Source organism: Cobetia crustatorum, assembly GCF_000591415.1.
Taxonomy (GTDB): domain Bacteria; phylum Pseudomonadota; class Gammaproteobacteria; order Pseudomonadales; family Halomonadaceae; genus Cobetia; species Cobetia crustatorum.
In genome coordinates this window covers 57,672-114,957 of record NZ_JEMF01000025.1, presented here as the reverse complement: position 1 = coordinate 114,957, position 57,286 = coordinate 57,672, and the positions used below count along the sequence as shown (strand labels likewise).

The window sequence follows — 57,286 nt, the reverse complement described above, 5'->3', positions numbered from 1 at the left end:
ATGGTCGATAATCAAGCCAGCGATATCCTTGCCGGTAGAGGTCTCGATGCCCTGCAGGCCAGGCGAGGAATTCACCTCCATGATCACCGGGCCGTGGTTGGCGCGTAGCAAATCGACGCCTGCGACTGACAACCCCATCGCCTTGGCAGCACGGATAGCCGTAGAGCGCTCTTCCGGTGTAATGCGAATCTCACTGGCGGTACCGCCACGGTGCAGGTTGGAGCGAAACTCGCCTTCGGCCGCCTGACGCTTCATGGAAGCGATGACCTTGTCACCCACTACCAGGCAACGGATATCGGCGCCACGCGCTTCCTTGATGTACTCCTGCACCATGATGTTGGCTTTCATGCCCATGAATGCCTGAATTACGCTCTCTGCGGCCTGATTGGTCTCGGCGAGTACTACGCCGATGCCTTGGGTGCCTTCCAGTAGCTTGATGACCAGTGGCGCGCCTTTGACCATGGTGATCAGGTCAGGGATATCGTCAGGAGAATGAGCGAAGCCGGTGACCGGCAGACCAAGGCCCTTGCGTGACAGCAGCTGTAGCGAACGCAGCTTGTCACGTGAGCGCGCGATGGCAACCGAGTCATTGACGACATAGGTGCCCATCATCTCAAATTGACGCAGTACTGCGCAGCCGTAGAAAGTGACTGATGAACCGATCCGCGGAATCACGGCATCGAAATGCTCGATTTCAGCGCCCTTGTAATGAATGGATGGGCGATGTGACGCAATGTTCATGTAGCAGCGTAGAGTGTCGACCACGCGTGCGGTATGACCACGGGCTTCTGCTGCCTCGATCAGGCGACGGGTGGAGTAAAGGCGTGAATTACGCGACAGGATACCGATATGCATGAAATCCTCCAGAGCCGAAATGGGCAGGCAGGGGTAAGAGCGAATACAAGAGATGGGCTGACGTGATGCCCGTCAGGAGGCTTTGCTACTGAGTGTCGCGCCAGCCAGAGTTGCTGGATTGGCGTGTCTATATCTTTGGGCGATCACCTCTTCAGAGGTGGCGCCGTATTAACCGTGTCTGTAGATGACAGGTCGTCAGGGCTCGCCATGCAAGTAGGCAGCACCCGGTGCGACCAGTAATCGGCGTAGGGCGCGACGCCCTAGCAGAATTGGGTGGCGCATTTGAGAGCGGTCTACCAGTGTCATGTCTATATCGTAGTCGAGGCCAGCCAGACGCATGCGTGAGCGAATCACATAGCGCCACTGTGCTTGCCCATTGGATGATCTTACCCGGCGGCGGTCATGCACTTGCGTCTCTATCGTATGCGGAGGCGAATCACTACCTCCAGTACGTGTGATGAAGCGCACGCATAGCTCATCATTCTGCTCAAAAACTTCAATGCTCTCGGCATGTAGCGCACTGGAATGAGCGCCGGTATCGATCTTGGCATTGAGGTGCAAGTGCAGTTCAGGCAGCTCGAGCAGTTCGCGTCGTCCGACGACGGCGCGCGGCCGAAACCCCAGCAGATCGTGATTCAGGCTTTTTAGATCAAGCGGCTGAGGTTTGTCGGTGTGATGGCGTGAAGCAGGCTTTTGATGCGACATGTTTCATCCTGAATCAGAGGGCGTGACCGAGTGTAGGCATCGGCTCACGGCATGAAGGGTACCGAGCGGCTAAAGGCACCGGTCAGAAAACCAAGAAGACGATGAGCGCCCGTGCATTCGAGTGTTCTGGCCAGACGGGCGCGCAGCATAGTCACTTACCGAACCGACAGCAATCCTTGCTGACACCTCTTTACTCGAGTGCTTGCGAGCCAGTGCGATGGCACTACACAGGGCATACCATCGCTGAGCTTGTGGATGAAGATTCAGTGCCAGGGTTCATAGCCAAAATAGCAGGTGGTCTTTTGGGTTATCGCCAGCCATTGTCGTTTTGGCTTCTGTACATGAGTCTTTGCATGGCACTGTACTGATAAGCCTGCACTGATGGCCTCATGCCAAGTGTCGTGGGTTATGCGCATGATCTCAAGGACTGTTCCACTTGTTCTCTGACGCGCTACCAGCGTGGCATCGGTAATACTACGTGAGCCGCGTACCAGGGTACTCATGCATCAATGCCGTTTCGTGACGTTCTCAACAGACGCTTGTTGAGTCAAGGCGCTCAGAGCCCTCCCGAGGGCACTGTTGGGGTTGGCATTGCGCAGTGTCATCAGTACCGGTAGTCGTAGGCGAGGGATCAATGCGAGGTCGCGTGCCAGTGCGCCGAAGCTGGCCTGTGGGCAACTTGCCAGGCGCGTGAGGAAGACTGGCAGGCGTTCGGCATCCTCAAGGTGAGCATATCCACGCGCGGCAATTGCCACCAGTACGTCGACACTGGTGGCATCGTCATCGGCCAGCAGTGAGTCTATCCATTGGGCGGCTGCGGGCAATGGGCTGGCGCCAGTCGCGCGCAGACAAGCGCACAGAGTCTCCAGGTCGCCTTGCTCTCGTGCGTTCTGGCCACGTTGAATAAGCACCTCCAGCAACGCCGCTTCCTGTGCTGTCTCCAGCGCATTTGTAAGATGCGTATGGGCTGGCGGTGCCTGCTCCAGACACAATGCGACTGCACGCAGCGGTGTATCCGGCAGTGCTGCGATACGCGCGGGCAGGGCTTCAGCAAGCAGTGGTTCCAGCGTACCGCGTCGTGTCAGTACATCGGCAATGCCCTGCAGACCGAGCGAAGGCCAGTCATCCAGTGGCAACTTGGCCCCCAGATATTGCTCTGCCAACGCATGATGTTGGCTGGTCGGTCGCTCGCAATCCAGGCTGGCGCGCGCATGGAGCATGGCACGCAGCGTATCATCTGGCGTAAACGTCAGTGGATTGTCCTGCATCAGATTGTCGATCTTGGCGGCTTCGGCCACTTGAATATTATTTCGCCCCACACTGAGTGCTGTCTGGCCCAGTGTCGTGATCAGACGCTCAAGGAAGGCATCACGTTGAGCCGGTGACAGACGCCCTTCTTCATCCAGTGGCATGGCTAGAAACCATACCAGCGGGTCTTCGATGCCTGCGGGGCGGAAGACACAGGCCAAGCGTGCTTGGCCTTTGAAGGGTTGCTCCCAAGGCTGCTGTGTTGTCTCGAAAGCCTCAAGTTGTTCAAGACTTAGCGGTATAAGGGTGCGCCCTAGATGATAAAGGTGCAGTTCGGCGCCGGTGCGGGTGAAAAAGCTGCTCAAGGAGGAGAGAGGGGTCATGAAGCTCACCGCTACTGTGGAGCTCGACAGGTGCAAGACGAATCGAGGTTACTGAAAAGAAATTATCGAAGAGAAGGGCGCTGTCCAGCCAAGGAATGCACCACGAGTGGCAGCGACTTTAGCGACTCACTCCTCTGCATGCCACCCGCTCAGCCGACAAGGGCGCATATCTCTCATTAAAGCGCCATATATCTCTTGGATCAGTGACTTTTCGGTAGCTGTCGTATGGCCTGTCGATCGGGTAGCCAAGCCCCGTTACGCCACGGAGATCTGTCTCTCGTCGCGTGTCCAATGCCCCGTATTCAGGCTGCCTTGGGTGAGTCATTGCTTCATGCCTCCTCATCTGCTGTGAATAGTTGTACGGATGATGGATTTTTGATCAATTTTCGCAATGCCAGTAACGGCGTGGCTTTCAGCGTAACCACTGCAGGTTATCCACAGTGTCGTCCACGGCAGACGTGAATAACTGTCATGTGGCTGTCGTTACGGTGACATCTTTATGTTGCGCAGCACGCAGCAGTATGCGGCTGGTCTGTATGAACAGGCGTGCTAGAATCTCGTTCATTGCCAAAGGCGGTGGTGTTATTCCTTTTTGTTCTTTCGATACGGTATGAAATGATTGGGAATATACGACTGGCCCGTTACTCTATAAAACTAAATCACATATAAACGCTTGTGCTTATGCCTCTTTCGGCCGTCGCTGACGAGTTGCGCAGTGATGCATGCCGCCGCTGCCCGAGTCTGCCGAAAGCGACACCTTCCTGCCTAACCTTGCGATTATCGAGGAATCCCGATGAGTCATTCACGTTCGTTTGCAGCCGTCTTTTCTCCCTCTGTTTTCAAGGGCGCCGTATTGGCCGCCACCTTGAGTGCCGCTGCCATGGGTAGCCTGAGTGCGCAGGCGGATACCTTGAAGGTTGGTATGTCGGGCGGCTATTTCCCGTTTACCTTCGTCAAGCAGGATAAATTACAAGGTTTTGAGGTCGACGTGCTCAACGCCGTCGGTGAGATTACGGGTGATGATGTTGAATTCGTCACCATGAGTTTCTCGGGCCTGATCGGTGCGCTGGAAGCCGGCCGTATCGATACCGTGGCCAATCAGATCACCATCACCGATGCGCGCAAGGCCAAGTTCGCCTTCACGCAGCCGTACGTCTATGACGGTGCTCAGGTGGTCAAGCGTCGCGGAAACGATGAGATTACCGGCGTTGAATCACTCAAGGGCCATAGCGTCGCGGTCAATCTGGGCTCCAACTACGAGTCGCTGCTCAATGCGCTGCCGTATGCTGACGAGATCACTATCAAGACCTATGAGTCCAATCTTGAGCAGGACACTGCCTTGGGTCGTGTGGATGCCTTCGTGATGGACCGCGTGAGCGCCAGCCAGGTCATTCAGAAGACCCCGTTGCCGCTCGAACTTGCGGGTCAGCCGTTCTCCAAGATCGAGAATGCACTGCCGTTTCGTAATGACGATGCAGCCAAGGCACAGCGTGACAAGGTCGATGCTGCCCTGACCGAACTGAAAGACAATGGTCGTCTGAGCGAGATTTCCGAGAAGTGGTTCGGTAGTGACATCACCACACCGTAAGAGCAGTCTGAAGCAGTGATGCAAGGCAAGCGGGGTGACGGCAACGCGCCGTCACCCCGTTGTCGTCATGGAGCATGAACGACCTCTCTCAGGTATGCGTGATATGCCAATGAGACGTCGCAAGGGCATTGGCAGCGTCAGGCATTGCCATCATGGGCTGCGGCCCTTCATGCTTGCCTCCTTTGTCACGCTGAGGCCTTGGTGTCTCGCCTTCATATCCCCAGCCCGTCCGGATAACGAATGGATACTCTCAATATTGACTACATGCTCGGTCTGTTGCCGGTCATGCTCAAATATCTGCCCCTGACGCTCAAGATGGCGAGCATCGGCATGATTGCCGCGCTGATTCTTGCATCCTTGCTGGCAGTGGTACGGGTGCTCAAGGTGCCGGTGCTCAATGCGCTGACCATCGTGTTCATTTCCTTCTTCCGCGGTACGCCGTTGCTGGTGCAGCTGTTTCTGTTTTATTACGGCCTGCCGCAGGTCATGTCATTTCTGACTCAGATTGATGGTGTCACCGCGACGATTCTTGGTTTGACGCTGCATTTCTCCGCGTACATGGCCGAGTCGATTCGCGCCGCTATTGTCGGGGTGGATCGTAGTCAGACCGAAGCAGCATTATCGATTGGCATGACCAACCTGCAATTGATGCGCCGTATCGTGCTGCCACAGGCTGCACGCGTCGCAGCGCCGACGCTGATGAACTACTTCGTGGATATGATCAAATCCACCTCGCTTGCGTTTACGCTAGGTGTGACGGAACTGATGGGGGCGACTCAAAAGGAAGCCGCCAGCAGCTTTCTGTATTTTGAATCCTTCATCATGGTCGCTATCGTCTACTGGGTGATGGTGGAAGGGCTGTCATTCGTGCAGCGCTGGATGGAGAAACGTCTCAACAGGGCCTATCAGCGATGATTGCAGTCAGAAAACTGGTCAAGAAATTTGACGGTAACGCGGTACTCGACGGCATCACTCTTGAAGTGGAGCAGGGCGAGATCATCGTCGTCATCGGCCCGTCCGGTACCGGGAAATCCACGCTGCTACGCTGCATCAATTTTCTTGAGCAGCCTGATGGTGGTGAGGTCCAGATTGGCGACGTGAGGGTTGATGCCACACGTGCATCGCGCGCCGAAATTCTCGCATTGCGCCGCAACAGTGCATTCGTGTTCCAGAACTATGCACTGTTTGCCAACAAGACCGCGCTTGAGAACATTGCTGAAGGGCTGATTGTCGTCAATGGCTGGCCGAAGGCCAAGGCGCATCAACGCGCACGTGAGATTCTCGAGCGTATCGGCATGAGCGAGAAGGCGGATGCCTATCCGGCGGCGCTATCTGGCGGACAGCAGCAACGTATCGGCATTGGTCGTGCGATGGCAGCTCAGGCTGAGGTGATTCTGTTTGATGAGCCGACGTCAGCGCTGGACCCGGAATGGGTCGACGAAGTGCTGGAGCTGATGAAGCAGCTCGCTGTCGAGCGTCAGACCATGATCGTGGTCACGCATGAGATGCAGTTTGCGCGTGATGTGGCAGACCGAGTCATCTTCATGGAAGGCGGGCGCATCGTTGAACAGGGGCCACCCAGTCAGCTGTTCAGTGCGCCGAAGGATGACCGCACGCGTGCCTTCCTGCGCAAGGTGCTCAATGAAGTGCCGCCGCAGTGCGCTGCGGGCATATAACGGCTCATTTGAAGTGAGTGTAGAGATGTACTGAAAAAGCAGCCGCCCTGGCTTTCACCGGGGCGGCTGCTTTTTCACAGGCATATATCATTGCGCGGTGTCGAAGTGCCATGCATTGTCGACGGCTAGCTGCGGCGAGGCATGGAGCGCACCTTGGCAAAGGCATCCTCCAGCGCTAGTGTGACGCGTTCTTCCAGCAGCTCCTGTTCGGCAGGTGCCATGTAGAAGGCCATATCGACATCGTGGCGGATATAGCGCGGTGCCAGCTGATTGAGCGCGATGCAGGCCACGTCCTCGCGGCTGTCGCCATCCATGCCGATGGCCTCGGGGTGCAGTCGCAGTCGATCAAGCACGAGTTGCTCCATGTAATTGTGAACGCCTGCTGTGGTCGTGTGCCACGAGGGCTCTTGATGAGTTGCGTGCTGTCCGTGCATGAGAAATCCCCCTGCGTGATAAGCAATGCCATGGCTTGCTGCGAGTGGCCTCCTCTCATGGGTGGCGTCAACCAGACAGCAGCCGCGCTTCCGCCTCTTCAATATGATCAGCCAAACCGGATAATACCAGCGTGTCGCCACACGCCAGCAGTAGTGCACCGGTGGGATCCTCAATACATTCACCGTTGGCACGTACTACGCGCGCGATAAGAATGCCGCAATGCTCCGGCAGAATGATTTCATCGAGCCGGCGCTCACAAGCCCAGGCATTGGCGGTCAGGGTCAACGGGTGACGCCTTAACAGAGGGTTGCCGCGCTTGTCGATCAACTGGGACTGCTGACCGTGAAAGTAGCCATGCAGCATGCTGTAGCGCGCTTCACGAGCACTCTGGATCGAGCGCGCGACGCGACGGAAGGGGACCTCGAGATTGACCAACACATGTGATACCAGCATCAGTGAGCCTTCCAGTACCTCGGGAATGACTTCGGTCGCGCCAGCCGCCTTGTAGGTCTCAAGGTCCGCATCATCCTGTGTACGCACCAGTACCTTCAGCTTTTCCAGTTCCAGCGGCTGAATGGCGTGCAGAATGGCCAGGGCATGCGAGAGTTGGTTGACTGTAATCACGACCTGACGCGCGCGCTCGATACCGAGTGCGCGCAGAATATCCTGGCGCTGGGCATCACCGAACACGACCGGCTCGCCTGCGCTGGCGGCCTCATGCACACGGATGGGGTCGGTATCGATGGCGATCCACTCTATTTTCTCCTGTGTCAGAAAGCGGCCAACCGTCTGACCGACCCGCCCGAAGCCACACACGATGACATGGCCGCTCATGGGCGCCGTGGCCGCACTTAGCTCTGCCGTGGTATGCGGGTTTTCCTGTGTGGGAGTGCGCGAGCGACACAGTCGTTGAGTCAGGTAATGGTTGTGGCGAATCAGTGAGGGAGTGACCACCAGAGAACCAATGATGATGGCCACCACCAGCCCGATGGTATCGGTCTCCATCAATTGTTGCTGGCTGGCCAGTGCCAATAACGCGAAGCCAAATTCGCCGCCCTGTGCCAGTACAAGTCCAGTGCGCAGGGAGGAATCCAGTGGCCGACCGGAAAGTTTTGCCAGGCCCGTGATCAACAGCGCCTTGGCTGCCAGCAGACATGCTACGCCGATGACCACCCAGTCCCACTGGGCCAGCAGCACTTGTGGGTCCAGCAGCATGCCAACCGAGACGAAGAACAGGCCCAGCAAGATGTCGCGGAAGGGCCGAATATCGGCTTCGATTTGATGCCGGAAATGGCTTTCACCGAGCATCATGCCCGCCAGGAAGGCCCCCAGCGCCATTGATAGATGCAGGCTATGGGTCAGCCAGGCGGAGAATAGCGCCACCAACAGGGCGGTAAGCACGAACAGTTCTTCAGAGCGTGAGCGTGATATTTCCTGGAAGACCAGCGGCAGTATCCATTTGCCAATCGCCAACATCACGATGACCAACCCGATACCCTTGGCAAGCATGATGCCGAGCTCGCTGAGCAGATGGCTTCCATCTCCCGCCATGGCCGGAATCAGGATAAGGAATAGTAGCGCGGCGAGATCCTGGAATAGCAGCACGCCGACGGCGGCATGGCCGTGCGGGCTATCCAGCTCATTCCAGCGTGCCAGTTCACGCGTCACGATGGCAGTGGAGGAGAGGCCCAGCGCTCCCGCGGTGACAAGAGCTGCCACTGGTGAAAGCCCGAGCGCGTAGCCCAGTGCCCAGAATAGCCCGCTACACACGATGACCTGACAGGCACCGAGTCCGAAGACCGTTGTCTTGAGCGCGCGCATGCGCGGTACCGAGAACTCGAGCCCGAGTGAGAACAACAGAAACACCAGTCCAAACTCCGATAGAAAGGCGAGTTCTTCCGGACGACCTATCAACCTGCCAAATGTGGCCCGACGAGAAAGCCGACGGCTAGATAGGCCAGTACTGGAGGCAGATTCAGTCGTCGGAATAGCGCCGCCGCCACGACTGAGGCGCCGAGCAGTATCATCACATCATTGAATACGGTATCTGCCATCCGGCCCTCCTGGCCTTCCACAAGCATCAACGAGATAATAACGTGAACGCACCACGCATGAATTGACGGAGATCGCATGAACCCGACAGAGCAACCGAGAGATGGTGAGATGGCCGGCAATCCCTATGACGAACTACGGGATCTGCTGGTACGTCTAGAAGCGACCATGAAGGCGGCGGATCTGTGGCGCATGGAAACACCGCCACCGGAAGCTTTCATGAGTGTGGAGCCGTTTAGTGTCGATCGTATGGACATGGGGCAATGGTTACGTTTCGTGTTCATCTCTCGACTGTCTGCGCTGATCGATGCGCGCGGCACCTTCCCGGCCAAGTGTGAGATAGCTCCGGCTATTGAAGCCTGGTTGAAGGATGCGCGCCCTGAGCGTCGCGTTGCAGTCACCGAAGTGATTCGTGAGATCGATACGCTGATCACTGAGCACTGAGCACTGAGCACTAAGCACTAAGCACTAAGCACTGGAGAAGTCTACATGGCCTACTACTTCGCCTACGGTAGCAACATGAATGCGGAGCGGGTTTCAGCGCGCATTGGAGATACGCGGCGGGCGCTACTGGGGTGGCTGGAAGGTCATCGGCTGGCGTTTGACAAGGCGTCAAAAGTGGCAGGTATTGCGCATGCCAATGTGCAGCCTGCCGGTGACTCACGTGTCGAAGGCGTCCTCTATGAACTTGCGACGCCAGAGCAGATTGAACTGATGGACCCCTTTGAGGGTCGGCCGCACGAATATGAGCGCTATCTACATCCAATCGAGACCCATGAGGGCGTGATTGAGGCGTGGGTCTATGTGGCATTGCCTGAGCGAACGACTGAAGGTCTCAAGCCGGCTCGCGAATACCTTGATCACTTGTTGGGTGGGCAAGGTCTACTGTCACAGGCATATTTTTCACGCTTGGCGGCGGTGGAGGCTGAGCACTCGCTGGATGACGCGACGTTAGCCCAGCTAGGGTTATCGCGCACGACGCCTCGGTAGACTATATTCCAGCGTCATAACGCGATTGGCACCATGAAAAAGCCCACCCCTCATGATGAAGGGTGGGCTTTTTTACGCTCGGATGCAGACTTGGGTCCAAGTGATCAGCTGTTGCGAATCAGCTCCGGGTCCAGGTTTGACTGTTCACGACGACTGGTCAGCAAACCGATGATCAGGCCCATCAGTGCCGGTGCCAGCCAGCCAAGATTCATGGAGGCCAGTGGCAACAGCGGCTCGATCCTATGCGAGATTGCCATCAAGGTATCGATACCGCTGGCTTCAAAGCCATCCAGCAGGCTGACCAGCAGGGTTAGGCCCAGGCTCCAGGTGAACACGCGTGGTGCATCATGTAAATGTGGACGCAGGTAAGACAGTAGCGTCAGCACCAGCACCAGTGGGTAGAGCGTCACCAGTACCGGAATCGAGATGCTGATCAGTGCTGCGAGCCCAAGATTGGCGATCAGCGCTGAGGCGATGGCCATCACCACGACCAGGGCACGATAGGGCACCGCGGGCAGTAGACGATTGAAAAACTCGCCACAAGAGGTCAAGAGGCCAACGGCAGTCGTGAGGCAGGCCAGCGTGATCACGAGCGCAAGAATCAATTTGCCAGCATCACCAAACAATGCCTCGACATACACCGGGATCAGCTCACCCTTGCCTGCTTCCGTCACCAGCGCGTGACTAGTGGCACCCATGTAGGTCAGCGGCAGATAGACTGCTGCCAGACAGATGGCAGCAATGGCGCCCGCCCATAGCGTATAGCGGGTCACGTCAGCGGTAGCGGTCACGCCGCGTGCCTTGATGGCCGAGACGATCAGGATGCCGAACACCATTGAGGCCAACGCATCCATGGTCAGATAGCCCTGCTGGAAACCGGTCATGAAGGGAGACTCGGCCCACTCAGGGCTGACAGGGCCCAATGGCCCCTGCGGATTGATGATCGTGAAGGTGGCAATCAATGCCAGCAGCGCGATCAATAGCGGCGTCAGCCACTTGCCGACGACATCCATCAGCTTGCCTGGGCTCAGCGCAATCAGTGTCGCGATACCGAAGAAAAGTACTGAATGCAGTGCCAGACCGCTCTGCGGCGTCATGTTGATGAACGGGCGCATACCCATTTCAAACGCGACGGTGCCGGTGCGCGGAATGGCAAACATCGGTCCGATGGAAAGATAGATGGCCACGCCAAAAGCTGCAGCTGCCCATTTGGGGAGCGGCGAGGTGATCTTGTCGAGCCCACCACCAATCACGGCAACCGCGACGATACCGGCCAGTGGCATGCCAACACCAGTGGCAAGAAAGCCGAGTGCCGCCGGCCAGAATTCAGCACCAGCACCTTGGCCCACCTGAGGCGGGAAGATGATGTTGCCTGCACCAAGAAAGAGGGCAAAGGTCATGAAGCCCAGCGCCACAATGTCGAGGCTGGAAAGTCGAGTTTTCAAGATGAAGTCCTGCGGATTCAGCGGATGCGTTGCGGCATACAAGATGTCGTGAGGCCAGCAGTGTGCCGGTAAAACGACAGTATGCCGAGAAGCCGTTGGCCAGCGACAAGGGTGGGTCACCAGCAAGCCCGAGAGCAATGGGGTGGTGTTGCACGCGGGTCATATGGCGAGATCATGCGGCGACGGATGTCGAGGCCGTGATCAGACGCGGCGCATTATCGTTGATTTCACGTGGCAAGACAAAGTGCGTACCGCTAGCCGTGGTGTTGCGGTGAAGTACGTAGTACGTGTCAGCAATGGCCATCAGTATTGGCGGTCCACCCTCATCGCTACTGCTAGCGCCCTTTGCTTACAGGGGGCAATGGCACTTGATTTGGCCAGTCGTCGGGGACGACAAATACGCGCCATTGATGGCTGACATGAGTGGTGGCAGAGGGAATGACAGAGTGTGAGGTGGCCGATGAGATTTCCGGCGTCAGCTCGAGCCATAGCTGGCGAGGGTGCGGTGGTCGTGAGGTGTGCTGCTCACTCACACAAAAATATTGATGCAGCCAATCACCCAGTGCGTGCCACGGAACAAGATCCTCTTTCAGTGGCGGCGCTAGCCAGGCAGGCTTTTCTCGCACGATACCTTGCAGACACTGCTGCTCGCGGACAGCCTCATCTGTGCTGGTCTTGCTCAGTGCAGCACAAAAAGCAGGGAAGTCGCTCAAGCGTACCCACCAGCCTGCCTGCATCGCAGTATCAGGATGACAGCCAGCGGGAGGCGGGAGGTGATCTGCCAGTGTCGTCTCTGGCTGCCAGGGGCGAAAGAGACACCCAGGGAGTGCCAGCTGTTGCTGAAGAGGTACTTCAGGCTCGACTTTCTCAAGTCCCGTCTCATCACGTTCGATCTTATCAAGTGCCGCCCTCAAAGTGTGCAGTCCTTTGGGAGTGTGGGCCAGCGGCAGTTGATGATACAGGCTGCGCTGATACTTGATGGCCAGGCTGTCAGCGCCACCGGGTCCTATCCAGCGTGCTGGGCTATTTACCGCTCCGGGGCCTTCTGGCAGTCCGAGATAGAACTTGATTGCGACCTCCAGGTGGGTCGGCGCGCGCTCGCTGCTGGTCTGGTAGATCAGGTCTAGCTCACCCAGCGTAATTTTGGCGTCCTTTATCACCAGGTTACTGATCAGGAGCCGGCTGTCGGGAGCGTGCTTCAGGACAAACTGCCACAGCAGCTCATGATAGCGGCCCAGTCGATAGTGGCGGTGCTCATCAATGGCGCCTTCAAGTATCTGCGGCTGCTGTTCAAGCTCACTCAGCCAGCGATGACGCACGTCGCTATCTGCCAGTCCGAGACTCGACAAGGACGGGCGTGGATAGGCAGAGATATGCAGCAGGTCCGGTGTACTCAGTAGCCAGGCAATATCTCTGACTAGCGGATGGTGATAAAGCGCGCTCGACGCTCGCAAGTCATCGGTCGCAGCACCAGGGGAGGCCAGCCACTCAGCAACAGAGGACGTGGACGAGCCAGGTGGGGAGTGAGAGGCATGGCCCTGATCAGCTGAGACTTGGGTCTCAGAGGCTTGTTGAGCAAGGGGACGGTCAACAGCGCTCTCAAGCGCTTCCCTTGTACTATCTGAGGGGAGAATGGGCATGTTGCTCAGTGTATCTCAGGGGGACTGGTGAGGAATATGGCTCACGGCAGCTGCCTTTAGATGTCATCACTCAACGCTTGAGCACCTCGGATACCCATCGAAGAGGCGGGTTGCAAAGCCCTAAACTTGATCTGCATCAATCAAGCCATTCAAAACATTACCTTTAACGCATTTAATGTTGCTCGCCAAGCAGTTTGATAGCGCGCAATGGCGCATTATTGATTCTTTTTCAGAACCAATTCAGTTGCTGAATAGAGGTGTGTCTACCTGTTTTTCGCAGTTCCATCGACGTCGCCGTGTGTGCTCTGCGTGAATGAGCTTGGCAGCAGAAAATTTCCTGTTCACCTGTGCATCACCTTGGCAATGACATCATCTCCTGTGCTTTTGAGGAAATGTCATGTTCTGGTAAGGCTAGCACGCGTAAAACGTACTCCCGAGAGCCAGAGTGATTTCATGAATCTCGCTCTATGAGCACAATATTTTCCCTGAAGAGTGCATGAATACTGGGCTTTGAGTGAAGGTGAAAGAAAAATACGCATTTTTTCGATTTTCTAGCATCCAGTTGTGACGACGTGGCGTATTACTCATCAGCACATGAAGGCACGCCCTGCTGTACGAATCATGTTCGACCAAGGGTGTATGTAAGTGTGTTGATTTACACCGAAAGTCGATAGTCTGAAAAGAGGGTGCCGCACGATATTTGGCAGCAAGGAGCAGGAATTTTTTCGCTGTAAATATTGTACGAAAATTGTATGTAAGTGTTATTGGAGTTGTGTTTCAGGGTCGGCCGATGCATCAAGAAAACACAAGGTGGCTGGAGTGCGATGTGTCAGCGCGTTTCTGTTTTGGAAACAGTGGGCTTTCTGTAAAAGGGCTAGTTAGAAAGCGTCATAAATATTAGTCTGTTAATCATTAAGGCACAGCAAGGCCGCCATGGCTTGAAGGACTTGACCCGGACAGGGGTCAGCAGTAGTCGACCTTCACTCCAGGCGCTCACTATTAGCGGAAAACATCCGCATCAAGGGACCAGGAGTCTTCTCATGAAAAACATTTCTCTCACAGCATTGTTCGCCACCGTCATTCTCGCTACCGCAAGTACCTCTGCACTGGCCGCCGATGACAGCCCCGTTGCACAGCGTGTCCAGGAGTCATTGAGTAGCCAGCAGATCGTTGGTCAGGCTCATCAGTCTGCCACCACTCAGCAAACAGCCTTTGCTGGCACTGGCATGAGCATCGCTGCGAGTCGTGTTGAGCAGTCCCTGAATGCAGACATGATCAAAGGTGAGCGAATGGGTAGCGTGTCCACTTCTCAGGTCTTGGATAATGACAAGGGCAAGAGCGTTGCCGCCACTCGCTTTGAACACGCTTTAAACGACAACGCCTGATGGCAGAAGCGCGATATGCGCACTGCGCGACCGTTCTCGCCGAATGCTGAGCGTGTAAATGCTTGGCTTATGAAAAGCTGCAAGACCTAATTTTCCCGGAGATATCTCATGAAACTCATCAATACCTTGATTGCTACCGCCGCACTTTCCATCGCCACCACGGGTATTGCTGCCGCTGATAGCGTTGCCGATGCCCAGGTGCGCTCCACGCTGAGCGAGCAAACCATCAATGGACAGGTGCAAGTTGCTGCCACCCAACAGGCCACCTTTGCTGATACCGGCATGAGCGTTGCCGCAGGTCGTGTTGAGCAATTGTTGAGTACTGACATGATCAAGGGCGAGCGCCGCCAGCGAGTATCTGATGTCCAGAGTTTCACTAATGATGCCGGCAAGAGTGTCTCTGCTACTCGCGTACAGCATGCACTTGAAACAAGTGTCTAATTTGTTGATTGACTAATCTAAATAAATATCATGTGACATGATGCTTATTGTTATACCGATTACCATTGTCATGGTGAATGCTGGGTATCTTTTTAGAGCCAATATGACCAGTGGAAATGATTATATGATAGCTGTTGAGTAAATAACGATTTTCGCGTGTAGTGATGATAAATGTTACTCAGTCTCTAGTAAGTGATTGATTTAAATGGCATCATGGCTCACGTATTTTAAACGAAATCATATGCTGAAGTTTTGTATATGACACTCCGAGCTAAACTGATACTGGAATTCCTGTTATGCCAATCTTGAAATCACTGAAGACATTGACATGTTCTTTGCTCCTCGGTGCGAGTCTTGTTTCCGGCTATGCGATGGCCAGCGATGCTGTTGATAAGCCCAAGGTACTTATCTTTGATGTCAATGAAACATTGCTTGACCTGACGTCCATGCGCAGTTCCGTGGGTGATGCGCTGGGTGGTAGAGAAGATCTGCTCCCGTTGTGGTTCTCCACCATGTTGCATTATTCCCTGGTCGATACCGTAACCAAGGATTATCACGATTTTGGTCAGATCGGCGTTGCTTCATTGCTGATTGTCGCCCAAAACAACGATATCGAGCTCACAGGCGAGCAAGCCAAGAAGGCTATCATCACGCCATTGTTGACGCTGCCGCCGCATGCTGACGTCAAGGAAGGTCTGGCGGAGCTGAAGGCACAGGGATACAAGATCGTCAGTCTGACCAACTCTTCGAACAAGGCTGTCAAAGCCCAGTTCGAAAGCGCCGGCTTGCTGTCGTATTTTGATGAGCGTTACAGCATTGAAGATATCAAGATATATAAGCCTGATCTGCGCTCTTATGAGTGGGTGCTTGAAAAACTCAATGTAAAGCCAGAAGAAGCAATGATGGTGGCGGCGCACGGTTGGGATGTAGCGGGTGCCAAGGAAGCTGGTTTACAAACGACCTTTATTGCTCGTCCTGGCAAAGCGCTTTATCCGCTGGCCAAGCAGCCGGATCACGTCGTGAAAGATTTACATGAACTGGCTGATATATTAGGTAAGAGCGAATAATCACCGCGTACAATGTGTTTGTATTCGGTAATTAATCAAGACGCATCTTCAAGTGAGATATCGTTCTCTGCATGATGATGTGTCGCTGGCCCTGGTCGTCTTGAGAGTCAGGCGGTCGGGGTCAGTGAGAGCTGGCTTCATAGTCGTCGTATGAACATGATGTCGCGTGTACGTGAAGTGGTATAAGCGCGAGGCAGCGCATGAGGGAAAGACGCCTTCATGCATGCTTGCGGTATTTGATCCTTTCTCTCGTCGGTAGAATCTTCACGCAAGGGCGTTATGCTCTGTGCTCATGATGCCTTATGCGCGCTCGATCTGCCGCCTCCTTTCTTGAGTGTTTTCCTGTCTTGAATGTCACTGTCTCGATATTCATTGCCCGCTACTGGCGGGTTTTTTTTGTGCCTATCGATAAGTGCGGTAGGCCTACCTATCAGCCTTTTGCTTAGCTATCCCCTCGTAATGCTGCCATCTGAGTTCCGTCGATAGCTCCTATAAGCGAGTGGATAGAAGGATGGGTAGTGAATCAATGGGCAGTGATGGATGAGTCGCTAGACAGTCGAGGCTATCGATATCGCAAAGCATCTCCGTGACATCTTGGGTGAGGGGTTCTTGCCTGCAACGGTAGCGGTATAGGTGAAACTTTATTCTCAACCTATTGAAAACATTGTATTTAGTGAAGGGTTTGCAGTTCGCTGACTGTTCGAGGTCAGTGCAGGGAGCAGCATTGATTCATAGTTGGAACCAATGCTGTGCCTGAGGGAGAGTATTTCTCAGTACATGATGCGTTCACAATGCGTGTCATCGAGGAGGCGGGGCAGGTGCCTGCCTCAGTGCTTTAGCCAACAGAAAATGTTGGATCATCTGAAGGCCGCCCTGTCAATGTAGTCATTTTTCGTAGTACCCGGTGGCTGTCCCGTTCTAGCAAGGCTTGTACGCGGAAAACAGTATTTCATTAGCATAATCGTGCATATGAGCTGAGGCTGGTTGGCACATTTTTTTTGCTGATGTGTGCATTAATTATGGTCTTAAGATGCGCAATAGAGAAAAAAACGCATTTTTCCGATTTGTTGGCATCCAGCTTGGACACTGTGGCGTATTACTCATCAGAACATGAAGACACACACGCAGCATGAATCATGTTCGACCAAGGTGGTGGATGAGGCGTGATGGTTTACTCCGAAAGTCGATGGTATGGGGGCGGGGTGCCGTGCAGTATACGGCGGTATTCGTCAGCAGAAGCCAGGCATCGCTTCATCAGCATGGTTGTACGTGAGTTGTCTTAAGGTGTGATTTTAGTGGTATGTCACGCTCGGTCAGCAGATCGTCAGAACGCTGGGCAAACGAAGGAGAGTTTGCAAGTGTGTTTCTCTCAGGGAAACAGTGAGCTGCCAGTGGGATGGCTAGTTAGAAAGCGGATTAAAGATTAGTCTGTTAATCATCGAGGCACAGCAAGATCGCCAGAGTTTGAATGATTCGACCCGGACAGGGGTCAGCAGTATCCGATCTTCACTCTGAGCACTCACTATCAGCGGAAAGCATCCGCATAAAAGGACCAGGAGTCTTCTCATGAAAAACGTATCCCTCAAAGCGCTGTTCGCTACTGTTATTCTCGCTGCAGCAAGTACCTCTGCACTCGCTGCTGATGACAGCCCTGCTGCCCAGCGTGTTCAGGAAGCCGTGAGCAGTCATCAGATCATCGGTCAGTCGCAGTCCCCTGCTACTGGTCAGCAGAGCTTCTCCGAAACAGGCATGAGCGTTGCCGCTGGACGCGTTGAGCAGTCCTTGAACGCGCAGAGCCTCAAGGGCAGCAGCACTGCTTCACTGACCAGCGCTAATCCGGTGGTCAATGATCAAGGTAAAAGCGTTGCTGCCAGCCGTGTTCAGCAGAGCCTCAGCGATAACGCGTGATCTTCCAAGGCGTGATGAATCGCGCTAGATCATGCAAGCAACGTATATCGACATCTAACCCGTTTTGGAGAATCCCCATGAAAACATTGAATACCTTCATCGCCGCTGCTGCTCTGTCTATTGCTGCCACCGGTGTCGCTTCTGCCGATAGCGTTGCAGATCTTCAAGTACGTGACGCCTTGAGTGAGCAAGCTATCCAAGGTCAGGCACAGCCTGCCAGCACCCAGCAGATCGTTGTGGAAAGTGGCAAGAGTGTTGCTGCCAGCCGTGTTGAGCAGTCTCTGAGCGCTGACATGGTCAAGGGTGAGCACATGAATACTGTATCCACTTCCCAGGCCCTGGCTAACGACAAGGGCAAGAGTGTTGCAGCAACTCGCTTTGAAGATGCACTGAACGACAACGCCTGATATCAGACAACATGTCTGAATATTTAAAGACCTCAATTCTTGGAGATATCTCATGAAACTTATCAATACTGTTATTGCTACCGCTGCTCTTTCCATTGCTGCCACAGGTATTGCTGCAGCAGATAGCGTTACCGACGCCCAGGTGCGTGCTTCACTGACCGAACATGTCATCAATGGTCAGGCCCAGCCGGCCGCCATGCAGCAGGCAAGTTTTGCTGATACCGGCATGAGTGTTGCTGCAGGTCGAGTCGTACAGTCTCTGAACGGAGATATGATCAAGGGTGAGCGTTCTCAGTTGGTTTCTGATTCCCAGAACTTTGATAACGATGCCGGCAAGAGTTTCTCTGCAACACGTGTACAGCATGCCCTCAGCGAAAGTGTCTGAAGTCTCGTTGACATGATATTGCTGAAAGGATGATGCGTTTTCGAGAAATATGCGGAGTCCCCAGTGCCCACTGATTTTTAGTATTCGACACCATCCAGCACTCTATAGCGTCAGATATCCGACAGTGTGTGTAAGCACTTGATACAAGAAAGTCGTGCCGTCGCAAGAGCCTTACATGTTGACATAGATAAGGAAGCTGCCCGATGTGCAAGCCCGGAATTCTGTCAGTCGTAAGTCGCTTGATTTGACCGCCGTATCCCTATCGGTGGTCAGTATAAAACTCGTTATCTGCATTCATTGTCTTTCTTGTTCTTCTCGTGCCTCTACTATTCATTACATCTTTTATACTGGGTGATCGACAGTCATCATGGATTTCATGAATGGCTATGGTTTATTCAGAATGAGCCGGATGATTATGAATAAGCGTATTCGGCACTACATTCGATAATTCATTAAGGAGAACTGCATCATGATCAAATCATTCATGACTCACGGCTTGACAGCCCTTGCTCTCGCCACCAGTGGCCTTGCCGTTGCAGATGTTCAATCTGAAGATGGGCAGCATTACCAAAAGACAGAACAGCGCTATGCTGCTCACTCGGATATAACGATTGCCAGTCGGGGTAATGTATTATCTGAAAGCGCCAGCCGCAGCGATAAAGGTGCGCATCGCTAGAGTATCTCGTATTCGGATCTCCGTCGTGTTTGTCTAGCATCATGGCAACATCTTCCAATGACTGTGATCGTCAAGGGATATCTACGATACTGGTAGAACGCTTGAGTAAGTGCTTTGTTTGCCACATTGCCTCCTTGGTCTTGGTGGCGACAACAGAACCCTTTCTCAAACGCTTTCCTGTCCTGGATGTCGCTGTCCCGATATTCATTGCCCGCCACTTGTTGGTGGGTTTTTTTATCTCTGTCAGTCAGACGGGTGGCATCCGCTAGCGTCAGTGATAGGCTTGGCGGCGTTTATGTCTATCGATGACAGGAGTTAATGATGAGTGACGCTTCACGGCAGCATGGCCACCGCGCACCTCAGGTGATTGAGCCCCAAGGGCAGGTGGATGCCTGTGTTATCTGGCTGCATGGATTGGGTGCCGATGGCAGCGACTTCGTACCGGTCGTACCAGCACTTGGCCTTTCGGCTGGCCATGGTGTGCGCTTTGTCTTCCCGCATGCTCGCGAACTGGCGGTTACCGTCAATGGTGGCATGCGCATGCCTGCCTGGTACGACATCCTTGAGATGAATCTCGGACGTCGTGTCGAGGAGTCGCAATTGCGTGAGTCAGCAGCCTACGTGCATGCGCTGATTGAAGAGCAGATTGTGCAGGGTATCGAGAGCCGCCGCATCATTCTGGCAGGCTTCTCTCAAGGTGGCGCAGTGGTCTACGAAGCGGCGTTGAGTTGCGAGCAGCCGTTGGGCGGGTTGTTGGCGTTATCTACCTACTTCGCGACCAGCGCAACGCTTCAACCCTCGGCCGCGAATCAAGGGTTGGACATCAGCGTGCATCACGGCACTCAGGATGACGTCGTGCCGCTCTCACTGGGAGAGGCGGGTGCCGAGAGTGCGCGTGCACTAGGGCACCCGGTTGAATGGCAGGCCTGGCCGATGGCCCATGCCGTCTGTCTGGAGGAGATCGAGGCGATCGGTGAGTGGTTCATGGCGCGTCTGAAGGATTAGCCATAACGTCAGTCGACTGACAGGTATGTAAGCAAAGAGGCCACTGACGGAGAAATTCATCGGTGGCCTCTTTGTTTCTGCGTTATCGGTTGCCCTCAGCAGCGGTATTGATAGGTGAGGGATTCATCTTTGCGCGGGCCAGTGATGCGCCACTTCAAGAGAAAGCCCGTAGCGTTGCCCTTGGTGTCGCGCTCGATGACCAGTGTCGCGGCATACAGGTCATCAATGCACAGATGGGCCTCATGACTGATGAAGTGATCCGGTCCTTTTACGTCATCATTGATCAGGTCGAACAGGAATACTGCCGCATCACGTCCCCGTCGTTCATGTCTGAGTGCAAGGGCATCGCCAGTCGGGGAGAGCTGCCAGCGATAGCGATTGTTGAAGGTGACACTGCTGGGTTGCCCTTCCAGCGTAAACTGGCCCTGCTCGATGAATACCAGGTCGTCTGCGCCATGATTGACGGGTTCTGATTGCACTTCCACCGTTCCGATACCACGCCCTGACCAGGCATTGCGGGATTCAGGCCCCGAATGCGACGAAAAATTCAGCTGGCGAATCTGCGCGAGCAGCGTGTAGAGGGTTACAATAGGTGTCAACTTCTTCTGGCTACCGGGTTTACTCGTCATGTCTTACCTGATTGGTGTCACGGCCCTCTGGGCCTTCTCGTTTTCCTTGATCGGCGTCTATCTGTCCGGTCAGGTTGATAGCTATCTGGCCGTGCTGACGCGTATTCTGCTGGCCTGTCTCATTTTTGTGCCTTTCCTGCGACCGCGTGCCATCTCTGCGCGGATTCGTTGGCAGCTGATGGCGATTGGCGCGATCCAGCTTGGCCTGATGTACATCTTCTTCTATCGCTCCTTCCTGCTGTTGCCGGTGCCGGAAGTGCTGCTGTTCACCATCTTCACGCCCATCTACATCACCTTGCTGGATGACCTGATGCAACGGCGATTGTCGCCATTCTACCTGCTGACCGCCGTGATTGCGGTGATCGGTGCGGCGATCATTCGTTATGACGGCATCAGTGACGGCTTCTGGCTGGGATTCGCGGTCGTGCAGGGTGCCAATCTGTGTTTCGCCATCGGCCAGGTAGCTTATCGCCAACTGTCACCGCAGTTGCCGAAGGATGTCGCACATCGTCATGTGTTCGGCTGGTTCTATCTAGGAGCGCTGGCGTTGGTCATCGTGATGTTCCTGTTGTTTGGGAGTACTGAAAAACTGCCGTCGCAGCCGGTTCATTTCGTGGTGCTCGGCTGGTTGGGTATTGTCGCATCTGGTCTGGGCTACTTCCTGTGGAATAAGGGCGCGACGCGCGTTGATGCTGGGTCTCTGGCGATCATGAATAACGCATTGGTGCCAGCTGGCTTGCTGGTCAACCTGTTGATCTGGAACCGTGATGCCGATCTTGCGCGCCTGGCGCTGGGTGGAGCAGTCATCGTGGCGGCGCTTGCGATCAATCAGGTGTGGGCGCGTAAGCGTGAGCAGAGATTGCGCGTTACGGCCACCACTGACTAAGCGCATTCGGGCGCCGCGTTAATGGACAGGCAGGCAGAGCTAGCATCAGGTGTCAGATAGCGTCAGGTGAGAGAGGGCATGCTTCAGATGCGTCGTCAGACGTTGGAGTGTGCCCTTTTTTTCAGCGGATGGTCGGTCATCAAGTTGCGCTGCATTGAGGCGAAGCCCGGCGCTGCTGGCATTGAATAGGCTGCCGGGCAGTGTCGCGATGCCTGCAAGCAATAGCGTGTGATAGAGCTGCTCCAGTTGCTCGGCCGTCAGCCCTGGCAGACCACACCACTGCAGATAGCCACCACTTGCTGGCGGTAGCCAAACCTGATCACCCAGCTCGCTACGCAGGTATTCGCGCAGCATCTCGAGCCGTCGTGCATAGCAGCGCCGCATGCGGTGTACGTGGCGGCCATAATCTCCACTCGCGATCAGCTCGCTCAAGGCCGCATGCATCCACGGCATGTCGCCCATGCCACTCGCCCAGCGTGCGCGAATCATGCGCTGCATGCCCAGCGGAGAGGTATCGTCAGGCTCGGATAGCCACAGCCATCCGCAACGGGTACGTGGATCAAGTGTCTTGGAGAGCGAGCAGAGTGTGATCAGCACCGGCATTCCACTTTTGGTTTCAGTTCCTCGTTCAGCTTCAGCCCCTGAAGAATGGTGTCGCTTGAGGTCTGTCAGCCACGGGAGCCGGGTGTCAAAGCTCAGCTCAGCAAAGGTCGCGTTCTCGATCAGCATGATCTCGTGATGTGCTGCCAATGACAGCAGGCGCTGGCGGTCTGCCAGGCTCAACTGTCCGCCTAGCGGGTTATGGCCATCAGGTGTCACGATCAGGGCATCCAGTGTGAGCCGGAAGTTGTCGCACGAGACTTCTTCGAGCAAAGGGCTTTCTGGCCGGTCACTTTCCAGCATCAGCGCAAGCGCCTCAATATCCAGCCCGCTATGGGCGTGTGTTGGCAGAGCGATGGCCTGATGACCATTGGCCTCGATGGCAGCCAGTACGCCGAAATAGCCCGGCGCTTCGACCCCGATATGGCAGCGCCCGTGATGCGCGCGCAGCTGCCCAAGGATGAGTGACATGCCTTGCTGTGCACCCTGGCAGATCAGCAAGGCATCGCTATGGCAGGGGTGGCCGCTGGTGGTCAGGTGATGTGCAATCGCTTCTCGCAAGACACGTGAGCCAGGGGGGAGGGCATAGGCGCTGGGATGCTCGTCGTGATGACTGAGATGTTGACGTGCAAGTCGATAGAGTCGCCGTACGGCAGGAGCATCAAGCTCCGGATGTGCAGCACCCAGCGGAGCCAGTGTCGGATCGCTGGCATGTGCCATGGCCTGCCATGCTGGATCACTGATCGTCAGTGTCGATACGGTGTTCGGAATGCTGCCTTTCACATCGCTTTGTGTAGTATTTGCAGGGCTCGTCTGCGTCCCGTGTTGAGGCACAGGGGGGGCATTCTTGTCTGGTTGAGCGACGCGATAGCCAGTGCGCGGATGGGCAATGATGAGTCCAGCGGCTTCCAGTTCACCATAGGCACGAATGACACTGTTGAGCCCCAGTCCTGTCTGCGCTGCTTGTCGGCGTAAGGAGGGCAGACGTTGTCCTGCGATAAGATCACCGTCGTGAATCTGATTTCTCAGACTCTCGGCCAGTTGCTGATAGCGTGGTGGCTGACGATAGTGCTGACTCTCGCTCATGCTGTTCTGTACCTGTTGAATCATCCATTATCTGTATCTTGTATCCCTTGTGGCATTCGCTGCAAGCTGTCGTCAATGATGGGCGATTAACCATAAGCGGTACCTTGCCTTTCTCGCCATTCCTCTAGGTAGTGATCGGGAGTCTGCGTGATGTGGATGCCACTGTCGTTTGTATTGCTCTTTTCGACCGGCTTTATTGCCGCGCGCTTTGGCACGCTGGATGCCGAGCCCTTTACGCTCTTGCTGGTACGCAGTCTGGTGGTCTTGCCGGTGCTGGGCGCGATCCTTCTGTTGCGCCGCCAGCCGCGGCAATGGGGGCGGCGTCAGGACCGATTCGCACAGTCAGGTATTGGCATGTTGCTGCATGGTGCCTATCTCGGCGGGGTGTTCGCTGCAGTGAAAGCGGGGTTGCCAGCCGGCTTGACGGCACTATTGGTCAGTCTACATCCGTTGATTACGGCGGCACTGTCGCTACCAATGTTTGGCGTACGGCTGGGTGGGCGTCAATGGTTGGGCTTGGCGCTGGGCGCGATCGGCGTCTGTCTAGTGCTCGGAGCCGGTCTGCTGAATGATGAGGCTGGAGAGTCTGTTGATTGGCCACTGATTGGGTTGGCCTGGTGTCTCGTGGCGCTCGTGGGGGTTTCGAGCTCCACGCTGTGGCAGAAGCGAGTGGGCGGGCGAATGGGGTTGGTTGAAGGATTGATATTTCAGTATCTCGGAGCGGGTGGTGTCTTTGTCGTGGCGGCGAGCAGTGTCGGCAGCTTCGCCTTTGACCCGACGCCGCGCTTGCTTTTGACCATTGCCTGGCTGGTGATCGCTATCTCGGTCGGTGCGATCTGGCTACTGATGCTGATGCTGGAGCGTGGCGAGGCACATCAGGTCGCGCGTACCTTCTTTCTGGTGCCGCCCTGTGCGGCGCTGATGGCATGGTGGCTATTTGATGAGCAGTGGAGCCCATTGATGGTGGCGGGCGCAGCTCTAGTGGTGGCAGGTTTGGCGCTGGATCGCCCACAGGCAGTGAAGTCACCGGTGGCGCCACAAGTGCCACGTTAGATTTTGGTCATCAGCTGGCTTCCGAGGCTTGAAAGCATCAGCGCCCCGCCGGCCATTCTCGAGGCCAGCGGGGCGCTGTCGTCTGATATGGGTGCTGTGTGCCACGTACTGTGTGCCGGGACGATCAGAAGCGGTAGCTGATGCCGGCCATGGTCACGATGGGGTCAATCTCGACCTTGTCATGGATGCTGCCAGCGACGGTAACGTCGGAATCAATATCCAGATACCAGACGGCGACGTTGGCGGCCCAGTGCTCGTTGATCACCAGATCAGCGCCGATCTGGGCGGCTGCCCCCCAATTATCATCCATCTCGAGCTTAGTGCCGTCGTCGAGAGTTTCATCAGAAAAGTGGGTGTAGTTAATACCGGCGCCGATATAAGGCTGAATACGTGACTGGCTTCCACCGAGCGGATAGTACTGCAGGGTCAGTGTCGGCGGCAGGTGATCCACAGAGCCGGCCTTTTCGCCATTCAGTGAGATGTCATGCTCGAAGTTCTGTGCGGCCAGCAGCTCGATACCGAGGGTATCCGTGAAGCGATATCCCAGTGTGAAGGCAAACGCGCTGTCATCACCGACATCAACATCGGCGTCAATGGCATCAATGCGGCCGTTATCGCTGGTGGGTGACACCTTGGCAACGCCGATGCGGGTCCAGAACTGACCCGCTCCGTAATTGAGCGAACTTGCCTGTTGCTCAGCAGCTACCGCAGGGGTGGCAACAAGACCTGTCAGGCTTGCAAGTGTCGCCAAACCTAGCAAGCGCATTGTGCGCTGACGGCGCTGCTGTGCTCGGGAAACGAGGTGGGGCTCTGAAGAGGTGAGGGGCTTGATGGCTGGCATGATCGCTCCCGAATGGCTGGCTTGAGAAAGAATGAGCCGTCAGTCTAGAGAGAGAGGAAAGTAAAAAGTTGATCTGAGACAAGGGCTTGCGAGCACGTCTAACAAGACATATATACGTTTGATACAGGTCAGTTTTCGCAAGCGACATGTGAAATATGTCGAGGACGCGCTTGCTGTAAGTCATTGAAACACACATACGAAAACGCCGCAGACCTGAAAGGTCTGCGGCGTTTCTACGAGAGCTTGATAAGACTTTACGGATCAACCGTCTAGCGTATCGCCATCTCGCTGCTTACCTAAGTACGTAACGATGTACTTAGAAGCGGTAGGTCACACCGGCGCCGACGGTAACCGGATCCAGTTCGGTGTCGTTGACATCCTGACCGTTGATCTTGGTGTCAGCCTTGACGTCGGCATAACGAGCGAAGCCGTTGACTGCCCAGGATTCGTTGACCTTCAGATCCACACCCAGCTCGGCAGCAGCGCCGTAGCTGTCGTCGATGTCCATGCTTTGTCCGTAAGCGGATTCGCTGGAGAAGTGGGTGTAGTTCAGGCCAGCCCCAGCATACGGCTGGATGCGAGCATCAGTGCCGCCCAGCGGGTAGTACTGAAGCATCAGATTGATCGGCATCTGGCTGAAGTTGCCTTCGCCATTTTCGAAATCGGTGCTGAATTCTTCAGTGGACTGCAGGGCAACTGCCAGCTTGTCGTGGAACATGTAGCCCACGGAACCGGCGAAGCCAGATTCGTCCTTGGCTACCAGGCCATTGCCGTTGTTGGACTTGCCGTCAACCTTGGCAACACCACCACGCAGGAAGATATCACCCTTGCCATAGGCCATTGCAGATTGTGCGCCCATTGCCATGGTGCCAGCGATAACAGTAGCGGTCAGGATCTTGATAGCGTTCATATGTAATTCTCCTAGAAGCATTAGCCTCGTGGGCTTCCTGTCAGCAGTGCCTCGCTATCGTATGGCCTTGGCCGGGTACTCTGCGTGGCTGCGTCGATCAGGGGACGAGACGAACTATAAGAAACACTGTTCTGTTTGGCAAGCATTTTTTTAGAACAATGTTTGAAAACATTTATAGCGTCTTGTTAGCGGATGTTACCGATTATTTCAGTAAACGTGAATGTCTCGAGGCTGAGACTCCAAATGGCGCTGTTGGGAGACATCCGTGTTCATGTTTCTGACAGGTTAATGAGACCTTGGTATTAAGAGGTCTGTGGCGTGAGCGCATACTACACAGTGTGTGTTCACGCCACCAAGGTGCTGATTCAGTGACGCTTGCGTTGGCTGCGCAACTCGAGCTGATTCAGCCAGCGGCTGATCTCTGTTGACTGAGGGGCGGTGTCGCAATATATCGCCAGAAATTGACGCCAATCGTCTTGCTGCCAGTGTGTGAGGCGCCTCCACAGTACATAGAGGTCACGTAGGCACTCATGGCGGCGCAGCACGAAACGCCGCGTCTTCTCGAGGTCGATGATCACGGCGTCCATCTGCTGGTTGGCATCAGAGGATGTTTCCAGGCGATTAAGGAAGAGGTGCTTGGGGAACAGGCAGCCATGCATCATCCCGGCCTGATGTATCTGACGCACCAGGCGAGCACTGGCAGTGATGATTTGCTTGCGACGCGCGCTATCCAGCTCCGGCCAGCGTGCGTGCCAAGTATCCAGATCATCGCGACCGGTCAGATCAAAGGTGATCAGGATGGCGCGCCAGTGCTTACCCTGCTTGCGCTCACCGTACCAACCAGCCTCTACCGCAGGGATGCCTAGCGAGTGATAGCGGCGAATCGCGCGCCATTCACGTGAAAAGGTAGGCTCTCCCCAAGGACGGACTATGCTACGTGCCAAGTGGTTGGTTTGACGTTTGAGGTATAGCCGGTGTGTTTGGCCATCTTCATCCTTCAGCGTCAGCAGCGAGACCGTCGAGACGCCACCGCGTTCACGGTTGGGGATATCGACGTCCTCTGCTGCCACTTGCCAGAGGCGTTCGAAGCTATTGAGCTCATGGTGTACCAACAACTTGGCAAGCGCAGGTTCACAGTAATCGGCATGCCCGCGCGGTGCATTTGCACTGGGGCTGAGAGCGGGAAGTTGAGTCATGGAAAGTGTTCACGAGCCAGGAAGACAATGAGTTGGAGGGATGGCATTCCCTGCGCTCCTCCAACAATGAAGCGTCATCATAGTTAGCCTGCTGGAGAAGGGGTAGTCAGCGGCAGGGCAAAGTTGAGTTGCTGGCGGGTAAAACCTCACGCAGGAGTGTGGTCGATAGTCGCAGTCGCACTATCACTGGGGCGACGAGTCTCCAGTCGAAAAAATGGGTGGTCGCCAGCATTCATGCGGCCTGTGGCCATGCAGGGCCTTTGTGTGTGCGAGATCTGCACTCCCTGCGCCCCTCGCTGCGACAACCTGCCATCTGGAGCGCTGCGCAGGAGCGGTGAAAATGGTGGTCAAGGTTCTAGCACCTGTGTGCTTGCCGGCGAGGGACGGGCCTGACGTCATTCTCCCGTCTTCGGTGGCAAGCGCATGCAGTGACGGCAGTTTGACCGTCCGCCTTATCGCAAAGGGGTAAGACATGATCTCCGATACCGTTGTGGAGTTGTCACGGTTCCAGTTTGGCATGACCGTGCTCTATCACTTCCTGTTCGTACCATTGACCATTGGCATGGCGTTCCTGCTGGCCATCATGGAATCCCTGTATGTCATGACCGGTAAGCAGGTCTATCAGGACATGACGAAGTTCTGGGGCAAGTTATTTGGCATCAACTTTGCGCTTGGCGTGGCCACGGGCCTGACGATGGAGTTCCAGTTCGGTACCAACTGGGCTTACTACTCGCATTATGTAGGTGACATCTTTGGAGCACCCTTGGCTATTGAGGGGCTGGTGGCCTTCTTCCTGGAATCCACCTTTGTCGGCCTATTCTTCTTCGGCTGGGACCGTCTGACCAAGCGTCAGCACCTGCTGGTGACCTGGCTGGTCGCATTTGGCTCCAACTTCTCTGCGTTGTGGATCTTGATTGCCAACGGCTGGATGCAGAATCCGGTCGGCGCGGAATTCAACTTCGAAACCATGCGCATGGAGCTGACCAGCTTCTCTGAGGTGGTCTTCAATCCGGTCGCCCAGGCCAAGTTCGTTCACACCGTGTCAGCAGGCTATGTCACTGGCGCCATGTTCGTGCTCGGTATCAGCGCCTTCTATCTGCTGAAAGGGCGTGATCTCGGCTTTGCCAAGCGCAGCTTCGCCATCGCCGCCGCCTTTGGTCTCTTCTCGGTGGCCTCCGTCATCGTGTTGGGCGATGAGTCCGGTTACGAGGTTGGTGACGTGCAGAAGGCCAAGATGGCGGCTATTGAAGCGATGTGGGAGACCGAGCCAGCACCTGCCTCCTTCACGCTGATTGGTCTGCCGGATGAGGAGACCCAGCACACCGACTACGGCATTCATATCCCGTACGTGATGGGGTTGATTGGCACACGCTCACTGGATACTGAAATACCGGGAATCAAGGAGCTCAAGGCTGAGCACCGCGTGCGTATCATCAATGGCATGAAGGCTTATGACCTACTCGAACAGCTGCGTAGCGGCCAGGATGATATCGCGACCCGTAAAGCCTTCGATGCCGTCAAGAATGATCTGGGTTACGGCATGCTGCTCAAGCGTTACGTCGAGACGCCGTCTGATGCGACACTTGAGATGATTGACAAGGCGACTGATGACTCCATTCCGTCCGTCGCGCCGCTATTCTTCTCTTTCCGCATCATGGTGGCGTGTGGCATGGCCATGCTGTTGATCTTTATCGGTGCCGTCTGGATGACCGCCAAGCACCGATTCGACGTGCGCCCCTTCCTGTGGATCTGCCTGTTATCGATTCCGCTGCCGTTCATCGCCGCAGAAACTGGCTGGTTCGTCGCGGAGTTTGGCCGTCAGCCGTGGGCAGTCGGGGAAATCCTGCCGACCTTCATGGCAGCTTCCAGTCTGGAAGAGTCTGACCTGTGGTGGTCCATCGGGGGCTTCATCGTCTTCTATAGCGTGTTCTTCGTGATCGAGATGTGGCTGATGTTCCACTTCGCACGCAAGGGACCGTCCTCGCTGCATACCGGTCGCTATCACTTCGAGCGCGATGGCATGAGCAACGGTGCCGTGGCGGAAGATGATGGCATGTCTCTCAATCCTTCGCCGTCATTCAAGGAGTAATGGACCATGTGGGATTATGAAATCCTCAAGCTGTTCTGGTGGGTGGCGGTAGGCCTGCTGCTGATCGGCTTTGTCATCACCGATGGCATGGACATGGGCGCAGCGATGCTGATGCCGTTGGTCAGCCGCAGTGACAGTGAGCGCCGTGTGGTGATCAATACGCTTGCGCCGCATTGGGATGGCAACCAGGTCTGGTTGGTGACAGCCATCGGGGCAGTGTTCGCCGTCTGGCCGGTGGTGTACGGCGCTGTATTCTCCAGCTTCTATTTCGCGATGCTGACCATTCTATTCTCACTGTTCTTCCGCCCGCTGGGCTTTGACTATCGCTCCAAGCTCGAGAGCACCCAGTGGCGCGCTTGGTGGGACCGCGGCATCGTGGCGGGTAGCTTGATTCCGACCATGTTCTTTGGACTCATCTTCGGCAACCTGTTGCAGGGTATTCCGCTGGAAGTCGATCAGTATATGCGTGCCAGCTATACCGGAAGTTATCTGGGCTTGTTCAATCCGTTCGCACTGCTATGTGCTGCGCTGTCGATCAGCATGGTGATGCTGCATGGTGGTACCTGGCTGGTCGCACGCGCCGATGATGTCATCGCGGCACGCAGTGCGCGTCTGGTGCAGCCATTGGGACTGTTGACACTGGGCCTGTTCGGGCTGGGCGGTCTGTGGGTGTGGTTGTCAGGCATGGGCTACGGAATCGAGCAGATGGGCGATACCGGTAGCGCACTCCAGTTGCTCGATAAGCAGGTCGGGCCGGGTAGCTGGCTGGACGTTTACAGCAAAGAGCCGCTGACACTGCTGGCACCTGCCAGTGCCGTCGTGGGCGTACTGGCAGCGATGCTGCTGGCAGCCAAGCGCAAGGGCGGCGCAGCCTTTACGGCAAGCTCCCTGGGCACTGGTGGCGTCGTGGCCACTGCAGGCATCAGCATGTTCCCGTTCATCGTGCCGTCCTCGCGCATGGGAGAGGCCAGCCTTACGCTGTGGGATGCGGTCTCCAGCGAGCTGACACTCTCCATCGTCACCGTAGCAGGGGTGGTGATGGTGCCGACCATCATCCTCTATACCACCTGGTGCTACGTGAAGATGTGGCGTCGTGTGACGGTCGATCATATCGACTCGAGCGGGCATAGCCTTTATTGAGCCGTTGTCGCTCGAGTTGAACACTGAGCCACTCTCAGCTGGCAGCCCTTGACGGGGCTGCCAGGCACGAGAAAACATCCTGACAGGTAACAGGCGAGGGCAGTTCCCTCGCCGGGAGGCAACGATCATGTGGTATTTCGCCTGGATTCTCGGTGTACTGCTGGCCTGCTTTGCGGGCATCATCAATGCATTATGGCTTGAGCAGACCCATACCTTTGACGATGATTGAGTAACATGTCGTCTAGCGGCATGCTTGAAGAAGAGGGCATGCCGCCGTCATGCTGATCACCGCTTTGCGGTGACTCGGCCACAAGACAAGGGAGAGCGTACGATGTCACGACCCTGGTATGAATCACGCCCTCCGGCCTGGAGCCGTACACGCCCGGCGCATCTAGCCTCGCTGATACTGGCCTCGCTCGTCGCGGTCTGGATGTTACTAGGCCCCGATGCCATCGCCTCAATGGCGACCGGGCCGCGCTACGTGATGCTACTGATAGCGTTATGGGGGCTGGGCGCTGGCTTCACGCATGGTGTCGGGCTGGTGCCTCATCATCCGCATCGCGCCTGGTTGCTGGGGGCTCCACTGAGTTGGTGCCTGCTCATCATCACGCTGATTGCACTCAGCATGAGCTGATACACGTCACATCCTTGCTGAATGTGGAACATTGATGTGACAGCTCGCTCGTATTCCCTTGGAGATACAAAGGGCCGTCCATGTGATGGCCCTTTGTGTCTCTGCTGTTTACTGTCAGTGGTCTGCCTGCTCGCTACTGCCAAAGTATAAATATCGCTTTACTTGAACTGATCTCTCGCCCTATAACGCCTGTGGTTTATGTGCCATCCCTGCTGATGACAATGCGGTCATGCGATGCAGCTGACATTGTAATTACGGGGGGCGTCCCCACCTTTTGATAGCAACCTCTTTGTCAGATTGATGGCAATACCTCTGGCAGGCATCTTTCATGACGCGCTTTTTTATGGCATGTCTTTACTGATCAAACTTTATTGAATGAGCGCGAGCTCGATGCAGGGGGTGTGGACGGTGGCTGCGTAGATAATCTGCCAATAGAGACTGAGAAGAGGCGCCTTCGAGAGAGACTGGAAATAGTGGTTCGTTAACGCCTGATCCGTGCTGAGAGCGATATATCATGGGTCAATCACCCTTGTAGTGAAGCAGACCTTTTGGGCTTTATTCGGGTCTCTTTTATGGAGGAGAAAGATATGCGATCTCCCACTGATTCGCCCCGTGCACAGACTGATAATGATCGGACAGCATCTGCAACGTATATTCCTCGTGACATGACACGTCGTCAGTCAGGGGATTGGATGCTGTCGCTGGTGGTGCCGGTGATGAACGAAGAAGACACGATTAGCTTGTTTCTGGAGGCGATCGAGGAAACCCTTGGTGACAAGGTGCCGCACCTGGAAATCCTGTTCGTCGATGACGGCTCCAACGATGGCACTCTGACCTGCCTGGAGGCCGCCGCCGCGAGCGACTCACGCGTACGTTATCTGAGTTTGACACGTAACTTCGGTAAAGAAGCTGCGATGAGCGCCGGTATCGAGCAGGCACGCGGTGATGCTGTCGTGCCAATGGATGTTGATTTACAGGACCCGCCCGAAGTGATTCTCGACTTCATTACTCAATGGCAGGCCGGCTATGACATGGTTTATGGCGTCCGAGCAGCCCGCAATGAAGATACGGCGACCAAGCGTCAGACGGCGGGTCTGTTCTATCGCGTCTTCAACCGTGTGACCTACACCGAAATTCCGCGTGATGCGGGTGACTTCCGTCTGCTGGATCGACGAGTCGTTGAAGCGCTACGCCGCTTGCCGGAGCGGAACCGCTTCATGAAAGGGCTGTTCTCTTGGCCAGGCTACCGCTCTGTCGGTGTGACCTACCAGCGCCCGGGGCGTACGGCGGGCGTTACCAAGTTCAATTATTGGAAACTGTGGAACTTCGCTCTCGATGGTGTGGTGAGTTTCTCCACCTGGCCGTTACGTGTCTGGACCTACCTGGGCGTGGGCGTTGCAGCACTGGCCTTCCTCTATATTCTCGTCATTATCAGCAAGACCGTCTTCTTCGGCATCGATGCGCCGGGTTATGCGTCATTGATGGTGGCGGTACTTTTCTTTGGTGGCATGCAGCTGATCTCCATCGGCGTGCTCGGCGAATATCTGGGCAGATTGTTCATGGAAACGAAACAGCGGCCGCTCTATTTGATTGATCACGACAGCCTGCATGACAGTCCGCCGTCAACGAGCTCGGTAGACCGTGGGCTCGATAGTGGTTTGAGCACCGCCCGTGTTGTACGAGGTGTGCAACGTGAGCGCTGAGCACAATACCCAGGATGAGAAAATGGATAGGGGGCAGAAATCAGACGGCGTGGGTTCAATCTCAAGTGCATCTTCAAGCTCGGCTCCGCACGTCGGACAGCGTGCCAAGCAAGAAGCAGGCACTGCAACGCGCTTCGGCTTGGTAGGGCTGGCCGCGACGGGGGTCCATCTGGCGGTCGCTGCCACCATGTTGGCGTTGTGGCCGGGGCTGAATGAATTCATCGCCAACATCGTCGCCTTCTGTATCGCCTTTCAGGTCTCGTTGATCGGCCATCGACGGCTGACCTTCAAGCGACAGGGGAGTGCCTGGCGGTTTGCGCTGGTGGCGGCAGGTGGTTTCGCGCTTAACAATGGCTTGCTGGCGGTGCTGATGCGTGGTCTTGATCTCTCGGGCTTTCTGGCCATTGCGATTGCCACATTGTCAGTCCCGATCGTGACCTATATGGCCTCAAGGCTGTGGGCTTTCAAGGAAGAGCATGCATGAATGACACCGTGGCCGCAGCGGGTCGTACAGTCTTCACGGGCAGTCTGAGGCGTTTTGCAACACAGACCCCCACACCACAAGAGGCGTTATCACGGGCCAAGGCTGCGCGTATTCCCTGGCTACATATTCTGTTGGCGCTGGTCGTCACGCGCGGTGTGTGGCTAGCGATCGCAGTTTACGGTGATCAGAGTTATCTGCATGCGATGGCGCAGTTCGACGGTAGCTGGTTCAAAGGCATCATGACGCGTGGTTATGATATTCAGGCACAGGGGCTGAGCGATGGTGATGCCGGCAATTGGGCCTTCTTCCCTCTTTATCCCGCGCTATTGTGGCTAGTGACGCTGGGCGGGCAGCTCAATCCGGATCTGACGGGCGTATTACTGAGCAATGCGCTGCTGGTCGTGGCGCTGGGTCTGGGGTGTCGTTACCTGGCGATCACGCGGCCCGGCGCATCAATGCAGCTGTTTGTGTGGCTGACGGCCAGCATGCCTTACAGCTTTTACTTCAGTGCTGTCTATTCAGAGACGCTGTTCTGGCTACTGTGTTTTGCCTCATTGATCGATTGGCGCTGTCAGCGCACAGGTCGCGTGATGCTGTGGACACTTCTGTTGTCGCTGACGCGCGCAACGGGAGTGTTCTGGGTGATCGCGATGGGTATCGAACTGCTGGTTCGCTTGCGGTTATTCGCGTTTGTCGAATTATGGCGCCGTCCAGACTGGCTGCTGATTGGCGTGATGGGGCCACTGGGGCTGTTTCTGTTCATGGCAGTGCTCTATTACCAGACTGGCGATGCCTTGGCGTTCAGTCATGTGCAGATTTCGTGGGGCCGCGAGATGGGCAACCCTTTCGTGAACCTCATTGAAGGGCTGAGTTATTGGCTGACTGCACCGGAAACACTCCGTCCCGCCTGGCAGGCCAGCATGGCGCTGGTCGGCATCGGCCTGATGGCTTGGCTGGGTGTGCAGCGTCGCTGGCTGGAGATGGGTCTTGCGGGCTTCACGCTGTTTGTGCCGCTAGCGACCGGCCTTGATGCAATTCCCCGCTATATGATTGGCATGCCGGTGTTTGTGCTGGCGCTGCATGACCTGCTGTCACGTGTGCCACGTTCATTGGCGTGGATGCTGGTGGCTCTGGGCGCGATATTTAATCTGTGGCTGGTGGAGAACTGGTATGACGCAGCATTCTGGCTTGTCTGAGCAAGGCGCCGAGGCGCTCTATGCTGCGCCGCGTATCGCTCACCGTCAGCGCCCGTGGCTATTGCTGATGACTGCCATCGTGCTGGCGTTCGAATTGTCGATGCTATGGCTGGCGCGTGATCCGCAGGTGGATGACCACTATCGACGCTACTTCATTGATCACGCGACAACCTGTTATCGGCCTATAGGCGAGGTGCCGGTAATTGAAATGGGCAATACCTATGCCGTTCGCAAGGGGGAGGTGCTGGGTAACTGCGGCGTGCTATGGGCCGGTTTCTATTCACCCAAGGAGGATCAGGCGGTCAGTGCTCGGCTGGCGGAGGTGACGCTGCGGTTGAAGGTCGCGCCGGGTCTCCATCAGCCAGTGGTGGTCGGCATGGACCTCTCGCGTTATCCGGATAACGCCGAGCCATTACCGGTGCAGGTGGTGGTCAATGGCACCTTATTGACGCATTGGCCTGTCGGCGGTAGCAAAGAGCGTTTTGAGGTCGATATTCCTGAACGCCTGATCGCCAGCGATGGCAGTATCAGCATGACTCTCAAGGGGCCGCCGCCCATCGCACCACGTGATGTAGGCCTGAACGCCAATAAATTCCCGATTGGTTTACGGTTGGATGTCATTGCTCTGCACAGTAGTCCAAGAACGACTACACAGAAGGCTGGCGAGTAGCATGTATTGGCAAGCTGGCACTGACGGCAGGGCCATAGTCAGGTAAATTATGCGCGTTAACGGTGTGACCTGTGGCAAAAGAACCTGTTCAGTCAATGCGAATCTGGTGATCAAGGGTCGCATTGTCATTAAAAAAGCGTCAGGCAGGCATGAATCTGCCACGTAAAGAATGCTCAAGGAGTTGTCGTGGAATTTTTGAATGCCATTCCCATGGAAACTGATCAGCTATTCGAGCTGGCGCTGCTCTGGGGCGGAACCCTGTTGTCAGCACTGGTTGTGCTGGTATGCGGCATGTGGGTGGCCAAGCGTCTGACCCAGTGGGTGACATCGCTGTTGCAGCGTAAAAGCATGGACGAAGCGGCGGCCGGGTTTGTGGGTCAGATTGCCTACGCCATTCTGGTAGTCATGGTATTGCTGACCGCACTGGATCAAGTCGGCGTGGATACCACCTCCATGATTGCGGCATTGGGTGCGGCGGGTCTGGCCATTGGCCTCGCGCTACAAAGCTCGCTGTCCAATCTGGCCTCGGGCTTCTTGCTGATCACGCTGCGTCCGTTCAAGAAGGGCGATTATGTCGAGGCGGCAGGCACTTCTGGCAGTGTCGATCAGATCACCATGCTGCAAACGCGCTTGGTCACGCCGGATAACCGCAAGGTGACCGTGCCGAATTCCAGCGTGATGTCCAATACCATTACCAACTACTCGGCATTGCCGACGCGTCGTCTGGATTTGGTAGTCGGTGTCAGCTATGACGACGATATCCGCAAGGTCAAGGCAGTGCTTGAGGAGTTGGTCGAAGGTGATGAGCGCATCATGAAGGAGCCCTCACATCTGATTGCCGTAGCGGAATTGGCTGATAGTTCGGTCAACTTCAACTTCCGCATGTGGTGCAATGCCTCTGACTACTGGGCACTGAAGTGGGACATGAACGAGCGTATCAAGCTGACCTTCGATGAGCGCGGTATCAGTATTCCTTACCCGCAGCGTGATGTGCATATCCATCATGCGAGCGCTGTTAACGAGTGATATTGTCATCGTCCCAGTGATTTTCGGACGCTCGATCGAAAAAACGCTACCTTCGGGTGGCGTTTTTTTGTGCCCTAATTGGTTACTCTCAAGCAAGGTTGTGTTTCATGACCCTCTGACAGGGAGTGTTGTCTCTTGCGCGTGATAGCAAAATTCACTCAAAACGAACGACGTCAGGCACGCTATCTATTGCTGGCCAGCTTTGTGGTGTTGGGAGTTGGGGTGTGGCCGTTGCTTGGCAGCCATGCGTTATATCTGGATGATATGGGCCGTGCGTTAGACGGCTATTTTGGTTGGAACATCAATGCTCGGCCTGCGGCAGAAGGCGTCATGCGCTTGCTGGGCTTTGGCGATGCGTTGGTCAATATAGCCCCCTTGCCACAGCTGGCAGCATGGGTGATCGCCGCCGTCATGTCGCTGGTATGGTGGCGCCAGGTGCCAGGACTGCATCCGGTAGTCTATGTACTGGGTAATGCGTTGATCTGGCTGACGCCCTTTACGCTGCAGAACTTCACCTATGTTTTCGACAGCTTGCCGATGACGATTGCGCTCGCCAGTGCCGTACTGGCGAGCCTGCTGCTGCGACAGCCATTGTCGTCATGTCCGTCTTCATCACTCCAGTCTTTATCACTCAAGAACCGCTGGCGGCAGCTCATGGTTGCGACGGCGCTGCTGTTAGTGGCGCTATGTAGCTATCAACCGGCGCTGAATGCCTTCCTTGTGCTCAGCTTGCTGGAAGCGTTGTTCAGCGCTTCAGTGAGGCGTTCAGACAATGATCTAGCCTATACCTCGGTCAGTGGCAGCTGGCAGGACTTGCTGCAGCGTGCGGGCGTAGTGATTGCTGCACTGGTGTTGTATCTGCCGTTATCGAGACTGCTGGTAGCGGGAGAGTACAGCCAGCAGCATGGCCGCATGCTCGACCCTGGCGATCTGATGGCGTTACTGGATGGTGCGAGAGGTAACCTGCAGGCGGCAGCCAATGCGTGGCGTGGCGGGATGGATCACGTCAGTCTGGTTCTCAGCATGCTGCTGCTGTTGATCGTACTCATCATGGCGCTGGTGGGCGCTGGCGCGTACAGCAGGAGCGGAGGGAAAGGCGATGCTGGGCGTTCAGCTGGCTGGCGAGAACGAGGACTTGAGGCTTCCTTCAAAAGACTCAGTCGCGGGCTCTGGTTACTGCTATTGATTCCTGCGCTATGGGGGCCGATGTTGCTACTGGCAGAGCCGGTATTTCACTCTCGCACGCTGGTGGCATGGGGGCCGTTGCTCGGCGGTATGCTGATGCTGGGACTGGCAGGACAGGAGAATGTGAGACGGCATCAGCGCTATATGGTTCGCGTGTTGTTGACGGTGGCGGCGCTACTGTTGATGCGTCAATGGTTGATCTTTGCAGCCTGGAGTAACGCACTTACCACCCAGCAGCACTATGAAGCGCAGCTGGCGGAGCGGATCGTGAGGGATGCCAGTACGTTAGGACTGCCGTTGAGCTCTGTACGTGACTCCGCGACCTTCAATCCGTTGTCACCACTCCCGATACTGGTACTCGGCAAGGCGCCCATTGCGCCATTGGCAAGGGTTGCCCAGCGGCAGGTGCCCGCCGTGAAACAGAATTTGATAGCTGCTTTTACGCCGAATAATTACTGGGCAGTGGTGCGTCTACGCACGGCAGGTGCCAGCGCAGTTACCCTGCTGCGTGACCGGAGTCTGAAAATGCAGTTGGCGGAGCGCACGGCTTGCCGTGCTGTGTTCACTACACCATTGGTGCCGTATCAGCTGTGGCAGTCTGATGGTGTATTGGTCATTGATTTTCGTGACATGACACAGGCATGCGTGACCAATGATTGAGGCGCACAAACGTAAAACGCCGCCCCGAAGGGCGGCGTTTTACGTCATGCCGTATGGCAACATCAGAGGCCAGTATGTACACCGGCCAGATCAGTCTCAGGCGTGATTATCAACCTTGTCGAACTCAGCGAGGATATCCTGGCTAGGCTCTTCAGTAGCGATGCTGACCACGTAGATCGCGATGTAGGCGAAGATGACGCCCGGAACGATCTCGTAGAGATCGAAGATGCCACCGGAGAGCTGCTTCCAGACCACCACGGTCACGCCGCCGATGATGATGCCGGCCAGCGCGCCAAAGCGGTTCATGCGACGCCAGTACAGCGACAGGATCAGCGCCGGACCAAAGGCAGCACCGAAGCCTGCCCAAGCGTAGGAGACCAGTCCCAGCACACTGGAATCCGGGTCCAGCGCCAGAATCCACGCGATGATGGCAATGCCGACCACGGCAAAACGACCGACCCAGACCAGTTCAGTCTGGCTTGCATTCTTCTTGAACAATGCCTTGTAGAAGTCGTCCGCCAGTGCAGAGGAGGAGACCAGCAGCTGGGAGTCAGCGGTGGACATCACGGCTGCCAGAATGGCGGCCAGCAACACGCCGGCAACGGCCGGGTGGAAGATGAAGTTCACCATGACCATGAAGATCTTCTCGCTATCGGCCAGATCTTTCGGCACGTAGACGAGACCCAGCAGGCCGATGCAGATGGCCGCGAATAGACCGATGGCAGACCACACCACAGCAATGGTGCGCGCTGCCGGGATGTCCTTCTCGCTACGGATAGCGGCAAAGCGCGCCAGGATGTGCGGCTGGCCGAAGTAGCCCAGGCCCCACGCCAATGAGGAGATGATGCCGACCAACGTCAGCGCCTCACCGGTAGAGGCGTCACGGAACCACTCGAGCAGCAGCGGATTCTCAGCAGTGATGCGTGAGGTCGCTTCTGCTACGCCGCCCATGTCAGTCAGGGCAACAACCGGTACCACGACTAGTGCGACGGCCATCATCAGGCCCTGGATAAGGTCAGTCCACGATACCGCGAGGAAGCCACCGAAGAAGGTGTAGGACACGATGGCAATGGTGCCCAGCGTTACGGCGACGGTGTAGTCGAGTCCGAAGACGGTCTCGAATAGTTTGCCACCGGCAACCAGACCGGAGCTTGTATAGAAGAGGAAGAACAGCAGAATGAAGATGGCTGAAATGACGCGTAGCATCTTGGAATTATCGCGGAAGCGCTTCTCGAAGTAATCCGGTAGCGTCAAGGAGTCGCTGGCGACGAAGCTATAGATACGCAGACGACGTGCCACGATTAGCCAGTTTAGCCAGGTGCCGGCCAGTAGACCGATACCGATCCAGGCAGCAGATAGACCGCTCAGGTAGGCAGCACCCGGCAGGCCCAGCAGCAGCCAACCAGACATGTCAGAGGCACCGGCGGAGATGGCAGACGTCCAAGGACCGAGTGAGCGGCCACCCAGAATGTAGTCCGACATATCGGAGGTGCGCTTGTAGGCCAGCAGGCCAATGCCAAGCATCACCGCCAGATAGACGGCAAATGTGATGAGTATCGTGGGGCTATTTTCGACCATCGTGGAATAAATCCTTTGCGATTATTGTTGTCAGACACCGAACGTTTCATGATCCCTTGGAGACGGCGCCACTCTTGTACATATCAGTGCTGCAGGGATGCCAGTCATTGCCGTGTCGCCTGAAGACTGACCAAATATCAGGCTGAATGACTGGAGCTGACTGCATTCTGATTATGTTCAGACTAGCGCATAACAGGATCTTCTGACGTTCATGTGTCCCCGCATGTTGCGTGACGTAGCAAGCGGTCAGATGTGCCGCATGCCCACCCATCCATTCGATAGATAGGCATGTGGCACATATCACGAGCCAGTGAAGCGCCCGCAGGCACCTGGGTGCTGTTCTACCCCGATACCGCCTGGCGACTGTTACGCGTCCGCGTCATGCAGTCCTCTGCCAGGCATTACCTGAACTGCCCGCCCAGGGGGCGGGCAGTTCAGGTTTATTCTTCGCCCATGGCCAGAAGAGACGCGTTGCCACCGAGTGCCGTGGTGTTGACGGTACGGGTTTTCTCGGTAGCGAAACGGTGCAGATAGTGCGGGCCGCCAGCTTTAGGGCCGGTACCAGAGAAGCCCTGGCCGCCAAACGGCTGGACCCCGACTACTGCGCCGATGATATTCCTGTTGATGTAGACATTACCAACACGAATTTTCTGTGCAACCTTATAAGCAAAACTTTCGTTTCGGGAATGTACACCGAAGGTCAGTCCGTAGCCGAGGCCATTGATGGTATCGATGACCTTGTCTATCTCACCGCCCTTCCAGGTGGCGATGTGCAGGATCGGGCCAAACTGCTCGCTTTCGAGGCTATCGATGCCATCGATACGCAGCGCGACCGGTGCCACGAAGGTGCCGTGCTCAGTCTGACGCGGATCCAGACTGGACTCGGCGATCACACGGCCTTGCTCGCGGTAGGTCTCGATGTGCTTGAGCAGACCTGCGCGTGCTTCTTCGTCGATAACCGGGCCTACATCGGTGCCCAGGTTGCGCGGGTCGCCGATGTTCAGCTCATCCATTGCACCTTTGAGCAGCTCAATGACGCGTTCGGCGACATCTTCCTGCACGTAGAGGACACGCAGGGCTGAACAGCGCTGTCCCGCACTCTGGAAGGCAGATTGCACTACATCATTGACGACCTGCTCTGGCAGGGCGGTGGAATCGACGATCATGGCGTTCAAGCCACCAGTCTCGGCAATCAGCGATGGCAGCGGGGCGTTTTCACGTGCGGCCAACGAGCGATTGATGATCTGTGCAGTCTGGGTGGAGCCCGTGAAGCAGACGCCAGTGATGCGCGGGTCGCTGGACAGCACGCTACCGACGGTCGGGCCATCGCCTGGCAGCAGCTGGACGACATCACGCGGCATACCCGCTTCACGTAGCAGCTCGACTACGCGATGTGCGACCAATGAGGTCTGCTCAGCTGGCTTGGCAACGACGGTATTGCCGGTGACGGCAGCGGCGACCATCTGACCGCAGAAGATCGCGACCGGGAAGTTCCAAGGGCTGATGCAGGCAAATACCCCCTTGCCGCCGAGCAGGATCTGGTTGTGCTCACCCGTCGGGCCTTGCAGCTCAGTCGGCAGGGCGAAGTCAGCACGTGCACGCTTGGCGTAGTAACGGCAGAAGTCGACGGCTTCACGAATTTCAGCGATACCATCCGTCAACAGCTTGCCACCCTCGCGGGAGCACAGCGTCATCAGCTCGGCGGTATGGGTTTCCATCAGGTCACCGAAGCGCTCGAGAATCGCGGCGCGCTCTTCGACCGGTGTTTGCTCCCAGCGCGGGAAGGCAGCCCAGGCAGCATCGACAGCGCGCGATGCTTCTTCTGCGCTGGTCCATTGTACGTGACCGAGCGTGACGCGACGGTCGAATGGGCAGGTGACGGTCTGGCGGCGTTCAGCATCCGGGGCAACATCGAAGGCCAGCAGCGGACGCACGTCATAGACGGTATCCATGTGCGTCGCCATCTCATCGATCAGCGGCTGATACTGGCTATTGATGTTGAGGTTGATACCCCGTGAGTTGCGGCGACCTTCGCTATAGATATGCGGCGGCAATGCAATGCGCGGATTGTGGTAGGTCGCGTACTGATTCAGGGTGACGACCGGGTGGGTACACAGGCTTTCGACTGGCACGCGCGGGTCTACCAACTGGTGAACGAACGATGAGTTGGCGCCGTTTTCCAGCAGACGACGCACCAGGTACGGGAGCAGGTCCTTGTGGGCACCGACCGGCGCATAGATACGGCACCAGGTCGCTTTGGGCGCACGCTTCAGCGCGGCTTCATACAACGCTTCGCCCATGCCGTGCAGACGCTGGAATTCGAATTGACGTGTCTGTACGGCATTGGCGACATCCAGGATGGCGCTGATGGTATGGGCGTTGTGCGTCGCGAACTGCGGATAGATACGGCCACGCGTATTTTCGGACAGCAAGAAGCGTACGCAGACCAGATAGCTGATATCAGTGGAGGCCTTGCGGGTGAACACGGGATAGCCTTCAACACCCAATTCCTGGGATTCCTTGATCTCGCTATCCCAGTAGGCACCCTTGACCAGACGTAGCGGAATCTCGTCACCCTGCAGATCAGCGATACGGTTCAGGTACTGCAATGTCGGCAGCGCACGCGTGGAGTAGGCCTGCACGACCAGACCGAACTTGCCCCAACCGCGGCAGGTATCGCTCTCGTAGACTGCACGGAAGACTTCCAGTGAAATCTCGAGACGGTCGACTTCCTCAGCATCGATGGTCAGTGCTACGTCGAGCTCACGGGCGATGGTCGCGAGTTCACGCACGCTACCGACCAGCTCTTCCAGCACTTGGGTGCGGCGGCCGAATTCATAGCGCGGGTGCAGTGCAGACAGCTTGATGGAGACAGACGGTGACGGTGTGCCGGCCTTCAGCTTGCGCGACGTATCACCCACGGTGCGAATGGCACGCGCGTAGTCATCGAAGTAGCCCTTGGCATCGGCACGTGTGCAGGCCGCTTCCCCTAGCATGTCGTAGGAGTAGGTGTAACCCTTGTCGAACTGCGGCTGGGAGCGCTTGAGCGCTTCCTTGATGTCACGGCCGAGTACGAACTGCTTGCCCATGATCTTCATTGCTTGATACATGGCGCGGCGGATGACGGGCTCGCCCAGGCGGTTGACCATGCGATTGATGAAGGTCGCCGGCTTGCCATCTTCCTTGGGCAAATCCATCTTGATGACGTTGCCTGTCATCAACAGGCCCCAGGTAGAAGCGTTGACGAACCAGGACTCGCTTTGGCCCAGGTGAGATTTCCAGTCGGCCACGCCTAGCTTGTCTTCGATCAAGGCATCGGCAGTGTCCTTGTCCGGAATACGCAGCAGCGCCTCGGCCAGGCACATCAGCAACACGCCTTCCTGGGTATTCAGGCTGTACTGCTGGAGAAGCTCGTCGATGGAATCGACGGCAGTGTCCATGGTGCGGATTTCACGTACCAGCTCGGCGGTCTGGTCACCAATGCGCTTGGCATCATTGGCTTCAGCACTCAATAGCGCGACCAGCTCTGCAACGTAGGCATCTTCATCGACCAGGTAGTGATCGCTGACACGTGCAAACAGCGTGTCCGGCGCCTGTTGCCAGGTGGCCGGTGCGAGCATGTCATTGGCACGCAGAATGCTGGCAGACAGCGCATCCTTGGCGATAGCGGGATGACTGTTCGGAGTCGCTGCGATGGCCTGATCGGTGGAAGTGGCGGTAGTCATGGAGCAAACCCCTTGCTGCTGGGCGGCGGTACGCCGAAAAGGATGGCCGGGTCGAGGCACCGTGGATGCTGTCATGAGCATCAGAGGAGCGAGACATCGGCACGTCTGGATGTATACCCGTGAATGTAGAGTGGTGCAGGGGGGCGGGTCTTTCCAATTTCACGGGTGCGCATGCCAAATTCACGGACATGGTGTTGAACTGGCACGCTTCTCCGACCTTTGTCGAAGTTCATGAAGAGAAATGCGACGATCTTGTGCGACTAAAGTCGTGATTGGCGAGTTTGTACTGCGGATCTTGCGTCTCAAGTCTTGCGTAGGGCCGAAGGCGGGCTGCCTAGGTGCTTGCGGAAGGCATGCGAGAACGCGCTCTGATTTGCAAAACCGCAACGATCAGCAATCTGGGATAGTGAGAGTTCTGTTGTGCCCAGCAGGTTGCGCGCCTGCTCCAGCCGTCGGCGTAGCAAATACTGATATGGCGATAGTCCCGTCAGTATCCTGAAGCGTTCGCTGAAGTGCTGCTCCGACAGGTAGGACTGACGTGCTAGATCGGCAACCGTTAGTCGCTGATCGAGATGTGTATCGATATAACGATTGAGCGCGACCAGATCCAGCTGACGGCCCGTGCTGCCTAGCGCGCTCATTGGCTCGGCGAGCCGTGTGTTGAGGCAGGCCAGGAAGGTCGCCGCTAATAGATCGCCAGGTGCTTGCTGATAATCATTGACCTCGGCGAGCATGAACTCCAGGTAACCACGCAGCCGCGTATCCAGCGTGAAGAAGCGCGGGCGTTCGAACAGGCGCTTCAGCTCACGATGAGTGCCGGTCAGATAGGGCGCATCATCGGGCAGGTCAAGTATCAGCTGGCGGTTTTCGCCGATGCCAGCGTAGTAGTGCACATGGTCTGCTGGCACGATACAGCCGGTCAATGGGCGAATCTCGCCGCCTTGTCCTTCAATCTCGAATTCGGCTAGTCCATCCAGTCCTATCACTAACTGATGGTAGCTGTGGTCATGATGCTCTCGCAGGTTGGAGAGCGGAATCAGGCGCATCTCGCTGGCGGCCATCAGGCGCGAGTCTCCGCCACGCCGGTGCGTGCGCGCAGATGCCCGAGCAGTATGCTGAGTTCCTCGCGGCCTTCGCGGGAGAAGAGCGCGCCGCCCTGCGCCAGCTGCCACGGACGGGCGTGATTGTCGAAGATGCCCTGGCAGCGTCGGCGCAGGCTCTCGAGATACTCATCATGGCGAATCGGATAGCCAATCACGGTATGCCATTCGTTCTCGCTGATTTCACCGTTGCATGCCTGATCCAGTACACGGGCAATATCGCTGAAATCAGTACGAAAACGCGGAGTACGCGCCATCATCAATAGGCCGACCGTCGCGAGACAGACGATCAGGCAGACCACGAAAGTGATGATGAACAGTGACATGGGCGAACCTTGTGAAAGCGGAGGCGAAAAGTAGAGACCAATAACCGTATTCTACCATGCTGGAGGACGTGCATTGTCAGTGGAACGCGATTGACATGTTCTGCCTGTCAGAACGATATGGCATGATCCAGGTACGCATGTCTTTCTTTTCCTGTGCAGGAGCCTCTGATCATGGCCAGTCAACGTGTTGAAGCCGTCGAGCGTGCCCTGACTCTGCTGGAAGCCTTCACGCCTGCCGCCCCCCGACTGACACTCAATGAGTTGGCGCAGGCCAGCGGTTTTTACAAAAGCACCATCCTGCGGCTGATGGGCTCGCTTGAGCACTTTGGGTATGTCGAGCGCGATAGCCACGGAATCTACTCTATCGGTGCGGCGCTGGGTCGCTTCGCCCAGTTGGCCCCTGCGCAGTCGGTGCGTGAGGCGCAGTTGCGTGAATGGTTGGCGGCGCTGAATGCGGCTAGCGGCGAGACTGCGAGTTTGATACTGGTCGAGCACGGTAGCCTGCCGGATGCGCGGCCTGTCGAGGGTATGACACGACCACGCCAGGCAATGTGCCAGTACGTTCAACTCAGTCAGGCGCCCTTGCGACACCAGTTGGAGGAGGGTGAGGTATTGGATATGGCACTGACTGCGCTGCTGCAGCACTGCGTGGATAGCGGACAGCTTGAAGTGGGTGAGGCAGAAGGGCTGACTGTTGCCGCATTGGCTGTGAGCGTGGCGCCGCAGCAGGATGACGCCCTGGCACCTGCCGAAGTCATCGTCGTGAGTGGCCCAGCGGCACGTCTGACTCCGCATCAGGCCCATCAGGTGTTGGAAGAGTGGAAGCACGGCACGGTGTTTTAGCAGGCCTGCGATGCATTGAGTATCGGGCGTTCGCCCATGAAAAAGCCCCCGCACGTTTATGTGTGGGGGCTTTTGTGCACTGGTGCTGCTCGTGCATTCTATCAGGTGTGCATCACGCTTGTTTCAAACGCCGGTGGTGGCCTTGGCGGCGCCCATGCGGCGACGCAGAATCGGTCCGACGATGACGGGTAGTACCAGTCCGGCAATCGCAATGCACCACAATGTGATGGACAGCGAGCTACCGATCAGAATGGTCCAGTCACCATCAGACAATTGCATGGCGTGACGCAGGTTCTTCTCCATCTCTGGCCCGATCAGCATGCCGAGAATGACCGGTACCAGCGGTATCTCCAGCTTGCGCAATACGTAACCACCGACACCGAAGGCGACCATGAAGTACAGGTCAAACACGGAGTGGCTGATAGAGTAGATGCCCACGAAGGCGACCATCGTCACTACCGGCAGCAGGTACTTGGGCGGCACGGACAAAAGTTTGACGAAGATACCGACCATCGGAATGTTCATCAGCAGCAACAGCACGTTACCGATCAGCAGCGCGGCAATGACACCCCAGACGATATCGCCGTGCTGGGAGAACATTAGCGGACCCGGCGTGATGTTCAACGAGATCAGCATCGCTAGTAGAACGGCGGTGGTGCCAGAGCCCGGCACACCCAGTGTCAGCATCGGGACCAGTGCGCCAGAGGCGGCACCGTTGTTACCCGCTTCCGGTGCTGCAACGCCGCGTGGATCGCCATTGCCGAAGTTGCCTTTCTTGCCGAGAATCTTCTTCTCCAGGGTGTAGCTGATGAAGCTTCCCAGCGAAGCGCCGGCCCCCGGCAGTACGCCGGCGATGAAGCCCAGCACGCCACCGCGGAAGGCGGTCGGCAGGATAGCGACAATATCCTTCATCTTCAGTTTCATCTTGTTCATCGCGATCATCGGCTTGCCTTCACCCGCGTTTTCTTCGATGAAGAACAACAGCTCGGAGATGGCAAACAGACCGACGATGGCAATGATGAAGTCGATGCCTTCATACAACTCAAGAATATCGAAGGTGTAGCGCTGAGTGCCGGTGGAGGCATCGATGCCGACGGTGGCGATGATCAGGCCGATCGCCGCTGCCATGATGGTCTTGACCGGATTCTTGCCGGTGATGCCGCCGAGCGTGGCGAACGCCAGCACAAACAGTGCGAAGTATTCTGCCGGGCCGAAGGTCAGTGCGAAGCTGGCCAGCCACGGTGCCATCACGATCAGACCGATGGTCGCGATCAGGCTGCCGATGAAGGAAGCGATCGCCGAGATGGCCATCGCTTCCGCCGCCTTGCCCTGCTGCGCCATCGGGTAGCCATCCAGACAGGTCATCATCGCTGGCTCATCGCCCGGGATATTGAGCAGGATGGAGGAAATGCGGCCACCGTACATGGCGCCGGCATAGACTGACGTCAGCAGAATCAGTGACGTTTCCGGGCTCAGCCCCAGCGTGAAGGCTAGCGGGATCAGAATTGCCACGCCGTTGGCAGGGCCAAGGCCCGGTAATGCGCCAATCAAGGTGCCAAGGAAGGCGCCTAGAATGGCAAACATCAGGTTTTCAGGTTGCAGCGCGAGGCCGAAGCCCTGCATCAAGAAGCCAATACTTTCCATTACGCCACCTCCAGGATGCCCAGCGGCAGTGGCAGTTCAAGCACGAAGTTGAACAGGGCAAAGACGACGATGCCGCCAATCAGCCCCGTAGCATAAGCCTTGAGCGGAGCCGCCCCCATGCGCCAGCACAACGTGCCGACCGCAAAGGTGGTAGCAACGATGAAGCCCAGTGGCTCCAGCAGCGCGGTATAAAGACACAGCACGACAATAGCGCACACCATCTCGAGACCAGTGCGATTCCAGGGCCAGCCATTGCTGGGATCTGGGCGCAGCATCAGGTAGAGGCTGCTCAGTCCCAATACGATCGACAATACCGTCGGGAAGGTTTCAGGGCCGATGGACTCAGCCCCACCAAAGGGTTCGGGGAACTGCTGGGCACCCCAGCCGTACGCGACGGCCAGGGTGAGCATCAGCAGACCAAAGATACGGTCATTCATCAGCGAATCAGCCCAATGTCCTTGGAGAGCGTCTGGATGTCCTTGATCTGCGCCTTCACGAAGGCATCAAACTCGGCACCCGATTTGTGGAACGGCATCAGGCCGCTCTTGGTCATCACGTCCTTCCATTCATCGCTGGTGTAGACGTTATCCAGCGTGGTGGTCCAGTACTGCTCGGCGTCATCGCTGATGTCGGCCGGCATGTAGAAGCCACGCCAGTTGGGCGCGACGGCATCGATACCCTGCTCGCGTGCGGTGGGGACGTCAGCCAGCTTGCCCGGCAGGCGCTCTTCGGAGAGCACGGCCAGTACCTTCAGATCACCGGATTCCATGAAGCCTTGAATCTCGGAGATGTCACCGGTGAAGGCCTGCACGTGGCCACCGACGACCTGGGTAATCGCCTCACCGCCGTTGTTGTAGGACAGGTAGGAGACCTTGGGCAGGTTCTCGACACCGGCTGCCTGGGCGGCGATCAGCACCTTGAGGTGATCCCAGCCACCGGCCGCACTCCCGCCGGCGAACTTGACGGATTTCGGGTCTTTCTTCAGCGCGTCCATTACTTCGGACAGGGTGTTGTAAGGCGAATCCTTGGAGACGGCGATAGCGCCGTAATCGGCACCCAGAGCGCCGATCCAGTTGACCTGATCCTGATTCATGCCCGGGAACTGGCCCTGAGCCAGACGCGTAGTGGTCGCGGTGGACGCGGCTACCAGCAGCTGCTCATCACCGGCGCGCTTGGAGACGGTATGTGCGAAGGCGACGCCACCACCGGCACCGGCCATGTTGATGGTCTGGACATTGCCTGGCACGTATTCGAGATCAGACAGCAGCTTGCCGACGCTGCGGCAGGTGAAATCCCAGCCGCCGCCCGGGTCTGCCGGTGCGATGCAGTCGACCTTGCCCTTGGGCTCGAAGGCGAGGGCCTGGGCGGACATGGCGGTGACCACCGCGGCGGTCAGGAGTTTGAGAGACAGATGGCGTGTCATGGCGACCTCTGGAATTATTAATTTATTGTGAATGCACATGGCGTGAGTCAGAGGGATAGAGCGGTGCTATCTCGACGTGCTATCCCAACCTGACAACAACCTTACAGTTCTGTAAGGCGAAACTTAATTCTGTATGGTGAAATTAGCGCTCAGATCATTCCCTCGCAAGATACCCATTCGTCGCACCGACCTTGGTCGAAAGCCCATTTTGCGCACTTTGTTGGTGCGTTTTTGTGTTCACACCTTCGAAAGGAAAAGGGCACAGACACGCATCAATCCATATATGAATGCCTCGAATAGGGGGCTAGGCTCGAATTGAAGGCGCAGCCCGGATATATCGGAAGAAAAAGCTTGGGTGTATTTCATGCGTTGTCGCAAATAAACCCCGATATGGCGTTGCAGTAAAAGCAGGACTACCCCCTTCGTATTAGCGTGTGAAGCTCATTGGAGTAGCGCAACGCGATAAGGGAAATATCATGAACAACGTGTTGTCAGGGGTCTGGGCGCTGTTGCTTGGCATCGTGCTGATCATGCTCGGCAACGGGATGCATTTCACACTGATTGGCCTGCGGGGCGGAATCGAGGGGTTTTCCTCGACCGAACTGGCTATCGTCACCTCCGGCTATTTCATGGGTTTCCTGTCTGGTGCGCGTTACACACCGTTGTTGATCCAGCGGGTCGGGCATGTGCGTGTCTTTGCTGCGCTGGGAAGTTTCATGTCAGCAGCGCTGATTGCCTTGCCGTTACTGGCCGAGCCCTGGGCCTGGACGTTGCTGCGCGTGCTGGTGGGCTTTTGCATGTCTGGCATCTATGTCACTTCTGAGAGCTGGCTGAATGCGGCGGCCACCAATGAGACTCGTGGCAAGGTGCTTTCGGCCTACATGATGGCTCAGACACTCGGCATCATCGGGGCGCAAGGATTGTTGACGTTGGGCGATGCCGGCACCTCGGTACTATTCATCTGTGCCTCAATACTCGTATCCATCTCATTTGCGCCCATTCTCTTGTCGGCCGCCGCCGCGCCCGTCGTGTCGGTGGCGCGCCCCATGTCATTGAGCAATCTGTTCAATGTCTCGCCGTTGGGTGCCATCGGCATCTTTCTTCTGGGCGGTGTCTACGCCATACAATCGGGAATGGGGGCCGTATTTGGCACCCAGATCGGACTGTCGAGCACGCATATCGCGCTGTTCGTCGCCATGCTGTTTGCGGGGGCACTGGTGATGCAGACCCCGATTGGCTGGCTATCTGACCGGATGGACAGGCGCATACTCATCTGCGGGCTGTCCGTCATGGGGGCAGGGTCTAGCATGATGGGGTGGATGGCGGGGGACGCGCTATGGCCGTTAATTGCTGCTGCCTTCTTTGCGGGAGGGGTGACAACGCCGCTTTATGCCTTGCTCCTCGCCTACACGAACGATTCCTTGTCTGCAGAGGATATGCCCGGTGCGTCAGGTGGCTTGGTGTTTGCTTTCGGGCTTGGGGCAATCCTTGGGCCGCTCGCGGCGGGCGGGATGATGGAGGGGATTGATCCTTACGCTTTCTGGCTGGTCATTGCGGCAACCTTCGTGGCAATCGCGCTGTATGCGCTCTATCAGATGACACAACAGGCGATGGTGCCGGTCAGTGAAACCGACAGCTACCTGAACATCCTGCCGACGGCGTCACCCTTGGTGGTGGAGGCCGCTGGTGAGTGGGCCCATGAGCATGCCGAGGATGAGCACGAGGCCCGTGAGCGTGAAGAGGAATACGAAGGCGAGCCGGCTCTTGAGTCAGAGCGTGAATCAACTCTCGAACCAGAACTTCCTGGCGCGGAGCTGCCTGCTACGCGCCAGTAAATGAAGAGCCAAGGCTGAAAGTGCTCCGAAAGGCAGTAGGTATGGGGTGAAACGAAAAAACGCCATCCCATGACATCGGGATGGCGTTTTTTCGTTAGTGGGGCTCGTCACATGCGGTGCGAAACGGCGCAGTGGCAGGTCAGTCGTGAAACGTCGCCAACGCGTTGTGATGACTGGACGCTCAACGAATTACAACAGACCCAGATCTGTCGAAAGCTGCTCGACATCGCTGACCTGCTGGGTAATGAAGGTGTCTAGTGCCTTGCCCGATTTGTGGAACGGCATCAGGCCATTGTCCTGCATGGTCTTCTGCCATTCAGGGCTATCGGCCACCTTGTTGAGGGCAGTTTCCCACCAATCGAAGGCGGCGTCTGATGCGCCACCCGGTAGATAGAAGCCCCGCCAGTTGGGGGCGATTACATCAATGCCTTGCTCGCGGGCGGTCGGGATATTGCTGTATTGGCCTGGCAGGCGCTCCTCACTGAAGACGGCCAGCAGGCGCAAGTTGCCTGACTCGACAAAGCCACGTGCCTCGCTCATGTCGCCGGTGAAGGCTTCCAGGTGCCCGCCCATGACTTGAGTGATCGCGACTGAGCCGGAGTCATACGCCAGATAGGGCAGGGCACGTAGTGATTCTATGCCCGCCGCGCGTGCCGCCATCAATACCTTGAGATGATCGAACCCTCCCGCTACATCGCCACCGGCAAAGCGCACCGATTTAGGGTCTTGCTTCATGGCCTCCAGCAGCTGTGTCAGCGACTGATAGGGTGAGTCGGCGGCGACGGCTATCACGCCATAGTCAGCGCCGAGTGTGACCAGCCAGCGTACGTCATTGACCTTGCCACCCTGATAGCGATGCTGGCCGAGTCGTGTGGTGGTCGCACTGGAGGCCGCGACGATCAGCTTGTTGTCATCGTGGCGCTTGGATTTCACATGCGCGAAGGCGACGCCGCCACTGGCACCGGGCACGTTGATGGTCTGCATGCCGGCGGGAATGATGTTCTGCCCATCCAGCAAGCGTGCGACGCTGCGGCAGGTGAAGTCCCACCCCCCGCCGGGCTTTGCGGGGGCGATACAGTCGGTCTTGCCTTGTGGAGTGAAGTTTTCCTCGGCGGCGAGGGCGGAGGTATTCAAGCCGACTGCCAGCAGAGCAGTGCTCGCGAGCAAGGTGGCAGTCGAGCGGCATTGGCGGCGTAAATCAAAGCGCATGAGGGTGTGTCCTTTATGATGTGTCAGCGTGAGTCGTTATCGTTGTTGTGGTGAATCTTTTTGTAGGAAGCCTTGAGCGCACCGCGATCTCTCATGCAGCGCCAGCATCAAAAATAGTCTATTCGTAAGCCATGCTGAATACACCCAAGGCGAAAGGGGCATGCTGGCCAGATTGCGCTGTTCGTGCATCGAGACTCCTCAATGTGGCCTCCAGGTTGCTAGAATTGCGCTATCAGACTGCGCCTATGTGTCGGTAGGTCCGTCAGGAGGGAAAGTGAGTTCTTGTCTCGTGATCATCTTTTCATCACCGCGCGCTTAATCACGTTCTGTGTAGTCACCCTTTATTCAGGAGACGGGCCATGACCCTAACCCCGCGTACGCATGATTTTCTCGCCCGTTTGCCGAAGGTAGAGCTGCATCTACACATTGAAGGCTCTCTGACGCCTGCACTGATGTTCGAGTTAGCGGCAGAACAAGGCATCGTGCTGCCCTATGCTTCGCTCAAGGAGGTCGAGGCGGCTTACGATTTTGCAGACTTGCCGGCCTTCCTCGCCCTCTACTATCAGGGCATGGGTGTGCTCAACGATGCCTCACATTTCTATCGTCTCGCACAAGATTATTTCCGTCGTGCCAGTGCCGATGGTGTACGTCATCTAGAGCTATTCTTTGATCCGCAGGCGCATCTAGCGCGCGGCGTGAGTCTCGAAGTACAGTTCGTCGGGTTGGAGCGCGCCTGCCTCGAAGCCGAACGCGAGTTCGATATCACTTCCGCATTGGTGCCGAGCTTCCTGCGTTGTCATTCTGCCGAGTCTGCGCGTGAGCTGTTTGACGCCCTGATTCCCTTCGAATCACGCTTCGTGGGTGTCGGCCTTGATAGCGCCGAGATCGGCAACCCGCCGGAGAAATTTACCGAGGTCTTCCAGCTGGCGGGTGAGCGCGGCTGGCATCGTGTCGCCCACGCGGGTGAGGAGGGGCCGGCGGAGTACATTCGCACCGCGCTTGAGGTGCTGGGCGTGGAGCGTATCGACCACGGCGTGCGTTGTCTGGAAGATGCCGCCCTGGTCGCGGAGCTGGCCGAACGCCGCATTCCACTGACGGTCTGCCCGCTCTCCAATGTCGCGCTTAAGGTGGTGGAGCGCATGGAAGACCACCCGTTGCCGAAGTTGATCGACGCTGGCCTCAACATCACCCTGAACTCGGATGACCCGTCCTACTTCGGGGGTGGCATGCTCGACAACTTCGTCGCCGTGCAACAAGCGCTCTCGCTGAGCGAAGCGCAGTGGATCACGCTATGCCGCAATGCCATCGACGCTGCCTTCCCGCAGCGCGCCGCTGGCCTCGGCATGAGTGATGCACGTCGTTGCCAGCTGCTGGCGCAACTCGACACCTGCGCTGTGTGATCCTCGCGGCTGCGTCGCGAATGAGGTCCATTGATTACTGAGTACAATCAATGGCTTGGGAAAACCAAGGATGAGTAGGGCACAAGGTACGACAACTACTCCATCAGATGTTGCTTGACCGTGTTAAGTCGTTGAGTACAATGCAGTTCTGGCGTGCGCAACGGTCCGCCCTGCGGGTGTAGCTCAATGGTAGAGCAGAAGCTTCCCAAGCTTAAGACGAGGGTTCGATTCCCTTCACCCGCTCCAGATTCTTCAAAAAAGCCTCCCGAATGGGAGGCTTTTTTGTGTTTAGGATATTAGTATTCCTCTTGATGTGACTCCTCACATGGCGTCAGTAGGATTGGTTGAATGCCAGCATTATTGTTCTAAAGTGTTATTTGAATATAAATGCCTGGCAGATTTTAATATGTGTAATTACTCTATCAGCCTATACGAGTAAAAAGTTTATTCTTATTTGGATAATCTTTTAGCCATTACTACGATGCCTAGTGTGTTGTTACAAGATTTTACGAATAGGGCAAGATTGTGTGTTGTGAATATTGTCCACTAGGATGTTTATGGACTTTAATAATAATTTTGTAGCCGCTTGAAAAGTAGTTGGGATGACTAAATATTATTTTATTTAAAATCAATCGGAGGTGGTAAATGGGGGTGGATAAGAATGGGTGGTTTTTGGCTACACCATTGGATGGGATTGAGTTTTGTGCGGATTTTTTTGCTAATTTTATTAGGGTGAATTCAATTTATATTGTGTCGGGTGAGTATTTATTAGACTTTATCAAGCAGCGAGGATTAGAGCTAGATGATGAAGCTGTTGAACATCTGCAGCATTCAGTAGAAAATGACAGCGTTTTTTTATAAAGCTTATGCAGTATGGATGTCTGGTGGTAATGCTAAAGAGAAAACAGCGACTTTTCACAGGAAGGTACTCGAATCACTTAACATATTAATGTTATCGCAGATGACATATAAAACCCGTAATTTATATGGGTTACCTAGGCCCTATAACTCTAACTATGGATTTCATTATAGCTCCGTAACATGCCTTGGCCGTGACGGTACAAGTTATAGTGCAATGGAAGCTGTAGGCAAGCCTTTTAGCCTAAAGATTGATGATGATTGGGTAAGAAACTGTAGAGAGGGTTTTTTTGATAGCCTTCTCAAAGTTATAAATGGTAAGTCTGAGGTGAGTGAGAATTGGAGATGGAATATTTATCAAGCAGCAAGTCTGTCTGGAGAAAGTCAAGCATCCAGTAATATGAGGAATGCGTTCATCTGGAATTGGATAGCTATTGAATCAATGTTGTTAACAAAAGAAACCAAAGACCACAAAGGGGAAATAACGAAAAGAATTGACGCGCTAATGGAATGGGCATATGGAATTATTGAATTTAATATGCATGAGGAAATATCAGAAGCCTATTCTAAGCGTTGTGCTTTTATTCATGATGGAAAAGGTGGGGATATAGACATAAAAGATTTAGAACTCACGGACGTTATTATTATGAATCTTTTGAATACAATTTGTTCACATGCTGAACTTTTTTCCTGTCAGGAGAAAATATATGAGTTTTCGGAGGTTATGGCTGCTGAACGTTTGCTTAAAAAATCGAGCATGAGAAGACCTGACTCATTTACTTTTATAAATTTTGAAGGTGTGGGGGATAGTTATCTTAGATAAAATGATATCCTGTTTGGCGTATTTGTTAGCTAGTGATAATGTTATAGTTTTTCTGTAGTTATGTTTTGGTGTTATATCTCTATGTGATTTCTTTATATTGCCGGTTTTAAGTAGAGCTTTTAATTATTGCGGTAGCTTTTAGAAAAATGTACATGGTCGCATTGCAAGCGTATGTATTTGATATATATAGTGTCAGATCCGTCCTGATTTTGTTAACAATACTTGGCACTATGCTTGCTTGAAAGTGTGATTAAGTGTGGTTGTCAATGCTTAGTAGTGCTCACAGAGCTGGTTGTCGGCAGCAGCATGCTCGGTGTTGCGAGTGCCATCATGAACCGCCATGAGCAAAAATTGTTGCTGACGTGGCGGAGAGCCGCGATATTGGCAGGTCACCTTTCAGCAGTTCGTCACTCGTTGAACGACAAGGAACCCCCAGTGGAACTCACCGTCTGGTTGGCATATGTCAGCGTCATCATCGCCTTGATCACCTTTCCCGGACCGGTTGCGTTGCTGTGCATGGATCATGGCCTGCGGAACGGTCGACGCCGATCCTTCGCGACGGTGGTGGGCGGGGCGGCGGCGTCGCTGGTGTTGATGGCCTTGTCGTCGCTGGGCCTCGGCGCAGCATTGGCGGCGTCCGAGACAGGGTTCCTGGTGCTGAAGATCATCGGGGCGCTCTATCTCATCTATCTGGGCATTCAAGCCTAGCGGGCGCCATCCCAGCCGGTGGTGTTCGATGCCGTGGGGGAGGAGGGCCAGACCCGCGCCAGAGCCACGCGTTGGCAACTGTGCCGCAAGGGCTTCGGCATCGGGATCAGCAACCCGAAGGACCTGCTGTTCTTCGGCGCGCTGTTTCCCAACTTCATCGATATGGCCCAGCCGCAGCTGCCCCAGTTCGTGGTGCTGGCGCTGACCTGGCTGGTGGTGGACCTGCTGACGATGAGCACCTACGCCCATGCGGGTTCCAGCATCAGCCGCTGGTTTGATAGCCACCGGCGCGTGCGGTTGTTCAATCGCACCACGGGCAGTCTGTTCGTCGTGGCCGGCGCGGGACTGGCGGCGTCGCATCGTTGAGCTGAGCCTTGGCTGCTATTGCACATGACGTAAAGCGCATGAAGACGACAACGGCACCCGAGGGTGCCGTTGTCGTGTCTGGAGCCTGTCGATCATCAGTACTATCAGGCTCAGCGCTCAGGGCGTGATTCAAGATACTTGGTCAGCAGAGCACGATCTTGATAGTTGACTTTCTGGTTCCAGCTTTCAATGACGTGCTGGCTGGCGGTTTCAAGGTCTTGGCGCAGTTCCGTTGGCGGAGGTGATATCAGCTGTGCACCTTCGGCTTGCAGGGTGGCGTGAGCTTTGGCCAGTACTGCACTGGTGGAGGCCCAGCCAGTGTCTTCTACCGCTTGGGCTGCATTGAGCAGTGCCGTCTGTTGTTGCTTGTCGAGCGCGTTGAAGCTATCCGCATTCATGTGAATGATATTGAGCGGCATCGCGTAGTTGAGCGTCGTGAAGTTGGGCATGTAGCGGTAAAGTTCAGCACTGACGCCGCCCATGGCGGAGGTCAGGGCCGCTTTGATGGTGCCGCCTTCAAGTAGTGGGGTCAGCTCTTCCCAGGTCATGATTTGTGGGGCGGCGCCAAGATTGAGAAATACGCGCTGAGTATTGCGATCGTAAGTGCGGACCGGTTGATTGGTGAGCCCTGCGCCATCCTCGATCGGATCTTTGGACCACAGGCCGCTGGGTGGCCAAGGGAGGGCGAAAAGGAGGCGCTGGTTTTCCTCCTTGAGTAGCTCGCGGTAGCGCGGCTTGGCGGTCTGGTACAGACGGTGAGCTTCATCAAGATCATAAGCGATAGCCGGTAGCGAAGAGAGTCCAAAGAAGGGTATCTCATCTGCGAGTGCACCACTGAGCGTAGCAGCGATGTCGATGACTCCCCCGCGCGTTGCTTGAAGATGACTGACTGATCGGATGTCGGAGCGAATTTCAACGTTGAGTTTATCTTGGGAGAGCTCAACGACTTTCTGACTGAATTCCTTGACGCGTTCGCCCATTAGCGTACCGGCACCATAGTCACTGCTCATGCTCAATGTGGTTTGTGCATGAAGAGCGCTAGCCGTTAGCAGGCCGATTATCAAAAAAGGGCCGATCAGCCAGTAGTGAAGGCGGAGCGCAATCGACATGAGTCGAATCCTTTTCTCATGGGGTTGGATAAAGCAATAGCGGGCCAGCATAATCTAAAC

At 56.0% G+C, this 57,286-nt stretch carries 53 protein-coding genes, 1 tRNA gene and 1 pseudogene (1 of these 55 running past the window's edge); 32 read left to right on the top strand and 23 right to left on the bottom strand.

From position 1 onward, the window contains the following. The 3 genes from rimK to BF12_RS0107350 all read right to left on the bottom strand — a co-directional run. Window positions 1-855 carry the 5' portion of a 30S ribosomal protein S6--L-glutamate ligase gene (rimK, locus tag BF12_RS0107360; protein WP_024951720.1) on the bottom strand. The gene continues 54 nt to the left of window position 1, outside the view, so 855 of the gene's 909 nt are visible here — the first part of the coding sequence; its start codon is at window positions 853-855; the stop codon falls past the left edge of the window. A gap of 195 nt (window positions 856-1,050) precedes the next feature. Continuing rightward, window positions 1,051-1,560, bottom strand: coding sequence for an ATP-dependent zinc protease family protein (locus tag BF12_RS0107355; protein WP_084488016.1), 510 nt, complete (start codon window positions 1,558-1,560; stop codon window positions 1,051-1,053). Between the two features lie 506 nt (window positions 1,561-2,066). Further along, complete coding sequence (locus BF12_RS0107350; RefSeq protein WP_024951718.1) at window positions 2,067-3,191, bottom strand: DUF3549 family protein; 1,125 nt, start codon at window positions 3,189-3,191, stop codon at window positions 2,067-2,069. A gap of 880 nt (window positions 3,192-4,071) precedes the next feature. On the opposite strand from BF12_RS0107350, the gene BF12_RS0107340 reads away from it, so the two are divergent. The 3 genes from BF12_RS0107340 to BF12_RS0107330 all read left to right on the top strand — a co-directional run bounded on the left by BF12_RS0107340 (window position 4,072) and on the right by BF12_RS0107330 (window position 6,455). After that, window positions 4,072-4,779, top strand: coding sequence for an amino acid ABC transporter substrate-binding protein (locus tag BF12_RS0107340; protein WP_246116424.1), 708 nt, complete (start codon window positions 4,072-4,074; stop codon window positions 4,777-4,779). 240 nt (window positions 4,780-5,019) lie between these two features. Then, the gene (locus BF12_RS0107335) at window positions 5,020-5,694 is read left to right on the top strand and encodes an amino acid ABC transporter permease (RefSeq protein ID WP_024951716.1); all 675 of its coding nucleotides are present in this window, start codon (window positions 5,020-5,022) and stop codon (window positions 5,692-5,694) included. Then, window positions 5,691-6,455, top strand: a complete 765-nt coding sequence (locus BF12_RS0107330) for an amino acid ABC transporter ATP-binding protein (RefSeq protein WP_024951715.1) — start codon at window positions 5,691-5,693, stop codon at window positions 6,453-6,455. The genes BF12_RS0107335 and BF12_RS0107330 overlap by 4 nt, the downstream gene beginning before the upstream one ends. A 125-nt stretch (window positions 6,456-6,580) precedes the next feature. On the opposite strand, the gene BF12_RS19150 is transcribed toward BF12_RS0107330, so the two are convergent. The 3 genes from BF12_RS19150 to BF12_RS22190 form a co-directional block, all read right to left on the bottom strand. Beyond that, window positions 6,581-6,820, bottom strand: a complete 240-nt coding sequence (locus BF12_RS19150; protein ID WP_035159419.1) for a late competence development ComFB family protein — start codon at window positions 6,818-6,820, stop codon at window positions 6,581-6,583. 136 nt (window positions 6,821-6,956) lie between these two features. Beyond that, complete coding sequence (locus tag BF12_RS19145; RefSeq protein WP_051510806.1) at window positions 6,957-8,756, bottom strand: monovalent cation:proton antiporter family protein; 1,800 nt, start codon at window positions 8,754-8,756, stop codon at window positions 6,957-6,959. A gap of 44 nt (window positions 8,757-8,800) precedes the next feature. Then, window positions 8,801-8,944 (bottom strand): hypothetical protein, encoded by a 144-nt coding sequence (locus BF12_RS22190; protein ID WP_169734513.1) that lies wholly within the window; start codon window positions 8,942-8,944, stop codon window positions 8,801-8,803. A gap of 76 nt (window positions 8,945-9,020) precedes the next feature. On the opposite strand from BF12_RS22190, the gene BF12_RS0107315 reads away from it, so the two are divergent. After that, window positions 9,021-9,386: a YqcC family protein gene (locus tag BF12_RS0107315; protein WP_024951713.1), complete on the top strand. Its 366-nt coding sequence runs from the start codon at window positions 9,021-9,023 to the stop codon at window positions 9,384-9,386. 45 nt (window positions 9,387-9,431) lie between these two features. Next, a complete protein-coding gene (locus BF12_RS0107310) occupies window positions 9,432-9,932 on the top strand; it encodes a gamma-glutamylcyclotransferase family protein (protein WP_024951712.1) in 501 nt (166 codons plus the stop codon). Window positions 9,933-10,036: 104 nt separating this feature from the next. Here the strand turns inward: BF12_RS0107310 and brnQ are convergent, their stop codons facing one another. The 3 genes from brnQ to BF12_RS0107295 form a co-directional block, all read right to left on the bottom strand. Then, on the bottom strand, window positions 10,037-11,377 hold the full coding sequence (brnQ, locus tag BF12_RS0107305; RefSeq protein ID WP_024951711.1) for a branched-chain amino acid transport system II carrier protein: 1,341 nt from the start codon (window positions 11,375-11,377) through the stop codon (window positions 10,037-10,039). Between the two features lie 172 nt (window positions 11,378-11,549). Further along, on the bottom strand, window positions 11,550-11,681 hold the full coding sequence (locus BF12_RS23110) for a hypothetical protein (RefSeq protein WP_282705487.1): 132 nt from the start codon (window positions 11,679-11,681) through the stop codon (window positions 11,550-11,552). Between the two features lie 31 nt (window positions 11,682-11,712). Further along, a complete protein-coding gene (locus BF12_RS0107295) occupies window positions 11,713-12,831 on the bottom strand; it encodes a DUF1853 family protein (protein WP_035159462.1) in 1,119 nt (372 codons plus the stop codon). Window positions 12,832-14,057: 1,226 nt separating this feature from the next. Between BF12_RS0107295 and BF12_RS0107290 the strand changes: the two genes are divergently transcribed. The 8 genes from BF12_RS0107290 to BF12_RS0107255 all read left to right on the top strand — a co-directional run bounded on the left by BF12_RS0107290 (window position 14,058) and on the right by BF12_RS0107255 (window position 20,291). Continuing rightward, a complete protein-coding gene (locus BF12_RS0107290) occupies window positions 14,058-14,402 on the top strand; it encodes a hypothetical protein (RefSeq protein WP_024951709.1) in 345 nt (114 codons plus the stop codon). A gap of 108 nt (window positions 14,403-14,510) precedes the next feature. Continuing rightward, window positions 14,511-14,843 carry a hypothetical protein gene (locus BF12_RS0107285; protein ID WP_024951708.1) on the top strand — a complete coding sequence of 111 codons (333 nt, stop codon included), beginning with the start codon at window positions 14,511-14,513 and terminating at the stop codon, window positions 14,841-14,843. A 296-nt stretch (window positions 14,844-15,139) separates the two neighbouring features. Next, the gene (locus BF12_RS0107280; protein ID WP_024951707.1) at window positions 15,140-15,910 is read left to right on the top strand and encodes a haloacid dehalogenase type II; all 771 of its coding nucleotides are present in this window, start codon (window positions 15,140-15,142) and stop codon (window positions 15,908-15,910) included. A 1,566-nt stretch (window positions 15,911-17,476) separates the two neighbouring features. Next, window positions 17,477-17,818 (top strand): hypothetical protein, encoded by a 342-nt coding sequence (locus BF12_RS0107275; protein ID WP_024951706.1) that lies wholly within the window; start codon window positions 17,477-17,479, stop codon window positions 17,816-17,818. 77 nt (window positions 17,819-17,895) lie between these two features. After that, window positions 17,896-18,225 carry a hypothetical protein gene (locus BF12_RS0107270; RefSeq protein WP_024951705.1) on the top strand — a complete coding sequence of 110 codons (330 nt, stop codon included), beginning with the start codon at window positions 17,896-17,898 and terminating at the stop codon, window positions 18,223-18,225. A 52-nt stretch (window positions 18,226-18,277) separates the two neighbouring features. Beyond that, window positions 18,278-18,610 (top strand): hypothetical protein, encoded by a 333-nt coding sequence (locus BF12_RS0107265; protein ID WP_024951704.1) that lies wholly within the window; start codon window positions 18,278-18,280, stop codon window positions 18,608-18,610. Between the two features lie 469 nt (window positions 18,611-19,079). Next, entirely contained in the window at window positions 19,080-19,286 is a 207-nt protein-coding gene (locus BF12_RS0107260; RefSeq protein WP_024951703.1) for a hypothetical protein, read from the top strand. A 321-nt stretch (window positions 19,287-19,607) separates the two neighbouring features. Then, window positions 19,608-20,291: an alpha/beta hydrolase gene (locus tag BF12_RS0107255; protein WP_024951702.1), complete on the top strand. Its 684-nt coding sequence runs from the start codon at window positions 19,608-19,610 to the stop codon at window positions 20,289-20,291. 95 nt (window positions 20,292-20,386) lie between these two features. Here BF12_RS0107255 and BF12_RS19140 read toward each other — a convergent pair whose 3' ends face one another. After that, window positions 20,387-20,920, bottom strand: coding sequence for a DUF6314 family protein (locus BF12_RS19140; RefSeq protein WP_024951701.1), 534 nt, complete (start codon window positions 20,918-20,920; stop codon window positions 20,387-20,389). Between BF12_RS19140 and BF12_RS0107245 the strand changes: the two genes are divergently transcribed. Continuing rightward, entirely contained in the window at window positions 20,919-21,806 is an 888-nt protein-coding gene (locus BF12_RS0107245) for a carboxylate/amino acid/amine transporter (RefSeq protein ID WP_024951700.1), read from the top strand. The two genes, BF12_RS19140 and BF12_RS0107245, sit on opposite strands and share 2 nt — an antisense overlap. Before the next feature lie 45 nt (window positions 21,807-21,851). On the opposite strand, the gene BF12_RS0107240 is transcribed toward BF12_RS0107245, so the two are convergent. Next, window positions 21,852-23,492 (bottom strand): aminotransferase-like domain-containing protein, encoded by a 1,641-nt coding sequence (locus tag BF12_RS0107240; protein WP_169734512.1) that lies wholly within the window; start codon window positions 23,490-23,492, stop codon window positions 21,852-21,854. 150 nt (window positions 23,493-23,642) lie between these two features. Between BF12_RS0107240 and BF12_RS0107235 the strand changes: the two genes are divergently transcribed. Further along, on the top strand, window positions 23,643-24,545 hold the full coding sequence (locus tag BF12_RS0107235; protein WP_024951698.1) for a DMT family transporter: 903 nt from the start codon (window positions 23,643-23,645) through the stop codon (window positions 24,543-24,545). A 124-nt stretch (window positions 24,546-24,669) separates the two neighbouring features. On the opposite strand, the gene BF12_RS0107230 is transcribed toward BF12_RS0107235, so the two are convergent. The 3 genes from BF12_RS0107230 to BF12_RS0107220 all read right to left on the bottom strand — a co-directional run bounded on the left by BF12_RS0107230 (window position 24,670) and on the right by BF12_RS0107220 (window position 27,492). Then, a complete protein-coding gene (locus tag BF12_RS0107230; protein ID WP_024951697.1) occupies window positions 24,670-25,311 on the bottom strand; it encodes an OmpW/AlkL family protein in 642 nt (213 codons plus the stop codon). A 391-nt stretch (window positions 25,312-25,702) separates the two neighbouring features. Continuing rightward, entirely contained in the window at window positions 25,703-26,296 is a 594-nt protein-coding gene (locus BF12_RS0107225; RefSeq protein WP_024951696.1) for an OmpW/AlkL family protein, read from the bottom strand. Window positions 26,297-26,661: 365 nt separating this feature from the next. Beyond that, a complete protein-coding gene (locus BF12_RS0107220) occupies window positions 26,662-27,492 on the bottom strand; it encodes a lipopolysaccharide kinase InaA family protein (RefSeq protein WP_024951695.1) in 831 nt (276 codons plus the stop codon). A gap of 472 nt (window positions 27,493-27,964) precedes the next feature. Between BF12_RS0107220 and BF12_RS0107210 the strand changes: the two genes are divergently transcribed. The 10 genes from BF12_RS0107210 (at window position 27,965) to BF12_RS0107165 (ending at window position 38,279) form a co-directional block, all read left to right on the top strand. Continuing rightward, window positions 27,965-29,581, top strand: coding sequence for a cytochrome ubiquinol oxidase subunit I (locus tag BF12_RS0107210; protein ID WP_024951694.1), 1,617 nt, complete (start codon window positions 27,965-27,967; stop codon window positions 29,579-29,581). A gap of 6 nt (window positions 29,582-29,587) precedes the next feature. Next, window positions 29,588-30,721: a cytochrome d ubiquinol oxidase subunit II gene (gene cydB / locus BF12_RS0107205; RefSeq protein ID WP_024951693.1), complete on the top strand. Its 1,134-nt coding sequence runs from the start codon at window positions 29,588-29,590 to the stop codon at window positions 30,719-30,721. 127 nt (window positions 30,722-30,848) lie between these two features. Continuing rightward, the gene (gene cydX, locus BF12_RS21610) at window positions 30,849-30,950 is read left to right on the top strand and encodes a cytochrome bd-I oxidase subunit CydX (RefSeq protein WP_024951692.1); all 102 of its coding nucleotides are present in this window, start codon (window positions 30,849-30,851) and stop codon (window positions 30,948-30,950) included. A 102-nt stretch (window positions 30,951-31,052) separates the two neighbouring features. Continuing rightward, window positions 31,053-31,355: a cyd operon YbgE family protein gene (locus tag BF12_RS0107195; protein WP_024951691.1), complete on the top strand. Its 303-nt coding sequence runs from the start codon at window positions 31,053-31,055 to the stop codon at window positions 31,353-31,355. A 587-nt stretch (window positions 31,356-31,942) separates the two neighbouring features. After that, window positions 31,943-33,058, top strand: a complete 1,116-nt coding sequence (locus tag BF12_RS19135) for a glycosyltransferase family 2 protein (protein WP_024951690.1) — start codon at window positions 31,943-31,945, stop codon at window positions 33,056-33,058. Beyond that, on the top strand, window positions 33,048-33,542 hold the full coding sequence (locus BF12_RS0107185) for a GtrA family protein (RefSeq protein WP_141103611.1): 495 nt from the start codon (window positions 33,048-33,050) through the stop codon (window positions 33,540-33,542). Before BF12_RS19135 ends, BF12_RS0107185 begins: the two co-directional genes overlap by 11 nt. Further along, complete coding sequence (locus BF12_RS0107180) at window positions 33,539-34,738, top strand: putative hexosyltransferase (protein ID WP_024951688.1); 1,200 nt, start codon at window positions 33,539-33,541, stop codon at window positions 34,736-34,738. The genes BF12_RS0107185 and BF12_RS0107180 overlap by 4 nt, the downstream gene beginning before the upstream one ends. Continuing rightward, window positions 34,713-35,408: a hypothetical protein gene (locus tag BF12_RS0107175; protein ID WP_024951687.1), complete on the top strand. Its 696-nt coding sequence runs from the start codon at window positions 34,713-34,715 to the stop codon at window positions 35,406-35,408. Before BF12_RS0107180 ends, BF12_RS0107175 begins: the two co-directional genes overlap by 26 nt. A gap of 186 nt (window positions 35,409-35,594) precedes the next feature. Continuing rightward, a complete protein-coding gene (locus BF12_RS0107170; protein ID WP_248623635.1) occupies window positions 35,595-36,434 on the top strand; it encodes a mechanosensitive ion channel family protein in 840 nt (279 codons plus the stop codon). Between the two features lie 141 nt (window positions 36,435-36,575). After that, a complete protein-coding gene (locus BF12_RS0107165) occupies window positions 36,576-38,279 on the top strand; it encodes a glucosyltransferase domain-containing protein (protein WP_248623638.1) in 1,704 nt (567 codons plus the stop codon). A gap of 96 nt (window positions 38,280-38,375) precedes the next feature. On the opposite strand, the gene putP is transcribed toward BF12_RS0107165, so the two are convergent. From putP to BF12_RS0107145, 4 genes are all read right to left on the bottom strand, one after another. Next, entirely contained in the window at window positions 38,376-39,857 is a 1,482-nt protein-coding gene (gene putP / locus BF12_RS0107160) for a sodium/proline symporter PutP (protein WP_024951684.1), read from the bottom strand. 440 nt (window positions 39,858-40,297) lie between these two features. Beyond that, window positions 40,298-43,495 (bottom strand): bifunctional proline dehydrogenase/L-glutamate gamma-semialdehyde dehydrogenase PutA, encoded by a 3,198-nt coding sequence (gene putA, locus BF12_RS0107155; RefSeq protein WP_024951683.1) that lies wholly within the window; start codon window positions 43,493-43,495, stop codon window positions 40,298-40,300. Between the two features lie 389 nt (window positions 43,496-43,884). Beyond that, window positions 43,885-44,643, bottom strand: a complete 759-nt coding sequence (locus BF12_RS19130; RefSeq protein ID WP_051510802.1) for an AraC family transcriptional regulator — start codon at window positions 44,641-44,643, stop codon at window positions 43,885-43,887. After that, window positions 44,643-45,008, bottom strand: coding sequence for a hypothetical protein (locus BF12_RS0107145; protein WP_024951682.1), 366 nt, complete (start codon window positions 45,006-45,008; stop codon window positions 44,643-44,645). The genes BF12_RS19130 and BF12_RS0107145 overlap by 1 nt, the downstream gene beginning before the upstream one ends. 171 nt (window positions 45,009-45,179) lie before the next feature. Between BF12_RS0107145 and BF12_RS21110 the strand changes: the two genes are divergently transcribed. Next, window positions 45,180-45,851: a helix-turn-helix domain-containing protein gene (locus tag BF12_RS21110; RefSeq protein WP_024951681.1), complete on the top strand. Its 672-nt coding sequence runs from the start codon at window positions 45,180-45,182 to the stop codon at window positions 45,849-45,851. A 123-nt stretch (window positions 45,852-45,974) separates the two neighbouring features. On the opposite strand, the gene BF12_RS0107135 is transcribed toward BF12_RS21110, so the two are convergent. The 3 genes from BF12_RS0107135 to BF12_RS0107125 are packed head-to-tail and all read right to left on the bottom strand — an operon-like array spanning window position 45,975 to window position 48,918. Next, on the bottom strand, window positions 45,975-47,495 hold the full coding sequence (locus tag BF12_RS0107135; RefSeq protein WP_024951680.1) for a tripartite tricarboxylate transporter permease: 1,521 nt from the start codon (window positions 47,493-47,495) through the stop codon (window positions 45,975-45,977). Further along, entirely contained in the window at window positions 47,495-47,932 is a 438-nt protein-coding gene (locus tag BF12_RS0107130; protein ID WP_024951679.1) for a tripartite tricarboxylate transporter TctB family protein, read from the bottom strand. Before BF12_RS0107130 ends, BF12_RS0107135 begins: the two co-directional genes overlap by 1 nt. After that, window positions 47,932-48,918, bottom strand: a complete 987-nt coding sequence (locus BF12_RS0107125; RefSeq protein WP_024951678.1) for a Bug family tripartite tricarboxylate transporter substrate binding protein — start codon at window positions 48,916-48,918, stop codon at window positions 47,932-47,934. Before BF12_RS0107125 ends, BF12_RS0107130 begins: the two co-directional genes overlap by 1 nt. Window positions 48,919-49,394: 476 nt before the next feature. Between BF12_RS0107125 and BF12_RS0107120 the strand changes: the two genes are divergently transcribed. Beyond that, complete coding sequence (locus BF12_RS0107120; protein WP_024951677.1) at window positions 49,395-50,753, top strand: MFS transporter; 1,359 nt, start codon at window positions 49,395-49,397, stop codon at window positions 50,751-50,753. A gap of 189 nt (window positions 50,754-50,942) precedes the next feature. On the opposite strand, the gene BF12_RS0107115 is transcribed toward BF12_RS0107120, so the two are convergent. Then, window positions 50,943-51,962, bottom strand: coding sequence for a Bug family tripartite tricarboxylate transporter substrate binding protein (locus BF12_RS0107115; RefSeq protein ID WP_051510799.1), 1,020 nt, complete (start codon window positions 51,960-51,962; stop codon window positions 50,943-50,945). A gap of 359 nt (window positions 51,963-52,321) precedes the next feature. Between BF12_RS0107115 and BF12_RS0107110 the strand changes: the two genes are divergently transcribed. The 5 genes and pseudogenes from BF12_RS0107110 (at window position 52,322) to BF12_RS19120 (ending at window position 56,117) form a co-directional block, all read left to right on the top strand. Beyond that, window positions 52,322-53,362: an adenosine deaminase gene (locus BF12_RS0107110; RefSeq protein WP_024951675.1), complete on the top strand. Its 1,041-nt coding sequence runs from the start codon at window positions 52,322-52,324 to the stop codon at window positions 53,360-53,362. Window positions 53,363-53,534: 172 nt separating this feature from the next. Continuing rightward, a tRNA-Gly gene (locus BF12_RS0107105) sits at window positions 53,535-53,608 on the top strand. Window positions 53,609-54,007: 399 nt separating this feature from the next. Next, window positions 54,008-54,223, top strand: coding sequence for a hypothetical protein (locus tag BF12_RS0107100; RefSeq protein ID WP_024951674.1), 216 nt, complete (start codon window positions 54,008-54,010; stop codon window positions 54,221-54,223). Next, on the top strand, window positions 54,204-55,043 hold the full coding sequence (locus BF12_RS21965) for a HEPN domain-containing protein (RefSeq protein WP_169734511.1): 840 nt from the start codon (window positions 54,204-54,206) through the stop codon (window positions 55,041-55,043). The genes BF12_RS0107100 and BF12_RS21965 overlap by 20 nt, the downstream gene beginning before the upstream one ends. A gap of 306 nt (window positions 55,044-55,349) precedes the next feature. Continuing rightward, window positions 55,350-56,117: pseudogene (locus BF12_RS19120) on the top strand (LysE family translocator). Between the two features lie 110 nt (window positions 56,118-56,227). Here BF12_RS19120 and BF12_RS0107085 read toward each other — a convergent pair. Next, entirely contained in the window at window positions 56,228-57,226 is a 999-nt protein-coding gene (locus BF12_RS0107085) for a TRAP transporter substrate-binding protein (protein WP_024951672.1), read from the bottom strand. Window positions 57,227-57,286: the final 60 nt, after the last annotated feature.

Coding starts and splice junctions, on each gene's coding strand:
- BF12_RS19150 (WP_035159419.1), bottom strand. CDS start 6,820: ATGGAGCAACTCGTGCTTGATCGACTGCGACTGCACCCCGAGGCCATC.
- BF12_RS0107115 (WP_051510799.1), bottom strand. CDS start 51,962: ATGCGCTTTGATTTACGCCGCCAATGCCGCTCGACTGCCACCTTGCTC.
- BF12_RS0107110 (WP_024951675.1), top strand. CDS start 52,322: ATGACCCTAACCCCGCGTACGCATGATTTTCTCGCCCGTTTGCCGAAG.
- BF12_RS0107225 (WP_024951696.1), bottom strand. CDS start 26,296: ATGAACGCTATCAAGATCCTGACCGCTACTGTTATCGCTGGCACCATG.
- BF12_RS0107330 (WP_024951715.1), top strand. CDS start 5,691: ATGATTGCAGTCAGAAAACTGGTCAAGAAATTTGACGGTAACGCGGTA.
- BF12_RS0107270 (WP_024951705.1), top strand. CDS start 17,896: ATGAAAACATTGAATACCTTCATCGCCGCTGCTGCTCTGTCTATTGCT.
- BF12_RS0107335 (WP_024951716.1), top strand. CDS start 5,020: ATGGATACTCTCAATATTGACTACATGCTCGGTCTGTTGCCGGTCATG.
- BF12_RS19130 (WP_051510802.1), bottom strand. CDS start 44,643: ATGGCCGCCAGCGAGATGCGCCTGATTCCGCTCTCCAACCTGCGAGAG.
- BF12_RS0107230 (WP_024951697.1), bottom strand. CDS start 25,311: ATGCGCTTGCTAGGTTTGGCGACACTTGCAAGCCTGACAGGTCTTGTT.
- BF12_RS0107130 (WP_024951679.1), bottom strand. CDS start 47,932: ATGAATGACCGTATCTTTGGTCTGCTGATGCTCACCCTGGCCGTCGCG.
- BF12_RS22190 (WP_169734513.1), bottom strand. CDS start 8,944: ATGGCAGATACCGTATTCAATGATGTGATGATACTGCTCGGCGCCTCA.
- BF12_RS0107290 (WP_024951709.1), top strand. CDS start 14,058: ATGAAAAACATTTCTCTCACAGCATTGTTCGCCACCGTCATTCTCGCT.
- BF12_RS19140 (WP_024951701.1), bottom strand. CDS start 20,920: ATGACGAGTAAACCCGGTAGCCAGAAGAAGTTGACACCTATTGTAACC.
- BF12_RS0107315 (WP_024951713.1), top strand. CDS start 9,021: ATGAACCCGACAGAGCAACCGAGAGATGGTGAGATGGCCGGCAATCCC.
- BF12_RS23110 (WP_282705487.1), bottom strand. CDS start 11,681: ATGGCCATTGCTGACACGTACTACGTACTTCACCGCAACACCACGGCT.
- BF12_RS0107180 (WP_024951688.1), top strand. CDS start 33,539: ATGAATGACACCGTGGCCGCAGCGGGTCGTACAGTCTTCACGGGCAGT.
- BF12_RS0107355 (WP_084488016.1), bottom strand. CDS start 1,560: ATGTCGCATCAAAAGCCTGCTTCACGCCATCACACCGACAAACCTCAG.
- BF12_RS0107350 (WP_024951718.1), bottom strand. CDS start 3,191: ATGACCCCTCTCTCCTCCTTGAGCAGCTTTTTCACCCGCACCGGCGCC.
- BF12_RS0107245 (WP_024951700.1), top strand. CDS start 20,919: ATGTCTTACCTGATTGGTGTCACGGCCCTCTGGGCCTTCTCGTTTTCC.
- BF12_RS21965 (WP_169734511.1), top strand. CDS start 54,204: ATGACAGCGTTTTTTTATAAAGCTTATGCAGTATGGATGTCTGGTGGT.
- BF12_RS0107275 (WP_024951706.1), top strand. CDS start 17,477: ATGAAAAACGTATCCCTCAAAGCGCTGTTCGCTACTGTTATTCTCGCT.
- BF12_RS0107240 (WP_169734512.1), bottom strand. CDS start 23,492: ATGAGCGAGAGTCAGCACTATCGTCAGCCACCACGCTATCAGCAACTG.
- BF12_RS0107145 (WP_024951682.1), bottom strand. CDS start 45,008: ATGTCACTGTTCATCATCACTTTCGTGGTCTGCCTGATCGTCTGTCTC.
- BF12_RS0107195 (WP_024951691.1), top strand. CDS start 31,053: ATGTCACGACCCTGGTATGAATCACGCCCTCCGGCCTGGAGCCGTACA.
- cydB (WP_024951693.1), top strand. CDS start 29,588: ATGTGGGATTATGAAATCCTCAAGCTGTTCTGGTGGGTGGCGGTAGGC.
- BF12_RS0107285 (WP_024951708.1), top strand. CDS start 14,511: ATGAAACTCATCAATACCTTGATTGCTACCGCCGCACTTTCCATCGCC.
- BF12_RS0107310 (WP_024951712.1), top strand. CDS start 9,432: ATGGCCTACTACTTCGCCTACGGTAGCAACATGAATGCGGAGCGGGTT.
- BF12_RS0107255 (WP_024951702.1), top strand. CDS start 19,608: ATGAGTGACGCTTCACGGCAGCATGGCCACCGCGCACCTCAGGTGATT.
- BF12_RS0107220 (WP_024951695.1), bottom strand. CDS start 27,492: ATGACTCAACTTCCCGCTCTCAGCCCCAGTGCAAATGCACCGCGCGGG.
- BF12_RS21110 (WP_024951681.1), top strand. CDS start 45,180: ATGGCCAGTCAACGTGTTGAAGCCGTCGAGCGTGCCCTGACTCTGCTG.
- BF12_RS19135 (WP_024951690.1), top strand. CDS start 31,943: ATGCGATCTCCCACTGATTCGCCCCGTGCACAGACTGATAATGATCGG.
- BF12_RS0107260 (WP_024951703.1), top strand. CDS start 19,080: ATGATCAAATCATTCATGACTCACGGCTTGACAGCCCTTGCTCTCGCC.
- BF12_RS0107235 (WP_024951698.1), top strand. CDS start 23,643: ATGTGGATGCCACTGTCGTTTGTATTGCTCTTTTCGACCGGCTTTATT.
- BF12_RS0107125 (WP_024951678.1), bottom strand. CDS start 48,918: ATGACACGCCATCTGTCTCTCAAACTCCTGACCGCCGCGGTGGTCACC.
- BF12_RS0107135 (WP_024951680.1), bottom strand. CDS start 47,495: ATGGAAAGTATTGGCTTCTTGATGCAGGGCTTCGGCCTCGCGCTGCAA.
- BF12_RS0107265 (WP_024951704.1), top strand. CDS start 18,278: ATGAAACTTATCAATACTGTTATTGCTACCGCTGCTCTTTCCATTGCT.
- BF12_RS0107210 (WP_024951694.1), top strand. CDS start 27,965: ATGATCTCCGATACCGTTGTGGAGTTGTCACGGTTCCAGTTTGGCATG.
- BF12_RS0107120 (WP_024951677.1), top strand. CDS start 49,395: ATGAACAACGTGTTGTCAGGGGTCTGGGCGCTGTTGCTTGGCATCGTG.
- cydX (WP_024951692.1), top strand. CDS start 30,849: ATGTGGTATTTCGCCTGGATTCTCGGTGTACTGCTGGCCTGCTTTGCG.
- BF12_RS0107100 (WP_024951674.1), top strand. CDS start 54,008: ATGGGGGTGGATAAGAATGGGTGGTTTTTGGCTACACCATTGGATGGG.
- BF12_RS0107340 (WP_246116424.1), top strand. CDS start 4,072: ATGGGTAGCCTGAGTGCGCAGGCGGATACCTTGAAGGTTGGTATGTCG.
- putP (WP_024951684.1), bottom strand. CDS start 39,857: ATGGTCGAAAATAGCCCCACGATACTCATCACATTTGCCGTCTATCTG.
- BF12_RS0107175 (WP_024951687.1), top strand. CDS start 34,713: ATGACGCAGCATTCTGGCTTGTCTGAGCAAGGCGCCGAGGCGCTCTAT.
- BF12_RS0107280 (WP_024951707.1), top strand. CDS start 15,140: ATGCCAATCTTGAAATCACTGAAGACATTGACATGTTCTTTGCTCCTC.
- BF12_RS0107085 (WP_024951672.1), bottom strand. CDS start 57,226: ATGTCGATTGCGCTCCGCCTTCACTACTGGCTGATCGGCCCTTTTTTG.